The sequence below is a fragment of the Pannonibacter sp. I15F10I1 genome (assembly GCF_900185665.1).
GTDB classification, from domain to species: Bacteria; Pseudomonadota; Alphaproteobacteria; order Rhizobiales; family Stappiaceae; genus Pannonibacter; species Pannonibacter indicus.
Genome location: NZ_FYAN01000019.1, coordinates 57,184 through 112,720 on the forward strand (window position 1 = coordinate 57,184; position 55,537 = coordinate 112,720).

At 63.8% G+C, this 55,537-nt stretch carries 56 protein-coding genes (2 of these 56 running past the window's edge); 19 read left to right on the top strand and 37 right to left on the bottom strand.

What is annotated here, in order from left to right; translation table 11 throughout:
* The 4 genes from nadC to IF10I1_RS12615 form a co-directional block, all read right to left on the bottom strand.
* Positions 1–35, bottom strand: the start of a protein-coding gene (gene nadC, locus IF10I1_RS12600; protein ID WP_186393093.1) for a carboxylating nicotinate-nucleotide diphosphorylase. Its footprint begins 826 nt before the window's first position; only the first 35 of its 861 coding nucleotides appear in the window; it begins with the start codon at positions 33–35; its stop codon lies beyond the left edge, outside the window.
* Positions 32–1,684: an L-aspartate oxidase gene (locus IF10I1_RS12605; RefSeq protein WP_186393094.1), complete on the bottom strand. Its 1,653-nt coding sequence runs from the start codon at positions 1,682–1,684 to the stop codon at positions 32–34. The genes nadC and IF10I1_RS12605 overlap by 4 nt, the downstream gene beginning before the upstream one ends.
* 142 nt (positions 1,685–1,826) lie before the next feature.
* A complete protein-coding gene (gene nadA / locus IF10I1_RS12610; RefSeq protein WP_186393095.1) occupies positions 1,827–2,912 on the bottom strand; it encodes a quinolinate synthase NadA in 1,086 nt (361 codons plus the stop codon).
* Positions 2,913–3,209: 297 nt separating this feature from the next.
* Positions 3,210–4,286, bottom strand: coding sequence for an ISAs1 family transposase (locus IF10I1_RS12615; protein ID WP_186424526.1), 1,077 nt, complete (start codon positions 4,284–4,286; stop codon positions 3,210–3,212).
* 475 nt (positions 4,287–4,761) lie between these two features.
* On the opposite strand from IF10I1_RS12615, the gene IF10I1_RS12620 reads away from it, so the two are divergent.
* Positions 4,762–5,985 carry an MFS transporter gene (locus tag IF10I1_RS12620; protein WP_094462271.1) on the top strand — a complete coding sequence of 408 codons (1,224 nt, stop codon included), beginning with the start codon at positions 4,762–4,764 and terminating at the stop codon, positions 5,983–5,985.
* Positions 5,986–6,168: 183 nt separating this feature from the next.
* Here IF10I1_RS12620 and IF10I1_RS12625 read toward each other — a convergent pair whose 3' ends face one another.
* The 4 genes from IF10I1_RS12625 to IF10I1_RS12640 all read right to left on the bottom strand — a co-directional run bounded on the left by IF10I1_RS12625 (position 6,169) and on the right by IF10I1_RS12640 (position 9,371).
* Entirely contained in the window at positions 6,169–7,149 is a 981-nt protein-coding gene (locus IF10I1_RS12625; RefSeq protein WP_058897783.1) for a hypothetical protein, read from the bottom strand.
* 14 nt (positions 7,150–7,163) lie between these two features.
* Positions 7,164–7,670, bottom strand: a complete 507-nt coding sequence (locus IF10I1_RS12630) for a tyrosine phosphatase family protein (protein ID WP_186392954.1) — start codon at positions 7,668–7,670, stop codon at positions 7,164–7,166.
* A gap of 55 nt (positions 7,671–7,725) precedes the next feature.
* The gene (locus tag IF10I1_RS12635) at positions 7,726–8,382 is read right to left on the bottom strand and encodes a YfbR-like 5'-deoxynucleotidase (RefSeq protein WP_186392953.1); all 657 of its coding nucleotides are present in this window, start codon (positions 8,380–8,382) and stop codon (positions 7,726–7,728) included.
* A gap of 80 nt (positions 8,383–8,462) precedes the next feature.
* A complete protein-coding gene (locus IF10I1_RS12640) occupies positions 8,463–9,371 on the bottom strand; it encodes a folate-binding protein YgfZ (RefSeq protein ID WP_186392952.1) in 909 nt (302 codons plus the stop codon).
* 193 nt (positions 9,372–9,564) lie between these two features.
* Here IF10I1_RS12640 and IF10I1_RS12645 point away from each other — a divergent pair, with 193 nt between their 5' ends.
* The 4 genes from IF10I1_RS12645 to IF10I1_RS12660 all read left to right on the top strand — a co-directional run bounded on the left by IF10I1_RS12645 (position 9,565) and on the right by IF10I1_RS12660 (position 14,822).
* The gene (locus IF10I1_RS12645; protein WP_186392951.1) at positions 9,565–10,905 is read left to right on the top strand and encodes a dihydroorotase; all 1,341 of its coding nucleotides are present in this window, start codon (positions 9,565–9,567) and stop codon (positions 10,903–10,905) included.
* 511 nt (positions 10,906–11,416) lie between these two features.
* Entirely contained in the window at positions 11,417–12,772 is a 1,356-nt protein-coding gene (locus IF10I1_RS12650) for a L,D-transpeptidase family protein (protein ID WP_186392950.1), read from the top strand.
* A gap of 126 nt (positions 12,773–12,898) precedes the next feature.
* Positions 12,899–14,164, top strand: a complete 1,266-nt coding sequence (locus tag IF10I1_RS12655; RefSeq protein WP_186392949.1) for a DUF3419 family protein — start codon at positions 12,899–12,901, stop codon at positions 14,162–14,164.
* A complete protein-coding gene (locus tag IF10I1_RS12660) occupies positions 14,157–14,822 on the top strand; it encodes a class I SAM-dependent methyltransferase (RefSeq protein WP_186392948.1) in 666 nt (221 codons plus the stop codon). Before IF10I1_RS12655 ends, IF10I1_RS12660 begins: the two co-directional genes overlap by 8 nt.
* Positions 14,823–14,877: 55 nt before the next feature.
* Here IF10I1_RS12660 and IF10I1_RS12665 read toward each other — a convergent pair whose 3' ends face one another.
* On the bottom strand, positions 14,878–15,552 hold the full coding sequence (locus IF10I1_RS12665) for a hypothetical protein (RefSeq protein WP_208977654.1): 675 nt from the start codon (positions 15,550–15,552) through the stop codon (positions 14,878–14,880).
* 260 nt (positions 15,553–15,812) lie between these two features.
* Between IF10I1_RS12665 and IF10I1_RS12670 the strand changes: the two genes are divergently transcribed.
* A complete protein-coding gene (locus IF10I1_RS12670; RefSeq protein WP_208977287.1) occupies positions 15,813–16,400 on the top strand; it encodes a LysE family translocator in 588 nt (195 codons plus the stop codon).
* A 92-nt stretch (positions 16,401–16,492) separates the two neighbouring features.
* On the opposite strand, the gene IF10I1_RS12675 is transcribed toward IF10I1_RS12670, so the two are convergent.
* The 4 genes from IF10I1_RS12675 to IF10I1_RS12690 form a co-directional block, all read right to left on the bottom strand.
* Positions 16,493–16,765 (bottom strand): hypothetical protein, encoded by a 273-nt coding sequence (locus tag IF10I1_RS12675; RefSeq protein ID WP_050471916.1) that lies wholly within the window; start codon positions 16,763–16,765, stop codon positions 16,493–16,495.
* Positions 16,766–16,934: 169 nt separating this feature from the next.
* Entirely contained in the window at positions 16,935–17,357 is a 423-nt protein-coding gene (locus IF10I1_RS12680) for a TIGR02301 family protein (protein ID WP_244284701.1), read from the bottom strand.
* A 68-nt stretch (positions 17,358–17,425) separates the two neighbouring features.
* The gene (locus IF10I1_RS12685) at positions 17,426–17,851 is read right to left on the bottom strand and encodes an NUDIX hydrolase (protein ID WP_050471914.1); all 426 of its coding nucleotides are present in this window, start codon (positions 17,849–17,851) and stop codon (positions 17,426–17,428) included.
* A gap of 18 nt (positions 17,852–17,869) precedes the next feature.
* Positions 17,870–18,385: a hypothetical protein gene (locus IF10I1_RS12690; protein ID WP_186392946.1), complete on the bottom strand. Its 516-nt coding sequence runs from the start codon at positions 18,383–18,385 to the stop codon at positions 17,870–17,872.
* 86 nt (positions 18,386–18,471) lie between these two features.
* Between IF10I1_RS12690 and IF10I1_RS12695 the strand changes: the two genes are divergently transcribed.
* The 3 genes from IF10I1_RS12695 to IF10I1_RS12705 all read left to right on the top strand — a co-directional run bounded on the left by IF10I1_RS12695 (position 18,472) and on the right by IF10I1_RS12705 (position 21,400).
* A complete protein-coding gene (locus IF10I1_RS12695; RefSeq protein ID WP_186392945.1) occupies positions 18,472–19,239 on the top strand; it encodes an SOS response-associated peptidase in 768 nt (255 codons plus the stop codon).
* An 89-nt stretch (positions 19,240–19,328) separates the two neighbouring features.
* Positions 19,329–20,462 (top strand): GNAT family N-acetyltransferase, encoded by a 1,134-nt coding sequence (locus IF10I1_RS12700; protein ID WP_186392944.1) that lies wholly within the window; start codon positions 19,329–19,331, stop codon positions 20,460–20,462.
* A gap of 92 nt (positions 20,463–20,554) precedes the next feature.
* Entirely contained in the window at positions 20,555–21,400 is an 846-nt protein-coding gene (locus tag IF10I1_RS12705; RefSeq protein WP_122519461.1) for a methyltransferase, read from the top strand.
* Between the two features lie 27 nt (positions 21,401–21,427).
* On the opposite strand, the gene IF10I1_RS12710 is transcribed toward IF10I1_RS12705, so the two are convergent.
* The 6 genes from IF10I1_RS12710 to IF10I1_RS12735 form a co-directional block, all read right to left on the bottom strand.
* Positions 21,428–22,261, bottom strand: coding sequence for a GNAT family N-acetyltransferase (locus tag IF10I1_RS12710; protein WP_186392943.1), 834 nt, complete (start codon positions 22,259–22,261; stop codon positions 21,428–21,430).
* Positions 22,258–23,022, bottom strand: a complete 765-nt coding sequence (locus tag IF10I1_RS12715; protein WP_186392942.1) for an aspartate/glutamate racemase family protein — start codon at positions 23,020–23,022, stop codon at positions 22,258–22,260. Before IF10I1_RS12715 ends, IF10I1_RS12710 begins: the two co-directional genes overlap by 4 nt.
* The gene (locus tag IF10I1_RS12720; RefSeq protein ID WP_186392941.1) at positions 23,019–23,837 is read right to left on the bottom strand and encodes an ABC transporter permease; all 819 of its coding nucleotides are present in this window, start codon (positions 23,835–23,837) and stop codon (positions 23,019–23,021) included. Before IF10I1_RS12720 ends, IF10I1_RS12715 begins: the two co-directional genes overlap by 4 nt.
* Position 23,838: 1 nt before the next feature.
* Positions 23,839–24,759 carry an ABC transporter permease gene (locus IF10I1_RS12725; RefSeq protein WP_186392940.1) on the bottom strand — a complete coding sequence of 307 codons (921 nt, stop codon included), beginning with the start codon at positions 24,757–24,759 and terminating at the stop codon, positions 23,839–23,841.
* An 80-nt stretch (positions 24,760–24,839) separates the two neighbouring features.
* Complete coding sequence (locus tag IF10I1_RS12730) at positions 24,840–26,129, bottom strand: PotD/PotF family extracellular solute-binding protein (RefSeq protein ID WP_186424527.1); 1,290 nt, start codon at positions 26,127–26,129, stop codon at positions 24,840–24,842.
* Positions 26,130–26,165: 36 nt separating this feature from the next.
* A complete protein-coding gene (locus tag IF10I1_RS12735) occupies positions 26,166–27,248 on the bottom strand; it encodes an ABC transporter ATP-binding protein (RefSeq protein WP_186392939.1) in 1,083 nt (360 codons plus the stop codon).
* A 259-nt stretch (positions 27,249–27,507) separates the two neighbouring features.
* On the opposite strand from IF10I1_RS12735, the gene IF10I1_RS12740 reads away from it, so the two are divergent.
* On the top strand, positions 27,508–28,221 hold the full coding sequence (locus IF10I1_RS12740; protein ID WP_186415218.1) for a GntR family transcriptional regulator: 714 nt from the start codon (positions 27,508–27,510) through the stop codon (positions 28,219–28,221).
* Positions 28,222–28,333: 112 nt separating this feature from the next.
* Here IF10I1_RS12740 and yghX read toward each other — a convergent pair whose 3' ends face one another.
* The 13 genes from yghX to IF10I1_RS12805 form a co-directional block, all read right to left on the bottom strand.
* Positions 28,334–29,221, bottom strand: a complete 888-nt coding sequence (yghX, locus tag IF10I1_RS12745) for a YghX family hydrolase (protein ID WP_186415288.1) — start codon at positions 29,219–29,221, stop codon at positions 28,334–28,336.
* 148 nt (positions 29,222–29,369) lie between these two features.
* Positions 29,370–30,608 carry a class I SAM-dependent RNA methyltransferase gene (locus tag IF10I1_RS12750; RefSeq protein WP_186415217.1) on the bottom strand — a complete coding sequence of 413 codons (1,239 nt, stop codon included), beginning with the start codon at positions 30,606–30,608 and terminating at the stop codon, positions 29,370–29,372.
* A 454-nt stretch (positions 30,609–31,062) separates the two neighbouring features.
* Positions 31,063–31,806: a TlyA family RNA methyltransferase gene (locus IF10I1_RS12755; protein WP_186415216.1), complete on the bottom strand. Its 744-nt coding sequence runs from the start codon at positions 31,804–31,806 to the stop codon at positions 31,063–31,065.
* A gap of 33 nt (positions 31,807–31,839) precedes the next feature.
* Entirely contained in the window at positions 31,840–31,977 is a 138-nt protein-coding gene (locus tag IF10I1_RS12760; protein WP_157757070.1) for a hypothetical protein, read from the bottom strand.
* A gap of 42 nt (positions 31,978–32,019) precedes the next feature.
* A complete protein-coding gene (locus IF10I1_RS12765) occupies positions 32,020–32,634 on the bottom strand; it encodes an SCO family protein (RefSeq protein WP_186415215.1) in 615 nt (204 codons plus the stop codon).
* 8 nt (positions 32,635–32,642) lie between these two features.
* Positions 32,643–33,143: a copper chaperone PCu(A)C gene (locus IF10I1_RS12770; RefSeq protein WP_058897760.1), complete on the bottom strand. Its 501-nt coding sequence runs from the start codon at positions 33,141–33,143 to the stop codon at positions 32,643–32,645.
* 72 nt (positions 33,144–33,215) lie between these two features.
* A complete protein-coding gene (locus IF10I1_RS12775) occupies positions 33,216–33,635 on the bottom strand; it encodes a hypothetical protein (RefSeq protein WP_123193702.1) in 420 nt (139 codons plus the stop codon).
* A 60-nt stretch (positions 33,636–33,695) separates the two neighbouring features.
* Complete coding sequence (locus IF10I1_RS12780) at positions 33,696–35,057, bottom strand: MFS transporter (protein ID WP_186415213.1); 1,362 nt, start codon at positions 35,055–35,057, stop codon at positions 33,696–33,698.
* A 77-nt stretch (positions 35,058–35,134) separates the two neighbouring features.
* Positions 35,135–37,054 carry a 1-deoxy-D-xylulose-5-phosphate synthase gene (dxs, locus tag IF10I1_RS12785; RefSeq protein WP_186415212.1) on the bottom strand — a complete coding sequence of 640 codons (1,920 nt, stop codon included), beginning with the start codon at positions 37,052–37,054 and terminating at the stop codon, positions 35,135–35,137.
* A gap of 366 nt (positions 37,055–37,420) precedes the next feature.
* Positions 37,421–38,446: a helix-turn-helix transcriptional regulator gene (locus tag IF10I1_RS12790; RefSeq protein ID WP_186415211.1), complete on the bottom strand. Its 1,026-nt coding sequence runs from the start codon at positions 38,444–38,446 to the stop codon at positions 37,421–37,423.
* Between the two features lie 193 nt (positions 38,447–38,639).
* Entirely contained in the window at positions 38,640–38,909 is a 270-nt protein-coding gene (locus IF10I1_RS12795; protein WP_019963041.1) for an exodeoxyribonuclease VII small subunit, read from the bottom strand.
* 90 nt (positions 38,910–38,999) lie between these two features.
* Positions 39,000–39,929 (bottom strand): histone deacetylase family protein, encoded by a 930-nt coding sequence (locus tag IF10I1_RS12800; RefSeq protein WP_058900489.1) that lies wholly within the window; start codon positions 39,927–39,929, stop codon positions 39,000–39,002.
* A 411-nt stretch (positions 39,930–40,340) separates the two neighbouring features.
* Positions 40,341–41,327 carry an L-threonylcarbamoyladenylate synthase gene (locus IF10I1_RS12805; protein ID WP_186415210.1) on the bottom strand — a complete coding sequence of 329 codons (987 nt, stop codon included), beginning with the start codon at positions 41,325–41,327 and terminating at the stop codon, positions 40,341–40,343.
* Between the two features lie 188 nt (positions 41,328–41,515).
* Here IF10I1_RS12805 and IF10I1_RS12810 point away from each other — a divergent pair, with 188 nt between their 5' ends.
* Both IF10I1_RS12810 and IF10I1_RS12815 read left to right on the top strand, forming a co-directional pair.
* Positions 41,516–43,306: an acyl-CoA dehydrogenase family protein gene (locus tag IF10I1_RS12810; protein WP_186415209.1), complete on the top strand. Its 1,791-nt coding sequence runs from the start codon at positions 41,516–41,518 to the stop codon at positions 43,304–43,306.
* Positions 43,307–43,346: 40 nt separating this feature from the next.
* Positions 43,347–44,093: a crotonase/enoyl-CoA hydratase family protein gene (locus IF10I1_RS12815; RefSeq protein WP_186415208.1), complete on the top strand. Its 747-nt coding sequence runs from the start codon at positions 43,347–43,349 to the stop codon at positions 44,091–44,093.
* A 416-nt stretch (positions 44,094–44,509) separates the two neighbouring features.
* Here IF10I1_RS12815 and IF10I1_RS12820 read toward each other — a convergent pair whose 3' ends face one another.
* Both IF10I1_RS12820 and IF10I1_RS12825 read right to left on the bottom strand, forming a co-directional pair.
* Positions 44,510–45,493 carry a DnaJ C-terminal domain-containing protein gene (locus IF10I1_RS12820; protein WP_122519478.1) on the bottom strand — a complete coding sequence of 328 codons (984 nt, stop codon included), beginning with the start codon at positions 45,491–45,493 and terminating at the stop codon, positions 44,510–44,512.
* 138 nt (positions 45,494–45,631) lie between these two features.
* Entirely contained in the window at positions 45,632–46,090 is a 459-nt protein-coding gene (locus IF10I1_RS12825; RefSeq protein ID WP_186415207.1) for an RT0821/Lpp0805 family surface protein, read from the bottom strand.
* 78 nt (positions 46,091–46,168) lie between these two features.
* Between IF10I1_RS12825 and pdxH the strand changes: the two genes are divergently transcribed.
* Entirely contained in the window at positions 46,169–46,807 is a 639-nt protein-coding gene (gene pdxH, locus IF10I1_RS12830; protein WP_058897752.1) for a pyridoxamine 5'-phosphate oxidase, read from the top strand.
* Positions 46,808–46,930: 123 nt separating this feature from the next.
* On the opposite strand, the gene IF10I1_RS12835 is transcribed toward pdxH, so the two are convergent.
* On the bottom strand, positions 46,931–47,905 hold the full coding sequence (locus IF10I1_RS12835) for a magnesium transporter CorA family protein (protein WP_050470863.1): 975 nt from the start codon (positions 47,903–47,905) through the stop codon (positions 46,931–46,933).
* Positions 47,906–48,085: 180 nt separating this feature from the next.
* Complete coding sequence (locus IF10I1_RS12840) at positions 48,086–48,235, bottom strand: hypothetical protein (protein WP_157757068.1); 150 nt, start codon at positions 48,233–48,235, stop codon at positions 48,086–48,088.
* Positions 48,236–48,694: 459 nt separating this feature from the next.
* On the opposite strand from IF10I1_RS12840, the gene IF10I1_RS12845 reads away from it, so the two are divergent.
* Both IF10I1_RS12845 and IF10I1_RS12850 read left to right on the top strand, forming a co-directional pair.
* Positions 48,695–49,426: an HAD family hydrolase gene (locus IF10I1_RS12845; RefSeq protein ID WP_050471350.1), complete on the top strand. Its 732-nt coding sequence runs from the start codon at positions 48,695–48,697 to the stop codon at positions 49,424–49,426.
* A 133-nt stretch (positions 49,427–49,559) separates the two neighbouring features.
* A complete protein-coding gene (locus IF10I1_RS12850; RefSeq protein ID WP_186415205.1) occupies positions 49,560–50,540 on the top strand; it encodes a DUF1499 domain-containing protein in 981 nt (326 codons plus the stop codon).
* A gap of 100 nt (positions 50,541–50,640) precedes the next feature.
* Here the strand turns inward: IF10I1_RS12850 and IF10I1_RS12855 are convergent, their stop codons facing one another.
* Positions 50,641–51,555 (bottom strand): MBL fold metallo-hydrolase, encoded by a 915-nt coding sequence (locus tag IF10I1_RS12855; RefSeq protein WP_186415204.1) that lies wholly within the window; start codon positions 51,553–51,555, stop codon positions 50,641–50,643.
* 309 nt (positions 51,556–51,864) lie between these two features.
* Between IF10I1_RS12855 and IF10I1_RS12860 the strand changes: the two genes are divergently transcribed.
* The 4 genes from IF10I1_RS12860 to IF10I1_RS12875 form a co-directional block, all read left to right on the top strand.
* Positions 51,865–52,347: an SRPBCC domain-containing protein gene (locus IF10I1_RS12860; protein WP_186415203.1), complete on the top strand. Its 483-nt coding sequence runs from the start codon at positions 51,865–51,867 to the stop codon at positions 52,345–52,347.
* Positions 52,348–52,589: 242 nt separating this feature from the next.
* The gene (locus IF10I1_RS12865; protein ID WP_050470867.1) at positions 52,590–53,930 is read left to right on the top strand and encodes an ATP-binding protein; all 1,341 of its coding nucleotides are present in this window, start codon (positions 52,590–52,592) and stop codon (positions 53,928–53,930) included.
* Positions 53,931–54,062: 132 nt separating this feature from the next.
* Positions 54,063–55,076: a substrate-binding domain-containing protein gene (locus IF10I1_RS12870; protein ID WP_050471352.1), complete on the top strand. Its 1,014-nt coding sequence runs from the start codon at positions 54,063–54,065 to the stop codon at positions 55,074–55,076.
* 319 nt (positions 55,077–55,395) lie between these two features.
* Positions 55,396–55,537, top strand: the 5' end (the start) of a protein-coding gene (locus IF10I1_RS12875; protein ID WP_050470868.1) for a substrate-binding domain-containing protein. 905 nt of this gene lie beyond the right edge of the window; 142 of the gene's 1,047 nt are visible here — the first part of the coding sequence; its start codon is at positions 55,396–55,398; its stop codon lies off the right edge, out of view.

The window sequence follows — 55,537 nt, forward strand, 5'->3', positions numbered from 1 at the left end:
ATCAGATGCGGCAGTTCGGGCAGGAAGGCGGTCATGCGCCTTCTCCCGCCATGTTGGCGAGGTCAAAGGCAGACAGCGGGTCCTTCACCGCCTCGCTGGCGCCTGCTGCGGCTGCGTTCACCTGATCCAGGGTCAGGAAGCTGCGCTTGGCCTGTGCCGGATCGGCCTGCGGGAAATCGGAACGGTAATGCGCGCCGCGGCTTTCCTTGCGCAGGAAGGCGGCGGCGGCCACGATCTTGCCCGCAATCATCATGTTGCGGATGGAGGTGCGCTGTACTCGCGCTTCGGCCGCAGCGATGCGGGCGAGGGCGGTCTGCAGCCCGTCCGCATCCCGCTCCACGCCCACCAGATCATTCATGGTCTGACGCAGGATGGAGATGGCGGTGCGCTCATCGTGGTTGCGCTGGCTGGGCAGGCCGGGTTCATCGTCCAGTTCTTCCCAATAGGCGGTGCGCGGGGTCGGCATCAGGCCCTGAATGTCCTCGGCGATGCGTGCGGCAAAGACCACGGCTTCCAGCAGCGAGTTGGAGGCCAGCCGGTTGGCGCCATGGGCACCGGTGGAGGCGACTTCGCCCGCAGCCCACAGGCCGTCCAGCGAGGTGCGGCCGTTCGCGTCCGTCAGCACGCCGCCCATGTGATAGTGCTCGGCCGGGGCAATCGGGATCGGCTGCGTCATCGGGTCGATGCCCGCGGCAATGCAGGTGGCGTAAACGGTGGGGAAGTGTTCGGCAAAGCCTGCGCCGATTGCCTCGCGGCAATCAAGGAACACGCCGCGCCCGGCGGCCCGCTCGCGGAAGACGGCGCGGGCGACGATGTCACGCGGGGCCAGTTCGGCCAGCGGATGCACCTTCTGCATGAAGCGCTCACCGGCGGCGTTCACGAGGATTGCGCCTTCGCCGCGCAGGGCTTCGGTGGCCAGCGGTGCCGGATCGCGGCCAAGATCCAGAGCGGTGGGGTGGAACTGCACGAATTCCGCATCCGCCAGCACGGCCCCGGCGCGGGCCGCCATGCCGAGGCCGTGGCCATTGGCCTCGCCCGGATTGGTGGTGACGGAATAGAGATGACCGATGCCGCCGGACGCCAGAACAACGGCCGGTGCCTGGAAGGCGAGACGCTCCAGCCCGCCGCGGCGGCGCGCCATCACACCCGTGACATAACGGCCTTCGGTGATCAGGCTTTCGCCGAGATACCCTTCGATGACGCGGATGGACGGCGTGTTGCGCACGGCCGTCACCAGCGCATCCATGATGGCGCGTCCGGCCATGTCGCCGCGCACCCGCACCACGCGGCTCTGGGAATGGGCGGCCTCCCGGGAGACCTGCAGGCGGCCTTCCAGATCCTTGTCGAAGGGCACGCCATAGCTCAGAAGGTCATGCACCCGGCGCGGCGCTTCCGCCGTCATCATGGCAACGATCTTGTCCTGGCAGATGCCGCCGCCCACGGCCAGCGTATCGGCGAGATGGCTTTCGGATGTGTCCCCGTCGGAAACGGCAGCGGCAATGCCGCCCTGCGCCCAGGCCGAGGAAGCCCCTTCACCAATCGGCGCATTGCTGATGATGGTGACGGGGCGCGGGCTGAGTTTCAGCGCGCAGAACAGGCCCGCAAGACCACCTCCGAGGATCACCACATCGTCCACGCCGCGCGCAGACAGGGAGGGGGCCAGGATTTCGCTACGTATTGCCATCGCAGGGGCTTTCCAAACGGCGCCGGAAGGCAGCTCCGCCTCCGGCCGCAAGGCCGCACCCGGACAGATGGGGGAGGGAAGGTCCGGGCGGGTCAGAAAACAGGACAGACCGGCACGCCAGGGTGACGCGCCGGCTTGCCGGTCAGCTCTTCAGGTTGATCATACGTTCCACCGCCCGGCGCGCAAGGCCTGCAACGGCGGGATCAACCGTGACTTCTTCCTTCATCTCGATCAGGGCATCGAGGATCTTGGACAAGGTGATGCGCTTCATGTGCGGGCACAGGTTGCAGGGGCGGATGTAGTCCACGCCCGGCGTCTCGCTCGCCACATTGTCCGCCATGGAGCATTCGGTGATCATCATCACCTTGGCGGGCTTCTTTTCCTTCACCCAGTCGATCATGTGCTTGGTCGAGCCGGCAAAGTCGGCTTCGTCCACCACTTCCGGCGGGCATTCCGGATGGGCAATGATCTTCACGTCCGGATCGATCTTGCGGTAGTCGCGCAGCTCCTGCGCGGTGAAGCGCTCATGCACTTCGCAGGCGCCATCCCAGACCAGCACTTCCACGTTGGTCTTGCGGGCGACATTGGCAGCCAGATACTTGTCCGGGATCAGGAACACCCGGTCCACGCCAAGGCTCTCCACCACTTCGACGGCATTGGACGAGGTGCAGCAGATGTCGCACTCGGCCTTCACGGCGGCAGAGGTGTTCACATAGGTGATGATCGGCACGCCGGGATTGCGCTCGCGCAGGGCACGCACATCTTCGGCAGTGATGGACTCGGCCAGCGAGCAGCCGGCGCGGCTGTCGGGGATCAGCACCGTCTTCGACGGATTGAGGATCTTGGAGGTCTCGGCCATGAAATGCACGCCGCACTGGACGATCACGTCCGCGCTGGTGCGCGTTGCCTCGACGGCCAACTGCAGGCTGTCGCCCACCACATCCGCCACGCCGTGATAGATGTCCGGCGTCATGTAGTTATGCGCCAGGATGACGGCGTTGCGCTCCTTCTTGAGCTTGTTGATCGCATGGATCGTCGGCGCAAGAGCGGGCCACTCGATGGCGGGGATGATGTGCTTGACCTTCTCGTAGATGGGCGCCGTCTCGCGCGCCACCTCTTCCGTATAGGCCAGGTCCGGACGGTTCACCGCACCATGACGGTCAATCGCCAGCTCCGCTGCAGGCCTGACCTCGCAGGCGGAACGTGAGGAAATCAGCGTGGTAGCCATAGGGCCGTACTCCCTTTGGAGCTCAGATCTATTATGCTCATTTTGAGCATATGGCCGGTAAAAGAAAACGGGACTGACCGCCCCTTGCCTGCCACCGTCTTTTGCTCTTCCTGAGCTTATATAGTCCTGCCCGCAGACCAAATCCACACTTTCTGCAGAAAAGTGTCATATTTTTGAAAAGATGATATTTTCCAGAGGCTTGTTTGTGTGCTGGCAATGGGTTGCGGATTGGAGCCCACCGTGTTGCATCTGGTTTCTGGCAGGGCGTCTCCGATCCCCTCCCCCTGGTGGGCAGGGCTATCGCATATGGCTGATGAGCGATGTGAGGAAGTCCTCGTCCCATCCAGCTTTTTTGATTTTCCGCCTGATTGAGGCCTTGTCAGGATGGGAGCGGATGACGTTGAGGGCGATTTTTCGCAGGAGGGCGATGTTCTGGGGTCCGTTGTCCTTGCGGTTTCTGGCGGCGTCCTCGCAGAAGTGGACGTCGAGGACCCAGTGCAGTTTGTTTTCGATGTGCCAATGGGTTCTGACGGTTTCGATGAGGGCGTCTGGCGGCATGATCCTGGACAGGAGGAAGAAGCGGACATGACTGGTCTGGGTGCCATCTGCATGAAGGCGGAAGGTCTCGACGGAGCCGACGGCCTGCAGCCCGGGGAAGCCGATATCCGTGGCGGCCACAACGCTGGCCCGGCGTGTCTCGGTCCGGTCATGGGCGGTTTTCGGGGCGAGCAGGATGCTGTCGATCCGGTCCCCGTCTTCGATGAGGGCTTTGGCCTGCTTCAGGAGGCTGGGCTGGTTGTCCTTGAGGGCCAGAACATAGTCACCGCCGGTGGCCAGAATGGCCCGTGCCGTGTCAGCCCTGCAGTGGAGGGCATCGGCCGTGACGGTGGCTCCGTCGAGCGTCAGCAGCGCGAGCGCGTCGAGAACGCCTTGCACTTCATTGCGGTTTGGCGCGGTCTTCTGGCCGATGACCAGACCGGCACCGGCAGCCCAGACGTTGACGAGGTGCAGCGGCGTTGCCTTGGCCCCGCGGCGGTAGGCGCCGCGCACGGCCTTGCCATCAATCGCCACCACCCCCTCGATCCCTTTGGCAAAGGTGGCCGTGAGACGGCGGAAGGCCGCCTCGAAGGCCTCGGTGTCAAGGTGGCGAAAGACGGTGGAGAAGGTGTCGTGGCTGGGAATGCCATGGGGCAGCGGCACGATCGACTTCAGCCATCTGCGCTTCGAATGGCCGAAGTCCTCCATGTCGGTACAGCTCTCGGCCCCGCAGATGATCGCCGCGATGGCGATGAACAGGATCGACGTCAACGGATGGCGCACGTTGCTGCTGCGCGGATCAGGCAAAGCTTCAAAACAAGCGGCAAATCTACTCATCGCGACCTCCTGGGACGGAGAACTCATGAATCGATTTGTCTCAGTAAAACAACCCCTTATTCGACATATGCGATTCCCCTGCCCCTTGAGGGGAGGGGTAGGGGTGGGGGTCTTCACTCAGGAGTTTGCATAATTGGCATCTACTCGGCGTCGCGAACTTAAAATGACAATACCTCGTGTTTTCAGTCTCTTACCCCCACCCCCGACCCCTCCCCTCAAGGGGGAGGGGGCTGACAGGCCGTGCCTTGAAGGTCAAACTGCCGCCTTCCCCGCGCCTCGAATGGCGTTCAACCGCGTTGTTTGCATGCAAGAGTCACTCGGGCAATGCATGCGCAAGCCCCTGTTCAAACGGCCCATAAGAAGCTCTCATCTCTGCATCACAAACATTCACTTGAGTGACAAAGGCGCAGGCGCATAGTAGCGGGCGAGGGGCTCATCACACGGCCCGGAGTGTGTGAATCGGAGAAACCGGGTCATGTCCGCCGCATCTGCGCCCGCAAGGGCCAATATTCCGCTGATCATCATCTGCGGCTGTGCCATTGCGCTTCTGTCCTTCGGGCCGCGCTCGACCATGGGCATGTTCTTCCAGCCGATGACCGAAGCGCGCGACTGGTCGCGGGAGATCTTCTCGCTGGCCATCGCCATCCAGAACCTGATGTGGGGCATCGGCCAGCCGGTGGCGGGCATGTTTGCCGACCGGTTCGGCACCTGGAAGACGATTGCGCTGGGCGCGGTGTTCTATGGCTTGGGCCTGTGGCTGATGGCGGACGCCACCTCGCCGGTGGCGCTGCACATGACCGGCGGCGTGCTGATCGGCCTTGGCATTGCCTTCTCCAGTTTCTCCATGGTGCTCGCCGCCTTTGCCCGCACGGTGACGCCGGAAAAACGCTCGCTCGCCTTTGGTGTCGGCACGGCCTCCGGTTCGCTGGGCCAGTTCCTGTTTGCGCCGCTGGGTGCGGGGCTGATTGCCGAAATCGGCTGGCACAACACGCTGCTGGCCTTCTCCGGCCTGATGGCGCTTCTCCCGCTGCTCGCCATCGCCCTGCGCGGCAAGCCGGATGCAGCCGCCTACGCCGGCACCAGCGCCGACCAGAACCTTAAGCAAGCCATCGCCGAGGCGTTCAAGACGCGGGGCTACCTGCTGCTGACGCTGGGCTTCTTCGTCTGCGGCTTCCACGTGGCTTTCATCACCGTGCATCTGCCGCCCTACATCTCCGACCTCGGACTGGATGCGCGCTGGGGCGGCTATGCCATCGCCCTCATCGGCCTGTGCAACATCGTGGGGTCGCTGGCGTCGGGCTATATCGGCACACGCCATTCCAAGCCGCATTTCCTGTCTCTGATCTATTTTGCCCGTGCGGTGGCCATCACCCTGTTCCTCATGGCCCCGGCCTCACCGGCCTCGGTGCTGATCTTCTCGGCGGCCATGGGCTTTCTGTGGCTGTCCACCGTGCCGCCCACGTCCGGCCTTGTGGCGGTCATGTTCGGCCCACGCTACATGGCAACGCTTTTCGGTTTCGTCTTCCTGTCGCACCAGATCGGCTCGTTCCTCGGTGTCTGGCTGGGCGGCAAGCTCTATGACGAACTGGGTTCCTATGATGCGGTCTGGTGGCTCGGCATCGCCCTCGGTCTTCTCGCGGCCATCGTCCACTGGCCGATCCGCGAACAACCCGTCGCCCGCCTCGCTGCGGCGGAGTGAGTGATCTGCACCTCTACCTCTCCATCGTCATCCCGGGCGCGCCTGCGCGATCCGGGATCGGAGAGCCGGGGTGCAAGTTGACTGGTTTTACAAATAGATAGGCCTCGGCTCACCGGTCCCGGATCTCCGCTTCGCTGCGTCCGGGAAGACGTTTGAGAGGATGTGCCGCTGTCTGGACTTATCTCATCGCCCACCAACCCTGAGCCCCGGGGCGGGGCGTTCTTTCAGGATTTCGCGGCGGAAGCGGAAGAGGGCGGCGGGGCGGCCGCCGGTGGCGGTGGAGGTGGCGCCGGTGGGCTCCACCAGTTCGGCGTTTTCCACGAGGCGGCGGAAGTTCTGCTTGTGCAGGTGCCGCCCGAAGATCGCTTCCACCGTCTGCTGCAATTCGGTGAGGGTGAAGGTGTCGGGCATCAGCTCGAAGATCACCGGGCGGTATTTCAGCTTGCCGCGCAGGCGCGAGAGGGCGGTGGCCAGCACCCGGCGGTGATCGAAACGCATGGGGCGGCCGAATTTCGGCAGATCCGGGCAGGCCAGCGCCTCGGGCCGCCCGTCACGCAGGGCCTCCTGCACAAGCCCGGCGCCATAGATCAGCTCATAGCGGTCAAGCGCGCGCTCTTCGTCCCAGCTGCCTTCATCCTCGCCAAAGGCAAGGCGGATGCGCTCGGCCCGGCCAAGGCCGCTGTGTGGCGCTTCCGGCGGCATGCGGCCGGAGGCAGCGTGCAGCGCGGGCAGAAGATCGCGGTCGAGCATCGCAGGCCGCCCGTCGCGCCAGTCTTCCCAGGGGAAATAGTCATACCAGGACCGCCAGGAGGAATGATGCTGCGACAGCACATCCTCGCTGTCCGCGCTCTTGCGGGTGAGGGCGAGATAGCCGACGGACACCACATGCGGGCCGCTGTCGCCGCTGGTCATGTGGCGGCCCCGGTCGCCGAAGGTGTAAAGCTGCTCCACATAGCCGATGGTGAGGGCGGTCTGTTCCTCCACCCAGGTGCGCAACCCGCTTTCAAAGGTGCGGTGATGCAGCGGATCGAAAGGGCCGAAGGGCAGGCCCTCGGCCTCGTCCTCTCCGCCACCGGCAAAGGTGACGACCTGCGGCACGCCCTCGCGCACGGCCACGATCACGGCATTCAGGCCGATCTCGATGGTTGCCGTGGTCTGGTTCATCCGCGCCCGCTCCTTCAGGCCAGAGGCATTTCGAAGGGTGTGCCCTCGAAGGCATCTGCCCCGCGGCCGATGGCCCGGATCGCCTCGATCATGCGCCCGTCGCGGGCAAGCATGCGGTCGGCAATCGCCACCAGCCTTGCATTGGGCGTGGCGGAGGGCGCACGGGCACGCAGAACCGAGGCAAGCTCCGCCTCATCCGCATCCGGCGTCAGCGCACAGGCGGTGATGAAGGCGCCCGCCGTGGACCGGCTGATTCCTGCCCAGCAATGGATGACCAGCGGGGCGGATTTGTCCCAGCCCTGCACGAAGTCGAGAAGGGAGCTCACATGCGCTTCGCCGGGCGGCACGAGTCCTTCCACTGGATCTATGATGTCGTTGAAACCAAGGAACAGGTGATTGTCCGGCGCAATGGCAGCAGGCCGCTCCACCGGCGTTCCGGCATTGATCAGGCTGACCATGCGGGTGGCGCCCGTCCGCTCCACCGTTTCCTTGAGGCGGGAAAGAGAAGACACGTAAAGCATCAATCGGTCATCCTGAAACTGTGTCTTTGGAGAGTAACCTTTTTACACCCCTGCGTCACCGCCCGCGCGCGGCCTTCTGCGGCGTGTTTGCGGCAAGGGCGGCTATGGCCTCGAAGCGTTCGGTGAAGGCAATCTGGGCGGCAGCTGCGGGCATCGGTTCAAGGCCAAGGCGTGGAGCACTGGCTGGACCGGTGCCGAAGCCCTTGGGCCGTCCGAAGATCTTGCCTGCCTCCTCATCACCGAATCCTGCCAGTTCCACCGCCTCGAAATAAGCGCAGATGATATCGGCCTTCTTCGCCAGTTTCTTGACAGCCTCCGGCAGCTTGCCCGGCAGGCCGAAACGCCTGTGGATGGCTTCCTGCAGACGGCCTTCCACCAGCTTGTAGTCGCCGCCCATCACCGCCTTGAAGGGGGAGATCATGTCGCCGATCACATATTCCGGTGCATCGTGCAGCAGCACCGCAAGGCGCCACTGCGGGGTCAGGTCCGGCTTCAGCTGCAGGGCGATGTCTTCCACCACGAGGCTGTGCTGGGCGACGGAAAAGGCGTGATCGCCGTGCGTCTGGCCGTTCCAGCGGGCGACACGGGCAAGGCCGTGGGCAATGTCGGACAGCTCCACATCCAGCGGCGAAGGGTCCAGCAGGTCGAGCCTGCGGCCGGAAAGCATGCGCTGCCAGGCGCGGGGCGGAAGTTCGGGGCGGTCGGCAGCCATGGATGCTCCGTCAGTCTGGGGCCGGTCAGTCTGGGGCCCGTCAGTCTTGGGCCAGTGCGGCGAAAGGGTTGAAGGGCTGATCAGGCGCTGTCCGTGCCTGCGCCGCTGCCGCTTTCGGGCCAGGTGAAACGCGCCCAGCCGGGCAGCGTGGCATCAAGCGCCGTTCCGGCAGCGGTCAGCTGGACGCCCTTGTCGAGGGCTGCCTTCACCTTGTCAAGCCGCAGCAACGCCAGTCCCCGGCCGCCTGAGGATGAGCCAAGCGTGCCCACCTCCTGCTCCCCGGCCAGAACCGGGCTGCCCATGGCGGGCAGGGCCTCTGCCGCTTCCACCCTGACGAAGCGCTTGCGGGCCGTAGAGCGGTGCTCCATGCGCGAGACGATCTCCTGCCCCACGTAGCAGCCCTTGCGGAAGGAGACGCCGTTCAGCTGGTCCATGTCCGCGTCGTGCGGGAAGATCTCGCCATAGGCAAAGTCGCTTTCCGCCTCCGGTACGCCAAGGCTGATGCGGTGGGCATGCCAGTCTGCGGGCTCTGCCCCCTGCAAGCCGAGGCCTTCCAGAATGCCTGCCAGCCCCTTCGGCCCGGCAACCCGCAGGCCCAGTTCAGCAAGGCGCGGGTCGGCTGCGGCCAGCACCGCCGGTGCCAGTGGCATAGCAGGCAGGGCATCGCCGAAGACCACCGCCACCTCATGGGTGGCGGTGCAATCCTCCAGCGTCACCTTGGCGCGAAGCCGGTAGAAGCCGAGCCGCTTCACAAGCGCTGCCACCTGCGAGGCCGGCGTATCGAGCAGGAAGCCGTCCGCATCCTTCAGCACCAGAAAATCGAACAGGATCTTGCCCTGCGGTGTCAGCAGCGCGGCAAAGGCAGCTTCGCCCGCTGTGAGGGCTTCCACATCACGTGTCAGCAGGTTCTGCAGGAAATGCGTGGCTTCCGGCCCGCTCACCCGCATGAGGCCTCGGTCAGGCAGAAGGGCAAAACGGGTAGCGGACATGAGAGGCTCCAGTGAAACTGCGTATATCTCTCCCGTTGAGATAGCCCCGCGCCCGCCCGGCGGCAAGGCGCGGCGTCATCGGGCAGGCTCTTTCCCGAAAAGCCTGTGGACCCGTGCGCCCTGCCAATCGTATAAGCGCGCCAGAAAAAGCCGTGCGCCAAGGCCCGCGCCGAAGATGGAAGAGGAGTCATCAATGTCTGCTGCCCATGATCTCATTCTCACCGGCGCCACGGTCGTCAATCAGGACGGCACGGCCATCCGCGATGTGGCCGTGCGCGGCGGGCGCATTTCCGCCATCGGTGATCTGCGCGGCGAGACAGCGGCGGAAGTCATCGACTGCAAGAGCCTGACCATTCTGCCGGGCGTCATCGACACGCAGGTGCATTTCCGCGAGCCGGGCCTCACCCACAAGGAAGACCTTGAAACCGGTTCCCGCGCCGCCGTCATGGGCGGTGTGACGGCGGTGTTCGAGATGCCGAACACCAACCCGAACACCACCACGGCCGAAACGCTGGCGGCAAAAGTGGCGGCGGGCCATCACCGCATGCACTGCGACTTTGCCTTCTTCGTCGGCGGCACGGCGGAAAACATCGAAGAAATTCCGATGCTGGAAAAGCTGCCGGGCGCAGCCGGCATCAAGGTGTTCATCGGTTCGTCCACCGGCAACCTGCTGGTGGAGGATGACGAGAACCTGGCGAAGATCCTGAAGAAGATCACCCGCCGCGCCTCGTTCCACTGCGAGGACGAAATGCGCCTGCGCGACCGGATGAACCTGCGCGTGCCGGGTGATCCCCGCTCGCACCCGGTCTGGCGCGATAAAACGGCGGCGCTGCTGGCCACCCAGCGCCTCGTGACGCTCGCCCGCCGCCTCGGCAAGCGGGTGCATGTGCTGCATATTTCCACCGGCGACGAGATGGAATATCTGGCGGACCACCGCGATGTGGCCAGCACGGAAGTCACGCCGCATCACCTGACGCTGTTTGCCCCGGACTGCTACGAGCGGCTGGGTACCTATACCCAGATGAACCCGCCGGTGCGTGATCTATCGCATCAGAAGCGCCTGTGGTGGGGCGTCAATCAGGGTGTCGCCGATATTCTCGGCTCCGACCATGCCCCGCACACCCGCGAGGAAAAGGACCACGCCTATCCGGGCTCCCATTCCGGCATGACGGGCGTGCAGACGCTGGTGCCGACGATGCTCGATCACGTCAATGCCGGGCGGCTGACGCTGGAGCGTTTTGTCGACATGACCAGCGCCGGCCCCGCCCGCCTGTTCAACATGGCGCGCAAGGGCCGCATTGCCGTTGGCTATGACGCCGATTTCACCATCGTCGACATGAAGCGCAAGGAAACCATCCGCAACGAGTGGATCGCCTCCCGCGTGGGCTGGACGCCCTATGACGGCGTGGAAGTCACCGGCTGGCCCGTCGGCACCTTCGTGCGCGGCCACAAGGTGATGTGGCAGGGCGAACTGACCACCCCCTCGCAGGGCGAAACCGTCCACTTCCAGGACGCCCTCCAGCCGCAGGGCTGAGGGAAGTAGCCCGAGCTGTCAGGCTGGCAGGGCGGGGTGGCGGTCTGGCCTTTACGGCACGGCGTTTCAGCCCCCCTCCCCCTGGTGGGGAGGGGTTAGGGGTGGGGGGAAGGGCCTTTACGGCTGGCAGAGTATTAATAAATTTCATACAGCTGCTCCTCCTGATGCCTTTTCAGGTATTTGTCTGTCTTTCATATCGTTTTCGGCTCAGAGCCCCCCACCTCTTACCCCTCCCCACGAGGGGGAGGGGGGCGGAGACGTTCAGCCGCGAACCAGGTGCATCACTTCGGGCGGTTGATGCATAGAAGCCTGCGGCCGCGCCGTTCGCGTGCCTCTCCCTCTTCAAATCCGGCGAAAATGTGACGGGCGCCACAGCGGGTTCAGGGTTAAGCTTCTATGACCGGAACCGGTCAAATCCGCATACTTCGGTAACCCTGTTCCCTAACCCTAAGTACACGGAGCGTGGGTAAGGTGAGTGCGGGCTGACGGGTATGGCGTAGATGAGGCTCGCATGGTGATGGAGACGGCAACAGGATTGGTGGACGGCGGAGCGATGCGCGAGCGCATCTGGCGCGTGGCGCTGATGACGGGCTGTGCTCTTGCCATGATGCATTTCGCAGTTCCGCAGGCGAGAGCCGAAGGCCCGGCCGGGCTGAAGCAGATCGCGGGGCTGGCGAAGCCTGCCGAAGCCAGCATGACCGCCGGTGCAGCGGAAACGCTGCAGGGGGCCGTTGAGATCAGCGATCCCGAGCATCCGATGCAGATCGTCGTGTCCTTGCGCGAGCAGAACCTCAAGGTCTATCGCGGGCTGGAGCTTGTCACTTCCACGCCGGTGTCCTCCGGCAAGACCGGGCACAGCACGCCGACGGGCGTGTTCTCCATTCTCGAAAAGCGCCGCAAGCATTTTTCCAATCTCTATGACAACGCGCCGATGCCCTACATGCAGCGGCTGACCTGGTCCGGCATCGCTCTGCACGAGGGCAAGCTGCCCGGTTATCCGGCCTCGCATGGATGTGTGCGCCTGCCGATGCGCTTTGCCCAGGATCTCTTCACCATGACCCGGCACGGCATGCATGTGGTGATCACCAATGGCGAGACCGTTCCGGCGGCGATTGCTCACGCAGCCCTGCCTCAGCCCTATCAGCCGGGCACGGCGGTGGCCAGCCTTGATGAGAGCGTCCTGCCGGAAGGGCAGGGGCTGCGCGGCTCCATCATGACGGACAGCGGCGGCACGGGGCCGGTCGTCACCGGATCCATCGAGCCTCAGACACCGGCGCAGGGCGCTGCTGCGGCCGATTTCGGCACGCCGCTGCGCATGATCATCCTGCCCCGCCCCTCGGGCCGGGAAATCCACGACCTGCAGGCCATGCTGAACCGGCTCGGCTTCGAGGCGGGCCCCGTCGATGGCGTCATGGGCCGCAAGACGCGGGATGCAATCCGTCTGTTCCAGGAAGGCTACGAGCTGCCGGTCACCGGCAATTACAGCCTCAGCCTGTTGAAGCGGGTCTACCGCGAGGCGGGCGAGGATCTGCCGCTGAACGCGGAACTGCGCATCCGGGCGAAGTTCAAGGACATCTATCAGGCAGGCGTCACCCTGAAGGATCCGAAGGCGCCCATCGGCACCGTCATCTTCACCGCGCTGGGCTTCAAGCCCGGAGACAGCGAAACCGGCTGGATGGCCGTGGTGGCGGAAGAGGCCGAAGGCATGACGCCGGCGCGCATCCTCGACCGGATCGACATGCCCGCCACTGTGCGCAAGGAGGTTGGCGCCATGCTGACGCCGGGCTCCTCGCTTATCGTCACCGACCGGTCGTTCCTGCGCAACACCGGCCTTGGCACCGACTTTGTGGTGACGACGGCGAAGTGATCTGGCAGAGCAGCTTAAAGGCTGTCCCGGCCGTCATGTCTCTGTCGCGTGTCTGCAGTATCGCTCCCCCTCAGGTTCTTATCCGGCGGAAGAATCGCCGGTGGGCAGTCCCTGAGGGAGCGAACAATGCCGGTGAGCACGCTTGAAGCATCGAAAGCCAGACTGAAGAAGGCCGTCCACCGGTCCAGCGCCACGTCCCGCGAGGGCTTTCTGGAGCGCATGTTCACCTTCGCCTTCAAGGGGCTGGTCTATCCGCAGATCTGGGAAGACCCGGATGTGGATCTGGAGGCGCTGCAGCTCAAGCCGCATTCGCGCATGGTCACCATCGCCTCCGGCGGCTGCAACGTCATGTCCTATCTGACGGCCGATCCGGCGGCGATCACGGCGGTGGATCTCAACCGCGCCCATGTGGCGCTGGGCCGTCTGAAGCTGGCTGCCGCGCAGCACCTGCCGAACCATGACAGCTTCTACCGTTTCTTCGGCGAAGCGGACGAGAAGGCGAACATCGCCGCCTACGAGCGCTTCCTGCGTGACAAGCTGGATGCGGAAACCCGCAGCTATTGGGAAGGCCGGGGCATCAGCGGGCTTGGCCGCCGCCGCATCACCCTGTTCTCGCGGGATCTCTATCACCACGGTCTGCTGGGCTATTTCATCGGCGTGGGCCATTTCGTCGCCCGCCTCTACGGCATCGACCCGAAGCATTTCGTCCGCGCCCGCACGCTGGATGAGCAGCGCAGCTATTTCGAGACGGCGCTGGCGCCCCTGTTCGACAAGCGGCTGGTGCGCTGGGCAACCTCCAAGAAGATGTCGCTCTATGGCCTCGGCATTCCGCCCGCCCAGTATGAGGCGCTGGTTTCCGCCAGCCCGACGGGCGACATGTCCGATGTGCTGAAGCAGCGGCTGCAGAAGCTCGCCTGTGATTTCTCGCTCTCGGACAACTATTTCGCCTGGCAGGCCTTCAACCGGGGCTATGCGCCGCAGGGCGGGGATGAGAGCACGGGTGCCTCCGGTCCGCTGCCGCCCTATCTGAAGCGTGAGCATTTCGATGCCATCCGCGAGCGGGCCTCCCGCGTCGAGGTGGTCAACCGCAGCTTCACCGAACATCTGGAAGGCGAAGTTCCAGCCACTCTCGACGCCTATGTCTTGCTCGATGCGCAGGACTGGATGACCGACGATCAGCTGAACGCCCTGTGGGCCCAGATCACCCGCACCGCCCGCCCCGGCGCCCGCGTCATCTTCCGCACCGCCGCAGAGCCGACGCTCCTGCCGGGCCGCGTGCACGATGCGATTCTGGACCGCTGGACCTACGAGGCGGAGAAGAGCCTTGAGCTGGGCCGCCGCGACCGTTCCTCCATCTATGGCGGGTTCCATCTCTATGTCTTCAATGGATGAACCCCGCAGCCAGAGCGGCGCTTCCGCTGCGCTGATGGACAGCGTGTACCGCAACCAGCGGCACATCTATGATCTGACGCGCAAATACTACCTCTTGGGCCGCGACCGGCTGATCGCCCGGCTGGCGCCGCCTGCAGGTGGTTCCGTACTGGAACTTGGCTGCGGCACGGGCCGCAACCTGATCGAGGCGGCGCGGCTCTATCCCGATGCCCGGTTCTACGGCCTCGACATTTCGCGCGAGATGCTGGCAACGGCAGACGCGAATATCCGCCGCGCCGGGCTGGAGGACCGTATCCGGCTCGCCTGCGGCGATGCTTCGGCTTTTGACGCAGAAGCCCTGTTTGGCCGGGACAGCTTCGACCGGGTGTTCATGTCCTACACCCTGTCGATGATCCCGCCCTGGCGCGAGGCGATGGCAGCCGGCTTTGCGGCACTGGCACCGGGCGGGCAGCTGTCGGTGGTGGATTTCGGCCAGCAGGAGCGTCTGCCGGGTCTTTTCCGCCGCCTGCTGCATGCCTGGCTGGCGAAATTCCACGTCACGCCACGGGCGGATCTGTCCGGCGCCGTGGAGGCTCTTGCCGGGCAGCACAAGGCGCGCTGCGAGGCCGGTTCGCTCTATCGCGGTTATTCGGTCTGGGCGGAAGTCACCCGCGTTTGAACCGCCGCGAGGGCCTGTCCAACTCCCGGTCCTTGGAACTCACCGGGAGTTGGCTTCATTCGCCCGCGACGAAATAATGCAACGTGCCGTCCGGACCAATGCCGACACGGTAGAACAGCCAAGCGCCGTAAGCGTCCATTTCCGCGAAATCGGCGGCGGTGACAATACGGTACATCTCCACCTTCTGCTCCGGTGTCAGCTTGTCGAAGGGGTAGCGGGCGAAATAGGGCCAGATGTACATTTCCTGCGGGGTTCCGGCGTCCACATGCACCCAGCCCGCTTCCATCACGTCCAGAAGGATCGCGAGGATTTCCTGGCCCTGCCCATCGCCGGAACTGTGCTTCAGGAACTCGATCGGGTCACCGATTTCCGCCAGGGACAGGGTCGGCATCATCTCGTTGCCTTCCAGCACCATGCGCATGCGCTCGACGTCGCCGCTGCGGGCCGCTTCCGTCAACTGGTCCCGCATGCGGGCGACAGGCGCCGGCAGGCCCTCCGGTCCGTAATGCACCTCAGGGACAGGGAGCAGGTTCTGCGGAGAGACTTCCGAAGACTGGCCTTCTTCCGGGCTTTCGATGCCCTCGGCCGGATCAGCCTCATCCATGGGGCCGCCCGCATCATCCGCGCCGGCCTCATCGGGGATTGGGGGCAAGAGATCTTCCGGAGGAATGGCCGGGTTGCCGGAGGCATTCTGCTCCGGCGGGGTGACCAGGATCGTCTCGGTTCTCACGGTCGCAGCTTCCGCAGCCGGAAGCAGCAGGAGTGCAAAACAGAGGGTGGCAATGCAGTTGCGCAGCATGGTCAGACTCAGCCGGGAAGATTTTCAACGACTATACGCAGCCGCAGCGGAAAGGCCATTCAAAAGAGCCTGCGCGCTTGGCATCCTGTCCTCCTTTCGTTAAACCGCAGGCACATGTGCCATTTTTGCCAGAGTTTTCCTGCATGACGCCATCGCTTTCATATGCACTGCTTGGACTGGCAATTGGCGTGATGACCAGCGCTCCCGTCGGGCCCGTGAACATCATGGCGCTGCGAAGGGCCCTTCACCGGGGCTTCCGGTCTGGTTTTCTCGTCGGTCTTGGGGCCGTTGCGGCAGACACGCTGTTCGCGGCCGCCGCACTTTTCGGCATTTCGGTTGTGGCCGAGTTCGTCGAACTGCACGAGACGGCCATCAAGCTGGTGGGGGCGAGCGTTCTGGTCGTATTTGGCATTGCGGTGCTGCGCAGCCATCCGCACATGGATACGCAAAAGAGCAAATTCGATCACACCCTGCTGCGTGATGCGCTGGCTGCCTTTGTCATGACAATCACCAATCCGGGTGCGATTCTGGGGTTTCTGGCGATCTTCGGCAGTCTTGGCGACTGGGCTCCGCAGCCGGGCAGGCATCTGGATGCACTGAGCATGATCTGCGGTGTGGCGGCGGGGGCTTGCCTGTGGTGGGCCGTCGTGGCCGGAGGGGCAAGCGCGCTGCGTGATCGCTTTACAGACCGCTGGCTTGAAATGGTGAACCGGGCCGCCGGTGCCGTGCTGATTCTCTTTGCGGCCGGAATCCTTGTCAGCCTGCTGGGCGTTTTCTGAGCGTGAAGGGCTGGAAAAGGCTGATCAGAGGATCAAAAAAGATCATTGGGGGAGCGCAGGGGCCGTGTCTCGCGCTCCGCCGTTCGCCGGCGTCACTGAAGGACGCGATTGACCGAATAGTCACCGCGCAGAATACGCTCCGGCAGACCTTCTGCCAGCTTGGCAACTGCATCTTCGCCGTAAGTGGAAACAAGATCGGCGAGCGCAGTAAACATGGCTGCGTGAGCAACAGCATCCGTATCAACGCCGCAGGCAATCGCCTCGGACCATGCATCCTGAATGAAACCAAGCGCAGCACGGCGAATATCGTCGTCTTCAAGGTATTGGACGTCCGCAGACATCTCGCTGAATTCGTCGTTGGTCATGCTGTCCCTTAGGTCTTTGCCGCTTTCGCTTCGGATGAGTCGGTGCCGTTCCCCGAATCTGCGAAGACCTTACCATGGGAAGACTACGCGGGAAGCGAGTGTGAAGGCCTTCTTAACGTCCACCCACAAATTATACGTGGAGGGTTAAGCCTTTGGTAACGGAGCGCGGCTAGCGCGCATAACGGGCCGCAACATCGCGGCTCAGCTTCTCGCCTTCCTGGACATAGGCGTTCATGGCGGCCCGTGCAGCGGGCGTACAGCTTTGATACACCGAAGAAAATCCGCGATAACCGAGGTTGAAGCGCTCGATGTGGCGGCGCTTGCGCACTTCCCCCTGCATTTCGGCTGCCAGCAGGTCTTCCATCCGCTCCCGCCAGCTTGGCGCATCATCGCGTCCGCACAGGGGGCGCAGAAAATGCAGAGCGCCGAGGATTTCCGACAGGCGGAGCAACTGGCGTTCATAAGGGGCTTCGGACTGAGTATCCTGCGCACGAACCGGCAAAGCCGCGAGCATCAGGACAGCCGCTGCAAAGCCGGCAAGGGCTCTTATGGTCATGCGGCGCCGGGCGCTGGTGTGTGTGCTGGAGTCCATTGGGTCCCTGCCTGTCCGGCAGGATAATGGGCTGCAAGGACCGGCGGTGCAAGGCCGCGGTTGTCCCGTCAACAGGCCATCAGTTTCCGGATGCGTTCGGCAGTGCCTGGCGTCATTTCAAGGCTGCCGAGCGCGGAGAGGGGCTTGAAGCAGGCCTCTGCCGCATCATCGCCCGCGATGGGCTCGCCTGAGACATGCGCGCCCATGAAGATGGTCAGATGAAACCGGGCCCGAATCGCCCCGCTTTCGTCCCGGCTGTCGATGGTAAGCGTTCCGGCCGGCTCTCCCAGCTCTGCGGTGACGCCGGTTTCCTCCAGAAGTTCGCGCTGTGCCGCCTGTAGAGGAGTCTCACCAGCCTCCAGCTTGCCGCCCGGCAGGCTCCAGTATCCTGCATAGGGCGCCTTGCCCCGCCGGATGATCAGAACGTCCCCATTCCTGTGGCAGAGGATGCTGACACCGGGAACAAGTGGAGGAGGAGGGAGCGTCCCGGACATGGTTCAGGCAAACCGGCTTCAGGCAAACAGGGCGTCGATTTCCGCCTGCGCTTCCGAGCCTTCGTGGGCGGGGACATCCTGCGCGCTGATATGGCCGTGGATGACGCCGCTGGCCATGGCGATCAACGGCTTGATCTCGTTTGTCGCCTTCTCCGCCAGCTCAAAGGCGACCTCCGACGGTGACACAGCGCTGCGAATCATGTCCTGCGAATTCAGCACCGCCGAATTGATTCCGGAAACGAGCGTTTCCAGATGCGCGCGCAGACGCACGGGGGCGGCATGATAGGCCTCAATGGCAAGCTGGCGTTCGGAGAAACTGGAGTTCTCGAAATGGGTCTCGTAGTCCGCCGGGCTCCAGGCGAGCACGTCCTCGGCGCATTCCGGCATGGCCGGGAGCATTTCGAGCAGCATCACCACTTCGTTGAAGTGGTTCAGATAGTCGGTTGCAAGGCCAGTCGCCGGGTTGATATTGGCTTTGGCAAGCCGCTCGGCGGACAGATCGCCGGTGCCCAGCACTGGATCCTCCTGCGTCATGCCATCCCCCCGGTTGAACTCTACTTCTCCCGAACCTAACCTGCCTTTGTTGCCAAAGAACTAATCAGATCACTGCAAGGATTTTCATGTGCGGACGCTTCACCCTGACGTCATCCCCGCAAGCGCTGGAGCAGCTGTTTGACTACCGGGACCGGCCGGACTTTCCGCCGCGTTACAATATCGCCCCCACCCAGCCGGTTGCCACCGTCCGGCATGAGCATGGCCAGCGGCGGTTCGCGCTGGTGCGCTGGGGACTTATTCCCGGCTGGGTGAAAGATCCGGCCAGCTTTACCCTCCTGGTCAATGCGAGGGCGGAGACGGCAGCGGAAAAGCCTTCGTTCCGTGCGGCCATGCGCCATCACCGCTGCCTCGTGCCGATGGACGGCTTTTACGAATGGCGCCGCACCGGGGCACAGAAGCAGCCCTTCTTCATCCGGCCTGCGGGCGGCGGGTTGATGGCGGTGGCCGGGCTGTGGGACACATGGTCCGATCCGTCGGGCGGCGAGATCGACACCGGCGCCCTGCTGACCGTGCCTGCCAACCGCGCCATGCAGGCCGTGCACGACCGCATGCCGGCCATTCTTTTCGAACAGGATTTCGACGCCTGGCTGGATACGGGGCAGGTGAGGGCGGAGGAAGCGCGCCGCCTGCTGCGGCCGGTGGCGGATGACTATCTGGAGTTCATCCCCGTATCGTCCCGCGTCAACAGTGCCGCGCAGGATGATCCGGGGCTGACCGAGCGGGCCGCCGGGGCGGCGCCCGATGCTGCCTCTGAAAAAGCTCCGAAAACCCGTCCCGCCCGCAGAAAGGCGCAAGAAGACGGTGGCAATTCCGGTCAGCTTGATCTTTTCTAGGAAAATTGCTGTTTTCTTTGGCGTGCTATACGAAAATGTAAATGCCTTTGCGTTAGCTTCTTGACTGATGAAAGACGGAAAGGGGTAGCATGCAGGCCGCGTTGAATGATCATCTGGCTGAAGTGCCGGAGCCGAAGGCTGCCCGCCTGGTGCGCCCGATGCGTCAGGATGATCTTCCGGTGGTCGCGGGGCTCTTTGGCCGCGTGTTCCGGCCCTCCGGGGTTAGGGATGCGGCCGCGCTCGAAGCCTATCTCGGCGAATTGCTGTTCGGCAGCCCATCCTACAGCGAGGCATCCGGCAGTCTCGTGCATGACCATCCCTCTTCAGGTGTCACGGCCGCGGTCTTGAGCGTTCCCATGACTTTCAATGTTGAGGGAGCGCGCGTGACGGCGCGGCTGCTTTGCTCTTTCATGTCTGAGGGGCGGGAAGGGCGGTCTGGGGCCGCCCGGATTTCAGGGGCCTTGAGGGCCAAGAGGCAAGACTTTTTGCTGTCAGACAGCGCTTCTCCCTTAAGCGCCAAGCACTGGATTGCTGTCGGCGGTCAGGTGCTGACGACGCAGAGCCTCGAATGGCGGCGCATCTTGCGTCCGGTTTCCGCTGCCCGGGTGATTGCAGGCCAAAGGCTGCCTCGTCTGCGCCCCTTGCTGGCGTTGCTGCCTTGTGGCGCGGTTGACGTTCTTGCCCGGCGGCTGAAGCCTGCGCTTGTGCCGGAGGTGCGGAACGAACTTAGCGTGGAAGAGACGGATGCAGCCGTTTTCCTCAAGACCGCAAGGCCGTTGCTCTCTCGGTTTCCTGTTCACCCCTTGTGGCCGGATGAGGAGTTCGCCTGGCTGACCGGCCTTGCCGCGCAAAACCTAGCTCTTGGCACATTGCGCTTTGGCTGCATTCGCGATGCAAGTGGCGTTTTTGCCGCACTAGCTTGGTACACTGACGGGCGCAAGGCGACGGTTCTGCATTTGCTGACGGAAGAGGGCCGGGAGTTTGACGCGGTCACTTCCATGCTGGCCGCCTTCGAAGCTGCAGGGCATGTGATAGCTGAAGGCATGGCACAGCCCTTCTTGATGCGTGCGCTGCTCTCCCAGCGCTGGATCAGCTTTTCCCCGCGCGGCTTTTTTTGCATCGGTAGCCGCTTTTCGAGTGTCAATGACGCCGCGCGCCGCGGGGATCTTTATGCGGGCGGCTTTGCCTCGGAAAGCTGGAGCCGGCTGTTGACGGATCTTTGATCCGCTCCCCAGCATGGTGATTGCGCCTGTCCTTTTCGGGCGGAGAGCGGTAAGACGCGATCAGAAATACCGCACGCAGGAAAGGGCTGACCATGGCCGAAGAAGAAGAGACCGCATCCTTCGACGAGGAAGCGCTGGCCGGGGTCTATAATCGGGGCCTCGAGCTCGAAAAGGCCGGGGATCTGGATGGTGCGGAAGCCGCCTACCGGGAAGCCCTGACCATTGACCCAGCGGACCATTGCGGCGCCAGCGTGCGCCTGGCCGCCATGGGCCGGGACACGGCGCCCGATGCCATGCCGGAAGCCTATGTGGCGACGCTCTTCGACCAGCATGCAGATGTGTTCGAGGCCATTCTCGTCGATCAGCTCGGCTACTGCGTGCCGCTCCTGCTGCGCGAGCAGCTGCGGAGCCATGCGCCGGGGCCTTACAACACCGGGCTGGATCTGGGTTGCGGCACGGGGCTCACCGGTGAGGCGCTGGGCGATATCTGCGAGGCGATGACCGGCGTCGATCTGTCCGAAAAGATCGTCGAGATCGCCTTCGACCGGGAGGTCTATACCGACCTTTACGTCGGCGAGGCGGTCGCCTTTCTGGAGGAGTTCGAGGACGACGACGGCCAGCGCCCGGTCTATGACCTGATCGCTGCGACGGACGTCTTTCCCTATCTCGGCAAGGTCGAGCGGATTGTGGCAGCGGCGGCAGACCGGCTGAACCCGGGCGGCGTTTTCGGCTTCTCGACCGAGACCCTTCCGGACGAAGCGCTGGGCGGGAAGGACTATCTCGTCGGCCCGAAGCGGCGCTATGCCCATTCCCAGGGATATCTGACCCGCGTGCTCGAAGCGCATGGCTTCACCATTCTGGCCATGGACCCGATCACCGTGCGCCTGGAAGAAGGCGAGCCGGTGCCCGGCCATCTGGTGCTTGCCCGCCGGGGCTAAGAAAAGCCGGGCCGCATGGATCTGTTGCTAGCCCAGTTCGAGGGTCGTGATCCCGAACACACCATCCAGCCGGATGGCAGGGGCTGGACCGCAGTACATGCGGCTCGTCTCGAAGCCGGGGGCAAATCCGGCGTCTTCCAGAAAGCGGATGAAGCCTCCGGCCGTCTGCGGGACGTCGATATGGATGCCGCCCTCGCATCCTTCTGCGAGCGCTGCGAACAGGGGCCCGGCAACGGCTGCATCTTCGGCGAAGAGCGGGCCGATCTTCCAGCCCTCGCGGCAGGGGCGCGCCACCCCATACCCACGCAAGGTGCTGCCCTCGAACGCGGCAAGCGCCCGGCGCGGCCGCGTCAGCCACTGGCTGAGAAACCCGGTTCTCGGTGCTGGAAAATATGCGCGGTCGAAGGCTTCAACGGCCGGCATGTCTGCGCTTTCCAGCGGGCGGATGCCGCCAGCTTTGTCCGCGTGGGCAGAGTGTCCGCTGTAGCGGATGGTCCTGTACTGTGAGACGAAGCCCATCGAGCGGTAATTCGCCTGCTGTTCCGGTACGCCATCAAGCCCGATGGTCCGGCCCTCAAGGTGCTTGAGGCCTGCGTTCCAGACGGCTTTGCCATAGCCTTGCCCGCGAAAGTCCGGATGGCAGATGTAAAGCCCGATGAAGCCGAAGTCCTCGCCATAGCGGACGGCCGAGATCCCGGCAGCCATTTCTCCTTCGGCGAAGGCGCCCAGGAAGCCGCGGGCATCGGCGGCCTGAAACACCGCGGCATCGTCAAGGCCGGGGTTCCAGCCTTCGGCCTCAGCCCAGCCGATGAGCTGTTCCACTTCCGCCGTGGTGAGCTGGCGGATCACGGGGCCGGTCATTGTGCAGGCTCCGCTTCATGGGCAAAACCGGACAGAAGACCGGTAAAGGGTTTGCGGGCCGGCGTCGAATAGGCTCCGCGCTTGCCGGTCGACAGCCCCAGAGCCAGCAGCGCCTCGGCCTGCTTGACCGCTGCCCCCACGCCATCGATGACGGGGACTTTGAACTCGCGCTGCAGGGAAGCAGCCAGATCCGCCATGCCGGCGCAGCCCAGAACAATGGCTTCTGCGTGGTCTTCCCCAAGCGCACTTGAAATCTCGCTGCGCAGCCGGTCCACCGCATTGGAGGCGGGGTTTTCCAGCTCCAGCACGGGCACGCCCGCAGCGCGCACGCGCACCCGCGAACTCATCCCGTAGCGATGCACAAGCTCCTCGACCGGAACGATGGACAGATGCGACATGGTGACCACGGTGATGCGCCGGGCGACAAAGGAGGCAAGGCTGAGCGCTGCCTCGCAGATGCCGATCACCGGAATGGTGGCCAGAGCACGTGCGGCATCAAGGCCCGTATCATCGAAACAGGCAATCACGGCGGCAGCAGCGCCCTCACGTTCGCCCTCGCGGATGGCCGTCAGGACGCCGGGAATGGCCAGCACCTCGTCATAATAGCCTTCGATCGAGGCGGGCCCCATGGCGGAGGTGACCGCGCAGATCTCGCTGGATGGTGCGGCGGCCCCCCGGGCGGCTTTGGCAATGGTCTGTGTCATCGATGCCGTGGTGTTGGGATTGATGACGAGAATGCGATGGTTGCTGATGGCCGTCATCCCTTGGTCCTGCGCCGGTTGAGCCAGACGATGACACCGAGGACCGTGGCAATGACCGTCAGCGAGAACAGGGTGGTCACGGTGCCGAGTGCATAGAGTACAGGCGTCGTCACGTTGGTCGTCATGGCATAGATTTCGAGCGGCAGCGTGTTGTAGGTGCCTGCCGTCATCAGGGTTCGCGCGAATTCGTCATAGGACAGCGTGAAGCCGAAGAGCCCGACGCCGGTGAGCATCGGCGCGATCATCGGCAGGACAACATGGCGGAACGTCTGCCAGGACGAGGCGCCAAGGTCGCGCGCCGCTTCTTCGTAGGAGGGGGAAAAGCGGTTGAAGACGGCGAACATGATCAGAACACCGAATGGCAATGTCCAGGTCAGGTGCGCCCCGAAGGCCGAGCCGTACCAGGAGGGGCGCAGGCCAAGCTGCTGGAACATGACCCCGATCCCGAGCGAGACGACGATGGACGGAACGACGAGGCTGGCGACCGAGAGATAGAACAATGGCGTTGCGCCGGAAAACCTGCGCCGGAAGGCAAGTCCGGCCAGCAGGGAGACGAGCACCGTCACGCTCATCACCATCAGTCCGAGCGTGAAGGAGCGGCGGAACGAGCCGCCGAAATCACCGACGGCCTGCTGCTGGGTGAGGTTGTGGAACCAGTGCAGCGAGACGCCGTTCATGGGGAAGGTCAGCCCGCCGTTCGGCCCTTGAAACGACAGCATGACGATGGCCGACAGCGGGCCGTAGAGGAAGACGACGAACAGGGCGAAAAAGACCGCGAGCACCCAGAAGCTGCGTCCGCGTTTTTCGGAGATCATGTCAAAGCTCCTTGCGGATATCGACGGCGCGCAGGATTGCGGCGACCATCAGCAGCACGACAATCAGCAGCACCACCGCATTGGCGGAGGCCGCCGGATATTGCAGCAGGGACATCTGGTTGCGCATCATCAGCGCCACCGAGGCGCTCTGTCCGCCACCCATCACCAGAACGGTGACGAAATCGGCCATCACCAACGTGACGACAAAGATCGTGCCGATGGCCATGCCGGGCTTGGCAAGCGGCAGGATGACGTTCCACAGGATCTGGAAGCTGCTGGCGCCCGCATCCCGTGCGGCCTCGATGAGCGAACGGTCGATGCGCATCAGCGTGTTGAAGACCGGCGTCACCATGAACAGCGTGTAGAGATGCACCATGGCCAGCACGATGGCGAAGTCCGAATAGAGCAGCCATTCGATGGGCTCGGATATGATGCCGGCCTGCATCAGCCCGGAGTTCACCAGCCCGTTGCGCCCCAGCACGGGGATCCAGGAGATCATGCGGATGATGTTCGACGTGAGAAAGGGCACGGTGCAGACGAGGAACAGCACCATCTGCATGGCGGTCGTGCGGATGTGGAAGGCGAGGAAATAGGCCACCCAGAACCCGAGGACCAGCGTGATGGCCCAGACCATGGCCGCATATTTCAGCGTGTTGAGATAGATCCGCCAGGTCACCCGGGAACCGAGGGTTTCGGCATAGTTGGTCATGACGAAATCCGGGTAGAGCCGGGCAAAGTCATAATCCCAGAAGCTCACCACCGCGATCATCAGGACGGGGGCCAGCAGAAAGAACCCGAGAATGGCCGCAAGGGGAAAGGCCTGGAGATAGGCGGAGAACCGGTCAAAAAACGCGGTCAGCACACCGGCGGCCGGTGTGCCCGTGACCGGAACCGCTGACGGCTTTGCGGCTTGCGATGCCATATGGCTGTCTCCCAGGGAATATCCGCTGACTGTGACCGGTCCTCCTCCCCGCGACAGCAGGGAGGAGGGGGATGCGATGATCAGGAGGCGATGAACTCGTTCCAGCGGCGGACCATGTAGCGGTCTTCGTCCATGACCGAGTTCCAGCAGGCAACCTTGCCCATGCGCTCTTCGAAGGAGCCGCCGTCGCGGACGGCGCCGGCCGTTTCCATGACCGTGCCATCGGGGGCAAGAATGTCGCCCTGCGCAGGCTTGCCCTCGATCCAGTAGCCCCATTCATCCGCCGACATGTAGTCCTTGGCCGTTTCCATGCAGGCCGAGTAATAGCCTTGGCGGTTGAGATAGCCGCCGACCCAGCCGGAGGTGTACCAGTTGATGTACTCATAGGCCGCGTCGAGCTTGGCGCCCGACAGGTGGGCGGCCAGGCCAAGACCGCCGCCCCAGGAGCGGTAGCCTTCCTTGAGGGGCTGGTATTTGCAGGCAATGCCGCGCGAACGGACGGCGGCGACGGCGGGTGACCACATGGACTGGATGATCACTTCGCCCGATGCCATCAGGTTGACGCTCTCGTCGAAGCTCTTCCAGAAGGCGCGGAACTGGCCGTTGCGCTTGGCTTCGATGAGGAAGTCGATGGTGGCATCGATTTCCTGCACCGTCATGTTGCCCTTGTCGGCATAGGTGATGTTGCCCATCGCCTCCATGATCATCGCAGCGTCCATGATGCCGATCGAGGGGATGTTGAGGATCGAGGTCTTGCCGCGGAAGGCCGGGTCCATGATATCGGCCCAGGTCGTGATTTCGCGGCCCACCAGATCCGGGCGGATGCCCAGGGTGTCGGCGTTGTAGATGGTCGGGACCATGGTGAACCAGCCGGTTTCGCCCTTGGCAAAGGTGCGGCTGTCCGGCCCTTCGACGAAGCCCACCGTGTGGGGCGCCGTGCCTTGCGCAATCACGCTGTCCGGCAGCAGCTTGCCGGTTTTGAACAGCGGCACGATCTTGTCGTAATAGGTGAGGCGCGAGATATCCATCGGCTGGATGACGCCCGACGGGAACACCTTCTTCAGGATCCAGTATTCGATGTCGGCAATATCGTAGCTGTCCGGCTGGGTGACGGCGCGCTGGGCGGCAGCATCGGAATCGCTTGCCGTCATCTCCAGCGTGATGCCGAGGTCTTCCTTGCACTTTTCGGCAATGGCATTGAGGTTGGAAACGCCGGTGCCGAACTGGCGCAGGGTGATCGGGTTCTGCGCCCAGATGGTCGGGAAGCCGGTGATGGCACCCGAACCGGCGGCAAGACCGGCGGCCGCAGCCCCGGCCTTGAGAAGCGAACGCCGGGAAATATCAGTCTTGCTGCTGGTCTTGTCTGTCATGGCATGTCCCCTTGTTTTTGATGCTGCGAGATCTGGTCAAATCCGGCCAAGAACGATGGCGTCTTCGGCATCCCACGCGAATGGAACGGCCTCGCCGCGCTTGACGGGATTCGTGTAGAAAGCGCCGTCGCTGACGATTGCGGTGAACTCTTCCACACCTGGCCCCTCCGCCGTCAGCTTCACGGTCGGTCCCAGATATTCGATGTTGGTGATGATGCCGGTGAAGCCGAGGCCCGGACTTGCCGGTTGCGCCAGCCTGACCTTGTGAGTGCGCACGGCGATATCGGCTGTGCTGCCGGTTTCCGCGGCGCCCCCGGATGCTGCGAAACTGCCGCCGCCGGACGTCTCGATGAGGACGCTGTCCCCGGTGGTGCTGGCAACGCGCCCCGTGATGACATTGTGGTCGCCCATGAAGCGGGCAACGAAGGCCGTCGCCGGGCGCTCGAAGATGGTGCGGGGGCTTGCTGCCTGTTCGATCCGGCCATCGTTCATGACCACGATCAGATCAGCCAGAGCCATCGCCTCTTCCTGGCTGTGGGTGACGTGAACGAAGGTGATGCCGAGCTGGTGCTGCAGACGCTTGAGTTCGGCGCGGACCTTGATCTTCAGAAACGGGTCCAGTGCCGACAGCGGCTCATCCAGCAGCAGCACTTCCGGATCGGTGATCAGGGCGCGGGCGAGGGCAACGCGCTGCTGCTGCCCGCCCGAAAGCTGCGCCGGGCGGCGCTCCGCATAGGGCTCCATCTGCACCAGACGGAGCATTTCCAGCGCCTTGGCCCGGCGTTCGGGCTTGGCCATGCCCTTCATCTTCAGGCTGAAGGCAACGTTGTCGGTGACGTCGAGGTGAGGAAACAGCGCATAGGACTGGAACATCATCGCCGTGCCGCGCTTTGCGGGCGGCAGATCGTTGATCATCGTGTTCCCAAGCAGGATATCGCCCGACGAAATGGCCTCATGGCCGGCAATCATGCGCAAGGTCGTCGACTTGCCGCAGCCGGACGGCCCCAGCAGGCAGCAGTAGCTTCCGGCCGGAATCTTGAGACTGATCGAGCGGACGGCCGTAGCCGTGCCATAGACCTTGGAAACGGAGGCGATTTCGATGGTGGCTGCTTTGCTCATGCGGCGTTCCTTGCTGGACCATCGCTTCGCATCATTCGTGCCAGTTTGCGGTTGGCTGCCTAACCTGTTGTTTTGAAAAGGAATACTGGTTGAGCCTGTGATTTGTGCCGATGCCCGGCCCACGCGCTGCTTAAAAAATACCCGATTGCGTTCAATGAACTGAATAAATTGTATGCAATATTTTTATGCGAATGTATGCAAGAAAGGATTTGATCCCGCGCGTTTCGGAGTAAGAAATGGTGGGCAGAACAGGGGAGCTATGGGCACCATCGATTCGACATCACAGGGCGGGCCGCAGGCCGGGGATGACCGCACCCAGGCCATCCGCGATCATTTGCGCGATGCCATCATCGACCGCCGCCTGGCACCCGGCGCCAAGCTCACCGAAAGCGAAGTCGGGGCACTGTTTGACGTGAGCCGCACCGTCGCCCGCGCCGCATTGCAGATGCTGTCGTTTGAAGGGCTGGTGCGGTTCGAGCGCAACCGTGGGGCCTTCGTGGCAAATCCGACGCCTGCGGAAGCCCGGCAGCTTTTCGCTGCACGGCGGCTCGTCGAACCGGGGATTGTGGCTTCCGTGATCGAGAACGCCACGCCCGCCGACTTTGCCCGCCTGCGCGAGCATCTGATCGAAGAGCAGGGCCACATGAATGCGCGCGGGCCGAACGCGCGCCGCGCCGAGATCAAGGCTTCAGGTGAATTTCACCTGCTGCTGGCAGCCATCGGCGGCAACCAGATCCTGCAGCGCTTTATCGAGGAACTGATCGCCCGGTCCTCGCTGGTGATCGCGCTTTACGGGCGGACAGGCTCGTCCAGTTGCGGCCTGGACGAGCACCGCCAGATTGTCGATGCGCTTGAAGCTGGAGATGCGAAAGGCGCCGAGGCCCTGATCATCCATCACATCGATCATATCGAAATGGATCTGGACCTCGACACCCGCTCCGGTCTGGCGCTGCGGGAGGCCCTGCAGCTTTAGAGCAGTTCCAGCAAAAGTGGGAACCGGTTTTGCGTCCGGAATTGCGTGAAAACAAAGAGATAGAGCACTCTCGGCGGCCCGTTTTTCAACGAAAGTGCTCCAGGTTCCGCGCCTATCCCAGATGTTGCTTGAAGAAGGCGATGGTGCGCTCTTCGGCGAGCTTTGCGGCGGCCTCGTCGTAGCGCGGCGTGGTGTCGTTGTGGAAGCCGTGGTTCACGCCGGGATAGATATAGGCCGTGTAGGTCTTGCCATTGGCCTTCAGCGCTTCCTCGTAAGCGGGCCAGCCCGCGTTAATGCGCTCATCCAGCTCCGCATATTGCAGCAGCAGCGGTGCCTGAATGGCCGGAACGCCGTCCAGCGGCGCCTGGCGGCCATAGAAGGGCACGCCCGCCGCAAGCTCCGGATAGGCAACGGCAATGGCATTGACCACGCCGCCGCCATAGCAGAAGCCGACGGCTCCCACCTTGCCGGTGCCGTCCTCGCGGGCGAGCAGATGCTCGAAACCGGCGAAGAAGTCATTCATCAGCTTTTCCGGATCAACCGTCTGCTGCAGTTCACGGCCCTTGTCGTCATTGCCCGGATAGCCGCCAACGGATGTGAGCCCGTCCGGCGCCAGCGCCATGAAACCGGCCTTGGCGAGCCGCCGTGCCACATCCTCGATGTAGGGGTTGAGGCCCCGGTTCTCGTGAATGACGAGAACAGCCGGCAGCTTTGCAGCGGCTCCTGCGGGCTTCACCAGATAGCCGTTCACCTCGCCATTGCCATTGGGGGAGGCATAGGTGATGCGTTCCGCCACGATCCCGGCATCATCGGGCGCCACCTGCTGGGCGAGGGCGTAGTTGGGGGCCAGCTGATCCAGCAGCATGGCGGCCGTAACGCCCGCGACCGTAAACTTGGCGGCCCTTTCGAGGAAGTCGCGCTTGGTGATCTTGCCGTGGGCATAGAAGTCGTAAAGGTCGAGCAGTTCCTGCGGGAAATCCCGTGCGGTCTTGCGCTGCATGGGCGTCATGTCGTTCATGATGTGCTCCCTGTCGATGATGGCCCGTCCCCGGACGGTGCCATTCGCCAGCTGGTACACTAATGCGCCTTTATGCCAGTTCGAGGCTGATCAGCCTCAAGCACGCAAACGTGAACGTCCTGTCTTGCCGTTACGCCCGTTCCAGCGCCGCCACCACTTCCACATGCGGGGAGTAGAGGAACTGGTCCACCGGCGTCACGCGGGTGACCTTGAAGCCGCCGTCGATCAGGATGCGCAGATCGCGGGCGAGGGTGGCCGGATTGCAGGAGACGGCAGCAATGCGCTTCACCTTGGAAAGGGCCAGCTGCTCGGCCTGGGCCTGCGCGCCCGTGCGCGGCGGATCAAAGGTGACGGCATCAAAGCCTGCAAGCTCCGCTGCCATCAGCGGGCGGCGGAACAGGTCGCGCCGCTCGAAGGTGATCTGCCTGAGGCCTGCCGGCTGGCGCGAGGCCCGGTCGAGAGCGGCCACGGCTGCGGCCTCGCCTTCCACCGCATGCACGGACATGGTTTCGGCCATGCGGAAGGTGAAGGTGCCGATGCCCGCGAAAAGGTCGGCCGCCTTCTTCGACTTGCCGAGGGCTGCCAGAACCAGAGTGGCCAGATGGGCTTCGGCCTCGGCAGTGGCCTGGGTGAAGCCGCCGGGCGCCGGAACGGCAGCCACCTTGCCCATCGGCAGGGCCGGGGCGCGGGCTTCCAGAATGATCTCGCCATCGACGGAAAGGCGGGCAAGACCGAGATCCGCCGTCAGGCCGGAGAGCTGCACGAGCTTCTTCTCGATGCCGGGCGCCACATTGGCCAGAGCCACATCAAGTCCCGCCTGTGTTGCCAGAACGGTAAGCCTCAGCTCGCCCTTGCGCGGCATCAGCACTTCGGCAAGGCGCTTGAGACCCGGCACGGCAGCCACGACCTTCGGATCAAGAACGGGGCATTCGGTGATGTCCACCAGCCGGTTGCTGGCGCGCTCGTGATAGCCGAGCAGCAGCTTGTGGCCAGCGCGCACAGCCGTCAGCACGGCGCGGCGGCGGGAGCCCGGCGCACTTGGGATGACTTCACCCACCGGCACCTCGATGCCCCGGTCTTCCAGAGCGCGCACCACCTGATCCCGCTTGAAGGCGAGGTATTCGGGCTCGGCCATATGCTGCAGCGAGCAGCCGCCGCAGGCCTCGAAATGGCGGCAGGTGGGCTCCACGCGGACCGGGCTGCGGGTGAGGATTTCGAGGATCGAAGCCCGGTCCCCTTGCGCCTTCACGCGCAGCACGTCGCCCGGCAGTCCGCCGGGAACGAAAAGGGGGCCTTTCGGGCCAGATGCCAGCCCGTCGCCCAGGTGGCCGAGGGCGGTGATGGTGATGTCGATTGTCGCGTCCGTCATCGCCGTGCGATACCCCGCCCCGCCACCAACCGCAAGCGCGGAATTGCGAGGGAGATATTGTGACAGAAGCCCTTCTTCTTGCGCAGCCGAATTCTTCAATCAATTAAAGACGTATAGCCGTAGTGATGCATTTGTTTCCTGGCGGGACTTTTGCCGCCCCCCTCTCCCTGGTGGGGAGGGGTAAGGGGTGGGGGGCTCTGAGCCCGCAACTTACTGAAAGATAGATATTTTTCTAAATTGGCAGTCATCACGAACTGCAACTCGGGATCAATTGGTTTTCTCTGCCGGACGGAGAGGCGTTCCCCCCACCCCTACCCCCTCCCCACCAGGGGGAGGGGGGCTGAAACACCGTGCCGAAGTTACCAAACTGCTGCCTTTTTCTAAGGTATGAAGTGCTTCGATTGCGCTGTGCTTTACCAACGGTGAGAGAAGGACCGCGGCCTAATGCTTATCCTCAGCCGTCCTTGCGGCCGTAGAGCAGAAACTCGCGGTTGCCGTCGCCGCCGGTGATGGGGGAGGGGATGAGGCCGTGCGACTTCCAGCCGGGCAGGGCATCGAGCCAGAGGCGCAGGTCTTCGGCGCAAGGCTCCACCAGATCCGGCTGCACCAGGCCGCCCTTGCCGATGCCCTGACGGCCCACCTCGAACTGCGGCTTGACCAGAAGAATGGCTTCGGCGCCGGGTGCTGCAAGCTCAAGGGCCGGAGGCAGGGCGAGTTTCAGGGAAATGAAGCTGACGTCAGAGACGATCAGCTGCGGCGCTTCGCCCTCAAGGTCTGCCAGCGTCAGGTCACGGGCGTTGAGCCCGTCACGGCGGTTGACCTTCGAGTTGGAGGCGATGCGCTCATGCAGCTGGCCGTGGCCTACATCGATGGCGTGGACACGGGCCGCACCACGCTCCAGCAGCACCTGCGTGAAGCCGCCGGTGGACGCGCCGACATCCAGACAGGTCTTGCCGGCAGGGTCAACGGGAAAGGCCTCCAGCGCTGCCAGCAGCTTCAGCGCGGCGCGGGAGACGTAGTTTTGTGCAGGGTCGGCCAGCGTGATGTTCTGGGTGGAAGCAACAAGCTGCCCCGGCTTGGTGATGACCACGCCATCGATACTGACCGTGCCGCGCAGAATGGCATCGCGGGCACGGGCGCGGCTCGGGGCAAGGCCGAGGTCGGCAAGGCACTGGTCAAGGCGCTGGCGGCTGGACATGCGGGCGGGGTTCCGGAGGGGTGATGCCGGTGTTCAGAGGCAGCCGGCGAGGCCGGCCACCAGAACATCGAAATAGAGCTGCTCGCCATAGCGCAGCCAGCCGAAACCGGCCAGCGCAATCAACGCTCCGCCCGTCAGCCCGCCTGCCGCGATCCAGCGTCCAGATACCACGTCCAAAGTCTCCCGTTGTCCTGCGGCCGCAGGGGCGAGCTGTCAGGCCCCGTTGCGGGCGATCAGGTTCTTCAGCTTCTGCAGCGCAGTTGCCTGATCTTCCTCATAGGCGATGGTGCCGACGAAGCGGTTGCTGCCATCCATGAGGTAGATCATCGCCGAATGATCCATCGTATAGCCGCCGCCGTCCAGCGGAACTTTCTTGGCATAGACGCGGTAGGCCTTGATCACCTCGTCGATCTGCTCGCGCGAGCCAGTCAGCGGCGTGATGCGCGGGTCGAAGGCCGCCACATAGTCGCCGATCACCTGCGGGGTGTCGCGCTCCGGATCAACCGACACGAAGGCATAGCTCATCTTGTCCGCATCCGGCCCGAGCTGCTCGATCCAGCCCTGCAGGTCCGACAGGGTGGTGGGGCAGACATCCGGACAGAAGGTGAAGCCGAAGAAGATGGCCAGCGGCTTGCCGGCAAAATCCTTGTCGGTCACTGTCGTGCCGTCGCCGCGCACGAGCGTGAAGGGGCCGCCGATGCTGGCAACGGACGCAACCTGCGCCCCGCCGCCGTTCTGCATCTGCGAGACGGTGACATATCCTGCGCCGATGGCGAGGGCGGCAACTGCCGCCCAAGCGCCGTAGCGGATGAATTTCAGAGAAGACATGTTCCCTCTCAGTGGCTGTGGGCTGCCCCGTTGTGGCTGCCGTGGTCATTGCCCTTGGCGCCCATCTTTTCGACTTTCAGCGTCACGTCGATGGGGCCTGCCTTTTCAAAGGTCAGGGTCATGGGAATGCTTTCGCCTTCCACCAGCGGTCCCTTCAGCTCCATGAGCATGATGTGGAGGCCGCCCGGCTTCAGCTCGGTGTCCTGACCGGCCGGCAGCGCGATGCCGCCTTCGACTTCCCGCATCTTCATGATGCTGTCGACAACCGCCATTTCATGCAGCTCGACGCGGCCTGCAGCCGGGGACGTTGCAGAAATCAGCTTGTCATCGGCTGCACCGCCGTTGTGCACCTTCAGGAAGCCGCCGGCTGCCGGAGCATTCGGCGGGGTCGCACGGGTCCAGGGGTGGTTGATGACGAGATCGCCGAGCTTGTACTCATGCGCCATGGCGGAGGAGGCAAGCAGGGCAAGGGCAGCGGCAGCGCCGGCAAGGGTCTTCAGAATGGTCATGTGTCTTCCAGTCATGTAGGGCGGCAGCATCAGGCATGCCGCAGATCATCAGAGGTGAATGCGTGCGGGATGTCAGATCGCAGGCGGTGCCCTGATGGCCTTGCCGGTCAGCAAGGCTTCTGTGACGGGAAGAGACTGGTTTTGCAGCAGCGGCAGGACCGCCGCTTCCGGAATGCGCAGGCTTGAATCGCTTAAGGGCGCGGCAAACAGCGGGCCGGTGATGGCAATGTGGCAGCCCGTGGCACAGACGCAGGCTGCCGGATCATGCGGCGCCCTGGGTGCTTCAGCAGGCGTATCGCCGGGCAGGGTAGCTTCGACACTCTGGCTCATGCCGAGACAGATGCTGCCGAAGTCCACATCCCCGGCCAGCGCCGCCGCATGGGCAGGCGAAGCCAGCAGGAAGAGCCTGAAGACAAGGGCAATCACCGCCATCAGCGCGAATGGCGTGCGTTCCGTGCGCAGGATTGCAAACAGGCTCGAAGGCGTCTTCATGGGCGCACTATGACTATTTCCTGTGCAGTGTGCGAGCGCAAATTTGCCGCACCTTGCCCCTCACGCGGTGCCATCCGTCTTTTCCGTGTCCTGTCCGGCGCCGGGGACATTTTCCTCCGTGACACCGGGCTCGGCCGGATCGAAGGCCTGTGTGTCATAGGCCGGGAATTCTTCCGGCGGAATGATGAGCGGATCGGTGGTGTCCAGCGGATCGGGGGCGATGACCGAGCCGACCTGCGCGGTAGCCGCGTATTCGAAGCCGGTCTTGTCGGCGCGCGAGGGGGTCTTGCGGGCCAGCAGACGGCCGGAGACGAACAGGATCGTCACCACCTGCACCAAAGCCACCTGGGCATAAAGCCCTTCCGAGCCCATGACATACATCAGCAGCGAGGCTGACATGGGGCCGAGGATCGAGCCGATGCCATAGGCGAGCAGCAGGCCGGAAGAGGTCTCCACATACTCTGCCGGATCGGCATGGTCATAGGCGTGGGCCATAGCCACCGAATAGGCGGGCTGCAGGAAGGCGCCGACGCTCATGGTCATCAAGGTGGCGATGAGGGGGCTTGATGGTTTGAACACGACGATGAGGCAGGCCATCGTCAGGGTGGCGAGGGCGAGGCCGACGAGCACGAAACGCCGGTCGATGCGGTCCGACAGGCGGCCAAAGGGCCACTGGGCAATTACGCCGCCGCCGATGAAGGCTGCGGCATAGAACGCGGCCTGATCATTGCTGAGGCCGATCTGCGAGCCATAGAGCGGCGTCAGCGTCCACATGGCGCTGCTGGCGACACCGACAAGAAAGCAGCCGACAAGGGCGGCGGGCGAGGTGATGTAGAGTTTCACCGGGCGGAAGCGCACCAGCGTGATCGGCGCGGGCTGATTGGCGTTGGTCAGCGACACCGGGATGACCGCGAGGCTGACCATGACGGAGGCCACGGCAAAGGGCAGGAAGCTGGTGATGCCGGTGGCGGTGATCGACACCTGACCGGCCATCATCGCTGCATAGAGCACGACGATATAGACCGACATGATGGTGCCGCGGTTGCGGTTGTCGGCCGCCTCGTTCAGCCAGCTTTCGACGATCATGTAGAAGCCGGCGAGGCAGAAGCCCGAGATGGCGCGGATGAGGCTCCACGAGATCGGGTCCATCAGCACCGGGTGCAGGATGACGGCAGCCGACATCAGCGAAACCAGCGCCGCGAAGGCCCGGATATGACCGGCACGCATGATCACGTAGGGCGAGCCAAGGCAGCCGAGCACCATGCCGACAAAGTAGAACGACGACATGAAGCCGATTTCGAGATCGGAAAAGGACGCCTGCTGGGCGGCAAGCGGCAGCAGCGTGCCCTGCAACCCGTGGCCGACGAGCAGCAGCGCCACCGAGGCAAGCAGGGCGGAGATGGAGGCCAGAGCCTTGATCATGATGTCATCCTCAACGCACGCGCGGCAGCAGTCTACCCGGTGGTTGTGAAAATTTTCGTTCTGCTGTGCCGGTGCACTCAGGCGCGCAGGGCAAGACCGGCGGCGTCCTTGCCCAGCACCTCGAAGACCTTGCGCATGATGCCTTCGGCGTTGAGGCCTGCGTCGCGGTACATCACGTCCGGCTTGTCGTGCTCCTGATAGCGGTCGGGCAGGGTCATGGTGCGCACCTTGAGGCCTTTGTCCAGCGCGCCAAGCTCGGCCAGCGCGCTCAGCACATGGCTGCCGAAGCCGCCAACGGAGCCTTCCTCGACGGTGATCAGCACCTCATGCTCGCGGGCGAGCCGCGTCAGCAGATCCAGATCCAGCGGCTTGGCGAAGCGGGCGTCGGCCACGGTCGTCGAAAGACCGGCCGCGTCCAGTTCATGCGCCGCCGTCATGCACTCCGCCAGGCGGGTGCCGAAGGACAGAAGAGCTACCTTGGTGCCTTCCTTGCGGATGATGCCCTTGCCGATCGGCAGCACCTGCCCACGTTCCGGCAACTCGATGCCAAGGCCTTCACCGCGCGGATAGCGGAAGGAGATGGGGCCTTCGTCATGGGCTGCAGCGGTTGCCACCATGTGCTTCAGCTCGGCTTCGTCGGCCGCTGCCATCACCACGAAGCCGGGCAGGCAGGCGAGGAAGGCCGTGTCGAAGGCACCCGCATGGGTGGGGCCATCGGCGCCCACCAGCCCCGCACGGTCGATGGGGAAGCGCACGGGCAGGCCCTGGATGGCGACGTCATGCACGACCTGATCGTAGCCGCGCTGCAGGAAGGTGGAATAGATGGCGACGAAAGGCTTGTAGCCTTCGCTGGCAAGGCCCGCACCAAACGTGACGGCATGCTGTTCGGCAATGCCGACGTCGAAGACGCGGGTGGGGAACACCTGCTGCATCAGGTCAAGGCCCGTGCCGTCGGGCATGGCTGCGGTGACGCCGACGATCTTCTCGTCACGCTCGGCCTCTTCCACCAGCGCACGGGCAAAGACGCTGGTGTAGCTCGGCGCGTTGGCCTTGGGCTTGTCCTGCTTGCCGGTGATCACATCGAAGCGCGCGACGCCGTGATACTTGTCCTTGGCGCCTTCTGCCGGGGCGTAGCCCTTGCCCTTCTGTGTGACCACGTGAATGAGCACCGGCCCCTGATGGGTGTCGCGCACATTCTTCAGGACGGGCAGCAGATGGTCCATGTTGTGGCCATCGACCGGGCCGACGTAATAGAAGCCCAGCTCCTCGAACAGGGTGCCGCCGGTCCAGAAGCCCCGGGCATATTCCTCGGCCCGCGCCGCCTTTTCCTGCAGCGGGCGCGGCAGGGTGTGGGCAATCTTCTTGGCAGCATCGCGCAGCGACTTGTAGGTCGGGCCCGAAACGAGCCGTGCCAGATAGGCGGACATGGCGCCCACCGGCGGGGCGATGGACATGTCGTTGTCGTTGAGGATGACGATCAGCCGCGAGTTGAGCGCCCCGGCATTGTTCATGGCTTCATAGGCCATGCCGGCGGAGATCGACCCGTCGCCGATGACGGCGATGACATTGTTGCTGCGCCCGTCCAGATCCCGCGCCACGGACATGCCGAGGCCGGCGGAAATGGATGTGGAGGAATGGGCCGCGCCGAAGGGATCAAACGGGCTTTCGCTGCGCTTGGTGAAGCCCGAAAGGCCGCCCGGCTGGCGCAGGGTGCGGATGCGGTCGCGCCGTCCGGTCAGGATCTTGTGCGGGTAGCACTGGTGACCCACGTCCCAGATCAGCCGGTCATCGGGCGTGTTGAAGACATAGTGCAGCGCCACCGTCAGTTCGACGACGCCAAGGCCCGCGCCAAGGTGCCCGCCGGTCTGGGAGACTGCATCAATTGTTTCCGTGCGCAGTTCTTCGGCCAGCTGGCGCAGGTCGCTCTCGGGCAGGGCGCGCAGGGCGTCCATGCCGGTGATCCCGTCAAGCAAAGGGGTATGCGGCTTAGAAGACACGCTTTGGGTCACTCCATGACACGGCAATGATGCGGCGCAAACAAGGTTCGAGCCTTACACCAACCATCTGGGCGGCGCAAACCGTTCGGCAAGGCCCGTCAGGTTCCGGAGCGGGAGTCGTGAAGCGAATGGCAATCCAGGCGCTGAAAAATCGTACCATAAGCCCCTGATTGTCACCCGAAAGGGTGATGCAGCAAGGTTTGAAATGTCCTAAGGGTTACGCGTGGTCGATGGGGCCACGTGCACAGTGATAACTTGGACCGTGTTTCGGCACGGTCCTTTTTTTTAAGCCATGGATGACCTTACGTCAGGCGTGGTGAGCTTATCCAGCGGAAACCGCCTGGGGATTTGAGGGGACTGGTCAGGTTACGGATAGAGGCTCGCGAGCCTGAAGATCACCTGAGCCAGTTCCAGCTGGGACCGCGTGCCGGTCTTTTCATAAATCCTGCGCAGATGGGTCTTGGCGGTGTTGCGCGTGACGGACAGCGAATCCAGCGTGTCGGTCAGGGAGCCGCTGACAACGAGAAAAAAGGCAAGCCGCGCCTCACTTTTCGACAGGCCATATACCGCTTGCAGCGCAGTGCCGATTTCTTCGGGCAGATTGCGCGGCAGATGAATGCGGATCAGCACATGGGAAGCGCCTTCCTGTCCCTCCTGCCCGGTCACTGTCATCACGATGCGGCACGGGGTCCCGCTTTGCGTGATGAGAACAAGCTCCTGCGGCCGGGACAGATCCGTTTCCCGCTTTGCCGAGCGGCCGGATCCGAACAGGAGGCCCGGCGTCAGCCGGTCGAGCAGCGGATCCAGCTTCTCTTCCAGTTCCTTGGCAAGAATGTTCAGCCTGCCCGCCCGCACTTCCACAAGGTCGTTCAGGCCAAGTTCGTCGAGCGTGGTGCCGCAAGACGTGACAATCCGCCGCGTGCTGTCGATCAGAAGGGACAAGTGGCTGCCGGATTGCAGCATCAGCCGCATCTGTCCCGCTTGCTGCCGGGCCTCTCCAATGCGGGCAGCACAGTCCAGCGCCAAATTGAGGCGCCTGGACAGCAACTCGATCAGACAAAGCTCCTGCGTGCCGAAGGGCGGCTGCGGGGCCTCACGGAACGCGGCGAGCAGAGCCTTCTGCCCGTTCCTGTCATAGATACGGGACATCAGCGCCTTTTTAGAACGCAGGTCATCCTGCGCTTCAGGGGGAGTCGGCGCCGGGCTCTGAGCGGGGCTGCTGATCTTGCGCTTGCAATGGAAAGTCAGCTGATCCGCATCATGCAGCATATAGGCTATGATGGATTTGCCGCTTTCCACCTGGCTGCGGGCCAGATGAACGAGAACCGGCTCGGCCACGGCCCTGTCGCAAAAGCGTGCATCATGGCGTCCGTCCGGTCCGAACGTCAGCAAGACAAGCCTTGCGTCAAGTATCTGGTTCAGTGTGCTGCAGATGCGTGGCCAGCCGGCGGGTTCCAGAATGGCATCCAGAAGCCCCTCAAGCTCCCTGTTGAGAGCGGCAACAGGATCGTCAGGCCTGCCGCACCCGGGTGTCCGGCTGTTCCCGTCCGCCTCCATCGGCTTATGAACCTCTGTGACGGGCCGTTCAGGCCTCAGGGTCAAGCGGCACGGTCTTTGCGGCGCGGCCGTCAGCGCCAAGCTGGATCTTCTCCACCTTTTCTTCCGCAGCTTTCAGAAGCTGGTCGCAGCGTGCGCGCAGCCTGTCGCCGCGCTCATACATCTCGATGCTCTTTTCCAGCGGCACATTGCCCTGTTCCAGAGCCCTGACGATGCTTTCCAGCTGGCTCAGTGCCTCTTCAAAGGACAGGGCAGCCAGAGCCGCAGCTTCGTCGTGGGAAAGCGTTCCGTTTGCCATGGTGTCATCCTCGCCGGTTGGTCAGGCTGGCGACCCTTGCCGGAACGCTGCCGGGCGTCAAGCCTGACAATCCTGTTTTGCCGAAGTTTCCTACCCTGTCATCAGCGTCATGACATGGGCGGCCGTGGAGCGGGCCAGCCCTTCAAGGTCATAGCCGCCTTCCAGCAGGGAGACCACACGCCCGCCGGCATGCTGGTCCGCCACATCCATCAGCACGCGGGTGATCCAGCCGAAATCGGCTTCCACCAGATTGAGCCCGCCGAGCGGATCGCGCGCGTGGGCATCGAAACCGGCGGAGATGATGATCAGCTCCGGCTTGAAGGCTTCCAGCCGCGGCAGGATGCCGGTTTCCACAGCCTCGCGGAAGATGGCGCCGTCATCGCCTGCGGACAAAGGCACGTTGACGATCGTATCCGCTTCGCCGCGCTCGCTGGCGGCACCCGAGCCGGGGTAAAGCGGCATCTGGTGGGTGGAGCAATACATGACGGACGGATCGGCCCAGAAAATGTCCTGCGTGCCATTGCCGTGATGCACGTCGAAATCGACGATGGCGACGCGGCCAATGCCATGGACAGCCTGTGCGTGACGGGCGGCAATCGCGGCGTTGTTGAACAGGCAGAAGCCCATGGCCCGCTCATGTTCCGCGTGATGGCCGGGCGGACGCGATGCCACGAAGGCATTGCTGACCTTGCGGGTCACCACTTCATCGACTGCCTGACAGGCCGCGCCTGCGCCGCGCAGGGCCGCCTCCCAGCTGCCGGGGGAAAGCGTCGTGTCCGCGTCGAGCCGCACCAGCCCTTCTTCCGGCGCAGCCTTGTAGAGCCGGTCCACATGCGCCATGGGATGGGCCCGGGCGATGGCCTCCACCGTGCCCATTGCGGCCGTTTCCCGCTCCAGCGCCTGAAACCGCTCGTGCTCCAATACCCTGTCGATGGCCCGCAGCCGGTCCGGCCGTTCCGGATGGCCGATGGGCGTCAGGTGATCGAGAAAGCAGGGATGGGAAATCAGAAGGGTGGACAAGGATCTGCGCTCCTCCGCAAGAACAGGGGTGCCAGTGAGCGGCATTTCATCCCGGCCTGTCAATCCGTGAGGTCACGCTTGCGCTGATTGCTGAGGAGAAGGGAACTTGAGGGGGCGGCAGACAAAACAAAGGACTTGGCCACAAGGTCAAGTCCTTCTGAAGGTGCGAGCATCGCTATGCTCGGGGGAGGTCCGCTGCATCTCCTATCCTCAAGACTATTGGTAGCTGATTCTGTGCCGCCTCACGCAGGTGATTACAGTAACAATTGTCAGACAGGCTGTGCATAAGCCAGCTCATCAACGGGGTTCAACGGGTTTGATATTGGCGAAATATTCAGGCAGGTAAAATGCTTACGCGGATCAGCCTAGGAAATTTCAGCAGGATGATGTCCCGGCCGGTCAGAGGCACGCTCACCTTGGGGCAGCGGCGCGGCGCAGCCTGTCGTTGATTGCTTCGCCCAGTCCTTCGCCGGGGATCGCTTGCACCGCGATGACGGCGGCCCCGCTCGCATCCAGCTGGCGCAGGGCGGAGAAGAGATTGGCCGCCGCTTCCACCAGATCGCCGGTGGGGGAGAGGTTGAGGCAGGCCCTTGCCTGGTCTGCACCGGGCAGACCTTCGGGGCCAAACAGCAGCGCAGCTTCACCGGCTGCGATGCTGTTCGCCTCAAGCCGCACGGCGGCGGCGGGGGCGTAATGGGAGGTCAGCATGCCGGGGGCCTGCGGCGCGTGATCATCGGCGGCGGCGCGGATCAGGCGGCAGCCCAGCACCGCTTCGATCTCTTCCGCCGGAACGCCGCCGGGCCGCAGCAGCGCCGGAGTTTCGCCCGTCAGGCTGACGATGGTGGATTCGATGCCGATGGGGCAGGGGCCTGCGTCGATGACATGGGCCACCTTGTCCCCCAGATCGGCAATCACTGCATCCGCATCTGTTGTTGAAATGCGGCCCGAGAGATTGGCGCTGGGCGCCGCCAGCGGGCGGCCAAGCCGGCTGGCGAGCCAGCGCATGACGGGCGCGGCAGGCACGCGCAGCGCAACGCTGTCGAGGCCTGCGGTCGTCAGGCTGGCGATGGGGGATGCCGGATTGCGCGGCACCACCATGGTCAGCGGCCCCGGCCAGAAGGCTGCGGCCAGCGCCTTTGCCCTGTCATCAAACAGGCCGTGTTGCTCCGCCGCTTCGAGGCTCTCCACATGCGAGATCAGCGGATTGAAGCTCGGCCGTCCCTTGGCTTCATAGATACCGGCACAGGCGCGCCCGTTCGTGGCGTCGGCGGCAAGGCCGTAGACGGTTTCCGTCGGCACGGCCACCAGCTTACCCCCGGCCAGCGCCTCCACCACCGGCTGAAGCAGGCCGGACATCATCCAGTCGGTGGACTTCAAATCGATGGGCCAGCGCTGCATTCTGGGGCTCCGGAAGCCGGGGCGGCTGCGCTGTGCCAACAGAAAACGGCGCGGCCTGCCTCTGGGTAATGTATTGACGTTTACGTAAACTGCGGTACGTTCGCAGGAGACACATGAGATGCGCGGCTTTTGCGGACTTCAGCGGTCCACGTCAAGCACCAAGCGCGTCCGCATCAGGGAGAAACAGGATGTATCGCGCGCCGCTCGCCGAAATTGCCTTCACGCTCAAGCATGTGGCCGGACTGCCGCAAGTCCGGGACGCCTATGGCGCGGAAGAGCTTGGCGAGGATCTGGTCGAGGCCATTCTGACCGAGGCCGGGCGTTTCGCCGCCGAGGAAATCGCCCCGCTCAACAAGATCGCCGACAGGCAGGGCACACCCTTCGCCAACGGCACGGTGACGACGCCGGAAGGCTGGCGCGATTGCTATCATCACTGGATCGAGGGCGGCTGGAACGCGCTGGCCGCCACCACGGACTTCGGCGGGCAGGGCCTGCCGGTGATGCTGAACATCGCCGCGCTGGAAATGTGGAACTCCGCCTCCATGGCCTTCGCCCTTGGCCCGACGCTGACCATGGGCGCCGTCGAGGCGCTGGAGAAGCATGCGGCGCCGGAACTGCAGGAGAAGTACCTCGCCAAACTCGTTTCCGGCGAGTGGATGGGCACCATGAACCTGACTGAGCCGCAGGCAGGCTCCGACCTCAATGCGCTGAAGGCACGGGCCGAGCGCAACGCCGATGGCAGCTACCGTATCTTCGGGCAGAAGATCTTCATCACCTATGGCGAGCACGATCTGACGGACAACATCATCCATCTGGTGCTGGCCCGCCTGCCGGACGCGCCTGCGGGCACGCGCGGCATTTCGCTGTTCCTGGTGCCGAAATTCTTCGTCAATGACGATGGCTCGCTCGGCGCGCGCAACGATGTGCGCTGCGCGGGCATCGAGCACAAGCTCGGCATCCACGGCTCGCCGACCTGCACCATGATCTATGGGGACGAGGGCGGCGCCACCGGCTGGCTGATCGGCGAGGAGAACCGGGGCCTCGCCTGCATGTTCACCATGATGAACAACGCCCGTCTTGCGGTGGGCGTGCAGGGGCTGGGCGTTTCCGAGCGCGCCTTCCAGCAGGCGCTGGCCTATGCGCTGGACCGGCGTCAGGGCCGCGCTCCCGGCGACAAGGGCGAGAGCATGAGCCCCATTGCCCTGCATCCCGACATCAAGCGCACCCTGCTCGCCATGCAGGCGCGCACGCAGGTGGCCCGTGCCATCTGCTATTCCTGCGCCCATGCCATCGACATGGCGCATCTGGCCGCAACGCCGGAAGAGCGGGCGCATTGGGCCAGCCGCGCCGGGCTGCTGACGCCCATCGCCAAGGCGCTCTCCACCGACTTCGGTGTGGAATCGGCCTCGCTCGGCGTGCAGGTTCACGGCGGCATGGGCTTCATCGAGGAAACGGGGGCCGCCCAGCACCTGCGCGATGCCCGCATTGCCCCGATCTATGAGGGCACCAACGGCATTCAGGCGATTGACCTCGTACAGCGCAAGCTGCCGCTGGAGGGCGGGGCGCATGTGGACGGGTTTATTGCCGAACTGAAGGCAATTGCGGAGACTGCAACTGCCCATTCGGATGCAGACATCAAGGCCGCTGCCGCCCTTCTTCTGCCCGCCCTCGACGGCCTGTCCTCGGCCACAGCCTGGCTGAAGCAGGCGCAGGCCGATGGCCGGGTGGCGGAAGCGCTGGCGGGTGCAACGCCCTATCTGCGGCTGGCTGGTCTGGCGCTGGGCGGTGCGCTGCTGGTCAAGGGCGCGATGGCGGCTGACGGGCAGAACCCTGCCGCTGAGGCCCACCGCCGCCTGCTGGCACGGCACTTTGCCGAAACGCTGCTGGGCGAGACAGCGGGCCTTGCCCGCGATGTCACCGGAGCGGCGGGCGCAATCCTGGCCTTCGATCCGGCAGCCCTTTCGGCTCGCATCGGCTGATGGCTGACCTTCTGACCAAACATGAAGCGGGGAGGGCGGCATGATCCGTCATGAAAGCAGGGATGGCGTCAACCTTGTGAGGTTCGACCGGCCGGACAAGAAGAATGCCATCACCGGCGAGATGTATCTCGCCCTCGTGGACGGGTTGATGGCGGGTGAGGCGGATGCAGGTATCGGCTGCCACCTCATCAGCGGCTCGCCCGGCGCCTTCACCGCAGGCAATGATATTGCCGACTTCATGCGCTACGCCTCGCAGGGCGACCTGTCGGACACGCCGGTGCTGAAGTTCCTGTCCGTCCTTGCCCGGCTGGAAAAGCCGCTGGTTGCGGCGGTGGACGGGCTTGCCATCGGCGTCGGCACCACGCTGCTGTTCCATTGCGACATGGTCTATGCCACGCCCCGCACGGTGCTGCGCACGCCGTTTGTCGATCTGGGGCTTGTGCCGGAGGCTGGCTCCAGCCTGCTGGCGCCGCGCATCATGGGCCACCAGCGCGCCTTTGCGCTTCTGTGCCTTGGTGATCCCTTCACGGCGGAAGCGGCGCGCGAGGCGGGCATCGTCAACCATGTGGTCAGCGAGGCCGATCTTGAAACGGCGGCTTTCGATTGCGCCAGCCGCATTGCCGCCCGTCCGCGCGAGGCCATGGCCCTCTCCCGCCGCCTGCTGCGCGGGGACCGGACGGAGGTTCTGGCACGGATGGACGAGGAAGCCCTCATCTTCGGCCAGCGCCTCTCCTCCCCGGAAGCCGCCACCGCCTTTGCGGCCTTCATGGGCAAGGGGAAGGGGTGATCTGGGACGGCGTGGAACTTGCTCCGCCCCGTCACAGAAATGCTGCCTTGCAGCTTGCTCAGGTGTCACCCCGGCCCTTTGAGCCGGGGCCCACTCGTTTCCAGAGGTGTGCCGTTGTTTGAAAGGGCGCGGCAATGGAAGCCACTTTTTGTTAGCCTCTACAGCGGTAGTTCAATCTCGCCGCTCTGGAAGCGAGTGGTTCCCGGATCTCCGCTTCGCTTCGTCCGGGACGACGGCCTCGAACGCCTCACGGCAGCAACTCCCTGACAGGTCCCGGCACGGAGGCCGGGACGGCGTGGTGTGGGCTGAAAGCCTGCGGGAGCCTGACCAGCAGAAGCCTGCAGACCCAAACAAAACAGCCCGCCGGACCTCTCCGGCGGGCTGTTTCAGTTCAGATTGCCCCAAATGGGGCGGAGTCAGTCGAACTCGGGGCCGCGGGCCGGGTAGGGGGTGACTTCCCGCCAGGCCTTCATCAGCGTCTCCAGCTCTTCGTCGGCATGCGGTGGCAGCACGATTTCGAGGCGGACCAGAAGGTCGCCATGGCCGCCGTTTTTCGTCGGCAGGCCCTTGCCCTTGAGCCGCATGGTCTTGCCGCTGCTGGAGCCGGGCGGAATGGTGAGATAGGCCGCGCCGTCGAGCAGCGGCGTGCGCACCTTCGCGCCCAGAACCGCCTCATAGAGCGCCAGCGGCAGATCGAGATGCAGGTCGTTGCCCCGCACCACGAACAGCTTGTGCGGCTTCAGGCGGATCTCGATCACCGCATCGCCCGCTGGCCCGCCGTTGACGCCGGGCTGGCCCTGACCGCGCAGGCGGATCTTGTCGCCCTCCACGGTGCCGGCCGGGATTTTCATGTCGATGGTCTTGCCATTGGGCAGGGTGACGCGGGTCTTGCCGTCGCGGCCAAGCTCTTCGACCGTCACAAGTGCGATCATCTCGACCGTCTGTCCGGCACGGGGGGCGCCGCCGCGCGCTGCGCCCGGATCCCCGGCAAAACCGCGGGCTCCGGCGCCTGCGCCGGGCCCTGCGCCCGCGCCGCCACGGCGTGCACCGAAGCCGCCGAGAATGTCGTTCAGGATGTCGTCAAAGGCACCGCCCGTGAAGCCGCCGCCGGCACCGCCACGCGCGGAGCCTTCGCGGAAGCCGTCGAAGCCTTCAAAGCCATGCGCCTGGAAGCGCGGCTTGCCGTCGGCGCCGATCTCGCCCCGGTCGAATTTCTGGCGCTTCTCCTTGTCACCCACGATCTCATAGGCCTGGTTGATCTCGGAAAAGCGTGCCTGTGCATTCGGATCATTGGCGTTCTGATCCGGGTGATACTGCTTTGCAAGCTTGCGGAAGGCCCGTTTGATGTCCGCTTCGCTTGCCGTTTTGGTTACGCCAAGAACGGAGTAAGGGTCTTTCATTGTCAGTCCGCTATGTGGTGAAGGCGCCCGGAGCATCCGGACGCCTGATAAGTCTAGTCACGTCTCATATGGGAAGCGACAGGAAATGATGCCAGTACAAGCTTGCACGTAGCTCATGCAACGCCGGAATATCTTCTTTCAAACCCCAAGTGCGGCAAGACTGATGACGGCAAGGTTCTGGCGCGCATCCCGGCAGGCGCTTCCCTCATAGGCCTTCACCCCCTGAAACGTGTTGGCTGTGGTGCGGAAGCTTATGCAGCCGGGCACCTGCGCGCCTTCACCGGACACCTTGGTGATGGTGCCGGAGTTGCCGCTTTCGGGGTTGAGCCAGGGAATTTCGACCTCGCCGCCCCCGGCGGGTGCGGTTTCGGCAAGTGCCAGAGCGATGGCCTTGCGGTCTGCCGGTTCAACGCCCGCACTGGCATCCGTGGGCATGCCATTGATGGAATTGGTCAGATCCAGCGGCGCGATCATGTCGTTGGTGGCGAGCGTGGCTGACATCTGCGAACAGCCAGCCGCAATCCAGCCCAGTGACAAAATCACACCAAGCGGAACCAGCCGCTTGGAAAGCGGCCGGGGATATGAAAGGTTACGCATCACAAAAGCCCTTCTTTCCCCGGGTCGGACCTTCCCGCCTGGAGGCAAAGCGCCCATCAGAACCAGTCGTGAAAGCCGATGACCCATACAGTAAACACTCCCCCGGAAGCGTTAACAAAAGGTGACTTCACGGAAGTAGCGGAACCGTTTCAGCTTTTTGCTGAATGGCTTGCGGACGCCACGGAGAAAGAGATCAACGACCCCAACGCGGTCGCGGTCGCGACGGTCGATGACAGTGGATTGCCGAATGTGCGCATGGTGCTGCTGAAGGATTTCGATGAGCGCGGCTTCGTGTTCTATACGAATCTGGAAAGCGCCAAGGGGCGCGAGCTTCTGTCGGCCGGCAAGGCCGCCATGTGCTTCCACTGGAAGTCGCTGCGCCGCCAGGTGCGGGTGCGCGGGCTGGTCACGCAGGTCAGCCCGGAAGAGGCAGACGAGTATTACAAGTCCCGTCCGCGCGGCAGCCGGATCGGGGCCTGGGCCTCGAAACAGTCCCGCCCGCTGGAAAGCCGTTTTGCACTGGAAAAGGAAGTGGCGCGCTACACGGCCAAGTTCGGCATCGGCGATATTCCCCGCCCGGACCACTGGTCAGGCCTGCGCATCGTGCCGGTGGAAATCGAGTTCTGGCACGACCGTCCGTTCCGCCTGCACGACCGGGTGAAATTCACCCGGGCATCGGAAGGCGAAGCATGGACGAAGGCCCGCCTCTATCCGTGAGCCACTGGAAGCTGCCCTGACAAACCGGCTCCCGGTGAGCTTGACTCATCGGGAGCCGGTATAAGCCCGTGCGGCGCATGAGCAATTTCAAGGCGTGATGCCTCAGCATCGAAAGCCCTGGTATCAGAGCAGCTTCTTCCAGCGGAAATAGAGGAAGTTCACCAGGACCGCCAGAAGCATCAGGCCGAGCGAAAACGGGTAACCCCAGTCCCATTCCAGCTCCGGCATCTTGGCGAAGTTCATGCCGTAGATCGAGGCAATCAGCGTCGGCGGCAGGAACACGACAGCAAGAACCGAGAAGATCTTGATGATCTGGTTCTGCTCCAGATTGACCAGGCCGACCGTTGCGTCGAGCAGGAAGCTGAGCTTGGCATCCAGTGCATCGGCATGCTGCTTGATCGAGTTGATGTCACGCCCCAGCATCTTGCAGGCCGCCACCTGCTCGTCCGTCAGGTTCACCCGTGTTGAGCGGGCGGAGAGGAACAGGAACAGCCGCGTCAGGCTGGCGCAGACATCATGCATGCGTGCGACCTGCAGACCGATGCGCCCCTGCGTGCGGATGGCGGAACGGTAGGTCTCGGCCTTGCGCGAACTCAAGCCCTCCTCGAATACCTGCATCGATATCCGGTCGAAAGCATCCGACGCTTCTTCCATCACATCGGCGCAGCGGTCGCAGATGATATCCAGCAGCACGAACAGCACACCGGGGCCATTGCGCGGGATGGTGCCATCCTGCTGGACGCGGCGGGCGCAGGTCTGGATCGACTGGGGTTCGCCATAGCGGACTGTCACAAGCCGCCGGGAACTGAGGACAAAGGTGACGGATGAGGTGCGCGGATCGGGCATCCGTGCGGCCATGGGCAGCACCGCCGTCATGACGATGGCGCCGGGTTCTTCATAGAGCCGCTCCGACGTTTCGATCGAGGAGATTTCCTCCCGCGTCGGGATCTCTGCGCCCATCAGTTTTTCCGCCAGCCGCTGTTCTTCGAAGGTGGGATTGAACAGGTCAATCCACACTGCAGACGGCGGTATCTGTTCGCCGCCTTTCACTTCAACCCTAACCATGGCGGCGGCTGATGGTGTGTATGCAATGATCATGAAGGAACTCCCGCCCGATGCGCCGGGGTGACGATGCCACGCCGCATACGATTCCACCATGACAGAAAGACGACAGGCACTGGCGCATGTGAAAGAGCGCCCTGCGCGGAAGGGGGCAGAAAAAGCAAGAGCCGGGCACCCTCCTCAGATGCCCGGCTCAGAAATCAGCGGTCATGCGCATTACTTGCGGTTGGAGCCGGCCTTGGCGGCCTTGCTCTGCTTGAAGCACATGGCGGCAGCCGTCACGGCCTGAATGCCCAGCGGCTTGTAGAGATCTGCAAGGTTCGGGGCGGCGGCGGCTTTCGGGGTCTGCTTTGCAAGGGTCGACATTGTTTCTGGTCCGTTGGGCGTTGAATGGCGCGCTCAGTGATGCCCGATTGTGGCATCTATGTGGCTTTCGCGCGGGTTTTTTCTTGCCTTTCCCTGAAAAACACAGAGAAAAGACACTGACTAAAGCGTAAACTTCGACAGTTTACGTCTGGTAAAAACTTAATCCTTGGGTAAGGCGAGTTGAAGGCAAATGCCGGTCAAATAAAATGTCGTCTTGTTACAATCCGCTCACGCCTTGAAAAGGCTGATGCCCCGTATGGCCGTTCCAAAGGCGGCAAAGGCAAATTGACGGATGCGGCGGGATAAAATCCAAGGAAACCGTCTTCTCCTTTCAGACGGGTCTTGCATGGGCGGGCAAGTCATGTCTGTCTGCGCAAAAGGGCGGAATCAGCCCGCAACAGAAGTTTGGTCCCGTCTCCGGCCTTTCATGTCCGGCCCCGGGCATCGGAGATGCAAGGCATGAGCACACGGCCGCAAACCCCGGTCAAGGCAATCCTGTTCGACAAGGACGGCACGCTGATCGACTTCCAGCAGACCTGGTCGCCCGCCTTTGCCCGGCTGCTCGACACGATGGCCGCCGGAAATGCGCTGGTGAAGACCGAGCTGGCGCGGATCACCGCCTTCAATCTGGAAACCGGCCTGTTCGAGCCGCATTCTCCCTTCGTGGCGGGGGCCAATGATGCGGTCATCGGCGAATGGGCCCAGGTGATGGGCATTGCCGATACCACGGCACTCCTGCGCGAGATCGAAGCGCATCTGAAGGCCTTTGGCCTTGAAAGCCTTGCGCCGTTCCCGGCGCTGGAAGCGACGATCCGGACGCTGCATGACGCCGGCTACATCCTCGGCATCGCCACCAACGACACGGAAAGCTCCGCCCGCGCCCAGATGCGCGCACTGGGCATCGAGCAGTGCTTTGCCCAGATCTATGGCTATGACAGCGGCTTCGGGGCAAAGCCTGCGCCCGGCATGGTCATGGCCTTCCAGGAGCAGAACGGCCTGCACCCGCAGGAGGTTGCCATGGTGGGGGACAGCCTGCATGACATGCATGCAGGGCGCCAGGCCGGTGCCGTTGCCGTGGCCGTTGCCACGGGCACCATCGGTGCAGACATTCTGGCCCCGCATGCGGATCACGTTCTCACCGGTCTTGATGACCTCCTGGACTGGCTGGATGCAATGATGCCGGTGCACTGAACATCGTCTCTTTGCCGGGGACGGCGTTTCTGCTCTTGCTTTTGACGGCGGCAGACGGCACCCAGATAGGGATGCCGCCTTCCGGCGGCCATTCCGGCAACAGGCCCAACTGGGCCGGGCAGGGGAGCAGGTGGTGAGAAAGCGGTATCCCGTTCCGCGTTCCGAACTTGGGCGCGCCTCACGCTTCATGGCGGCAATGGGCGTTCCGACGCTGTTTGCCGCTGCCGTGGCCTATCGAAGCGGGGTCATCGCAGCCAACCAGCTTGAACTCAGCCTGCTGCTCGGCGCCGCTCTTGGGCTTTCCGGCCTTGGTCTGGCCATCACGGCCATCTTCCTGTGGTGGCAGCGCGGCGGGACCGGCGTCGGCGATGCTGTGCGCGCGGTGTTCTACGGCCTTGTCCTGCTCGTGCCGCTGACGCTGCTGGCTGCGGGCTGGAACATGTTTCCCCAGCTCAATGATATCAGCACCGACCCATCCGATCCGCCTCCGGCCGTTGAAGCCCTGTCTGCCCGTGATGCTCTCGCGCCGCCGCGCTTCGATGCTGCCTTGCAGACGCAGGCCTATCCGGAAATCGTCTCGCGCCGCTTCCGGCTGGAGCCGGTCGATCTGCATGCGGCGGTGCGCAAGGTGATGGAAAAGAACGGCTGGGAAATCGTCACCGAACTGCCGCCGGACATGCGCGATTCTCCCAGCCTGCTGCAGGCGATCGCTCGGGTTCCGCTCATCGGCCTTCCGGCCGGCATATCCGTGCGCGTGGAGCCTGACGTGACCGGATCCATCCTCGATGTGCGGGCCAGCTCGCGTTTCGCCGCACATGATCTGGGTTTCAATGCCCAGCAGATCCGCAGCTTCTACCGGGATCTCGATGCGGCATTGACCGAGGCCTACGGGAGCATCGGCCGCCTCAACGTCACTGAGGAAGAAGCCGAGGAGGCCCGTGCACAGGCCGAAGAACTGCCGCTCCTGACCGAGCGGCCGGAAGAGGACGCGGGCAGGCCAGTGCCTTTGCCAGGCTTCAAGCCCTATCAGGCACCGGAGCCTGCCGCTGCAGAGCCGGAGTTCGACGAGATTTATCAGGGGGATGAGGTGCAGGGTCATATCGCCCCTCGATGAGCTTGGCTCATTGAGGGGTGGTCGAGCCCGTGCGGCGTCTGAGCAATTTCAAGGCGTGATGCGTCAGCATCTCAGAGCCTTGATATCAAGGCGCGAGCTTTCAGGGCGCCGCCCAGTAGAGCCCTTCGAGCCGTGCTTCTCCGTCGCACTGCGCCGCTCCTGTCTCCACCAGCCGCTCCAGTTGCGCAAAGACGGAGAGGGCCGCCGCCCCCTTCAGGCGCGGATCAAGACCTGCATAGACCGCATCAACGATCTGCTGAATGTTCGACTGGCCAAGGCGCTGCAGCACGCCGAGGATGGCTGCCTCCCGCTGCATCCGGTGTGCCTTCAGAGCGGCCATGTAGTCCTGCGCCGCGTGAAGCAGGTTGCCGTGGCCGGGCAGATAAAGGCTCTCGCTGCGCTCCATCATCCTGTCGAGCGAGGTGAGATAGGCCTGCATCGATCCATCTGGAGGGGCGACGATGGAGGTGGACCAGGCCATGACGTGATCGGCGGAGAACATCAGCCCGTCATCCGGCAGGGCAAAGGCGAGGTGATTGGCGGTGTGGCCGGGTGTTTCCACCGCCTCGAACAGCCGCCCACCGGCTGTGAAGCGCTCTCCGTCAGCCAGCTGCCGGTCCGGCCGGTAGTCCATGTCGGCGCTGGCATCCAGCGGATTGACCTCATTGCCATGCAGTGCCCGGGCTGGCCGGTGGGGCGCGCAGCCGAGTATCTGGGCACCGGTGAGCGCGGCAAGCCGCGCGGCGGCGGGCGAGTGATCCTTGTGGGTGTGGCTGACGAGAATGGCCGTGACGCTCTGGCCGCGGGTGGCGGCCAGAATGGCCTGCAGATGCGCCTCATCCTCCGGGCCCGGGTCCAGCACGGCCACCTCGCCCTCGCCGATCAGATAGGTGTTGGTGCCGTGAAACGTGAAAGGGCCGGGATTGTTCACCGTCAGCCGCCGGATGCCGGGGGCCACCTCCACCGGCTCGCCATGACGCGGATCGAAGGAAAGATCGTGCTGCAGTTTCGTCATCACCGGTCTCTTTGGAGCGGGCAAGCCGTGCGGCGCCTGAGCAATTTCAAGGCGTGATGCGTCAGCATCTCAAAGCCTTGCTATCGCCTGTTCCTGCGCATCTGTTCAGCGCAGGACAAGTCAAGTCAAGCAATTGTCAGGTCCGGCACACAACCGTTTCCCGTTTTGATTGACCGGTCGCATTGGCGCCACTGGCATGAAGCGGTAATGTGGACGGGTTAGAAAGCGATGGGCGGCGCTGTCTTTCCCCGAAGGAGAGGTGCGCGCGGCCGCTCACACGACCAGCCAGATGAGGACAGGCAAGGCCCCATGCCCGAACATGCTCTTTCCCTGGAAGCCGTTCTTCCCCTCAAGCGCGAGGCGGCCTTTGCCCTGACTGTGGACAGGATTGCCTCCTGGTGGCCAAGGCATGATCCCTTCTTCGGCCAGTCCGCGCAGGACGTCCTCATTGATCCGCATCTGGGCGGGGCTTGCTCACGGGTGGGCGAGGATGGCCGGCGGATCATCTGGGGCACGGTCCTGTCCATTGAAGCGCCGCTCTATCTGCGGCTCGCCTGGCAAATCGGCCCGGACGGAAAGCCGGTTGCCGATCCTTCCGCAGCAAGCCGGGTGGTGCTGTCCTTCCGCGATGCCGGGGAGGCGGCGCGCCTTGAAGTCAGCCACGGGGATTTCATCCGCCATGGCGCGGCAGGCGAGGATTACCGAGCCTTCATGGCCTCCGGGGCTGGCTGGCCGCGTTTGCTGGAAGCCCTGACGAAGGCCGCCTCTTCACGCTACATCACCTCAGGATGAGTTCCGTTCGCCCGGCAGCACCGGCCGCTCCCCGCATCAGCCTTCCGGGGCCAGGGGCGCCTGCCGTTTCGCACAGTGACAGAACATGTGAAATGCCGTCAAAATGACACGGGACATTCATCTGGGCGTTGGTTCGATACGCTAATCTGGTTTTTGTCGTGTGAGTGACATAGAGCCGGGTTATTTCACCGGCTCATGATATTCCGTGGGAGCGGCGGGGCGGAAGCAGGCGCAGGTTCGCGATGACCAATACACAGATTGAAGACGAGAAGCTGCCTCCGCGCGAGCTGCAGGCAAGGCCGTCGCAGCGCCTGAAGGATGCGCGCTGGGTGCTGTTCACGGCCGGCGCCGTGCTGATTCTGCTCTGGGCCGTCTTCCGTATTCCGCTTCTGGCCGTGCTTTGCGGTTTCTTCGCCGTGTTTCTGGCCGCAGCCCTCGGTCCCCGCCGCAGCGATGCCGTTCGTGCCCTGCAGCTTGAGAACAAGCGCGACCTGCGCCGCATGTGGCCCGGAACCGGCATCAAGGTGACGGCAGACGCGCTGCCCATGCCCTGCTTCATTGCCGATGGGCGGGGCATCACCCGGTATGTGAACACGCTGGCCCGCGAGCACTATCCGGCCGTCCGCCCGGGAGACCCGATTTCCTTCGGCCTGCGCACGCCATCCCTGCTGGAAGCCTTCGATCGCGCCCGCTCGCAGGGCACGGTGGAACGGATCGAATGGGCGGAAAAAGTGCCGACCGAATCCTGGTTCGAAGCCAGTATCGCGCCGATCTATCTGCCCTCGCTGAAGCCGGGGCAGGACGAACCCGCCATGCCCGACTTTCTGCTGGTGGCGCTGCGGGACCTGACCGAGCAGCGGCGGCTGGAGCGCATGCGCACCGACTTTGTCGCCAACGCCAGCCATGAGCTGCGCACGCCTCTGGCATCCCTCACCGGCTTCATCGAAACCCTGCAGGGGCCGGCCAAGGACGATGAGCGGGCGCGGGAGCGGTTCCTTGCCATCATGCTGGAACAGGCGAACCGGATGCGCCGCCTGATCGATGACATTCTGTCCCTGTCCCGCATCGAGCTGAAAGCCCATGTGCGTCCGGACAAGCTGGTGGATCTGCGCGAGGCCGTGCGCCACACCAATGACGCCCTGTCTCCGCTGGCGCGCGAGCTTGGCATGGAGGTGCACGTGGATGTGCCCGAGCAGGAGGCCGTTGTCCGGGGTGACCGTGACGAGTTGATCCAGGTGACCGAGAACCTCGTGGAAAATGCGCTGAAATACGGCAGCACCGGCAAGCGTGTCGATGTTTCGGTTCGCCCGCAGGGAAGCGGGCAGGGCTGGGTGCTGACCGTCCGGGACTATGGCGAGGGCATTTCGTCGGAGCATCTGCCGCGGCTCACCGAACGCTTCTACCGCGTCGATGTCGCCTCCAGCCGCGCCATGAAGGGCACCGGCCTCGGGCTTGCCATCGTCAAGCACATCCTCACCCGGCACCGGGCCCGCCTGGATATCGAAAGCCAGCCGGGGCAGGGGGCGGCATTCTCGATCACCTTCCCCGCAGATGGACAGACCGGGGCTGCAGCCTCACGTTGATCCGTCAAAATCTGCAAGGCGTCATGCAACTCTCACATCGTCTCATTAGGACATGTGCTATAGGCAGTCCTGCCGAAGCGGCCGTCCCCGTGACGGATCCCGCGCTTGAGTTGCACGCCGGAGATCATCAGCATGACAAGACATTATCTTGGAGCTGCGTTGCTTCTGCCCGCCCTCGTGGGGGCTGGCCTGCCTGCACAGGCGCGTGACAAGGTGCAGATTGTCGGCTCCTCGACGGTCTATCCTTTCGCGGCAGCGGTCGCCGAACGGGTTTCCCTTCAGAACGGCGGAAAATTTCCGGTCATCGAATCCACCGGCACCGGAGGCGGCATCAAGCTGTTCTGTGCCGGAGCGGGGGACGCGACACCCGACGTCACCAACGCTTCAAGGCCGATGAAGCCGGCCGAACTGGAGGAGTGCCGCGCAAATGGCGTCACGCCGGTCGAGATCCGGTTTGGCTTTGATGGCATCGTGCTTGCCGGAGCCGCAAGCGGGGAAGACATGGATCTTTCCCTTGAACAGCTCTTTCTGGGCCTCGCCCGCAAGGTGCCTGTGGAAGGCCGTTTGCTGGACAATCCCTTTCAATCCTGGCGTCAGATCAGCGCAGAGCTGCCGGACAAGCGCATCGAGATTCTTGGTCCGCCGCCGACCTCCGGCACACGCGATACATTCGTCGAAATTGCCATGGAGCAGGGCTGTTCCGCACTTGCCGATGCAGGAAGCCTCGGGCTGAAGGGCGCAACCTGTCATGAATTGCGGCAGGACGGGGCCTTTCTGGAGACGGGCGAGAACGATGACCTCGTTGTGGCCATGCTGGAGCAGAACCCGCGGGCCCTCGGCATCTTCGGCTATTCCTTCCTGGACCAGAACCGCGGCGGGCTGAAAGCCGTGAAGATCTCCGGTGTCGAGCCATCCGCCGTCACGATTGCGGCTGGCACCTATCCCCTGTCCCGGCCGCTTTATTTCTACGTGAAGGAGGAGCATCTGGGAAAGATCCCGGGGCTTGAAGAATATCTCCTTGAATTTGCGTCTGAAAAGGCGCTGGGACCGGGCGGTTATCTGGCCGGGAAGGGCCTCATTCCGCTGCCGAAGCACCAGCGGCTCGAAAACGAGAAGCTGGCTGAGGAACTGGCGGCGGCCCATTGACCGCAGCTTTTCAAGAGGGGATGGGAGGCATTGCCGCTCTCCGCTGCTGCGGGCGCCGCCGGCTAACAAGATGCTCCCGGTCTGACAGGCTGTTCCAGCCGGAGCGGCCCTGCTCGCCCGCCAATGTCACAAAACGGCATTTATTGGGGCGTCTTCAGAAAAATTATTCAATTTTATCAATAACTTAAATTGTCACAAAAGTGATATGGAACTGACATAGAAGTCTCATCTGCGGCCGTTAGGTTCCGCTCGTCGCCAGGGCCTCAGGGGAGGCTGGGTGGCGCGCCCAAAAACCTTGACATTCAAAGGGAGTGGTCAAGTGAAGTTCAAAACCCTCGTAAGCACGGTTGCCCTCGCGGTTGCCGCCACCGCAGTCGCCGGCGCCGCTCAGGCTCGTGATCAGATCCAGATCGCCGGTTCCTCGACGGTTCTGCCCTATGCTTCCATCGTTGCTGAAGCTT

Bases quoted from the DNA above. Each gene is read 5' to 3' on its own strand.
- IF10I1_RS12605 (WP_186393094.1), bottom strand. From the start codon at position 1,684: ATGGCAATACGTAGCGAAATCCTGGCCCCCTCCCTGTCTGCGCGCGGC.
- nadA (WP_186393095.1), bottom strand. From the start codon at position 2,912: ATGGCTACCACGCTGATTTCCTCACGTTCCGCCTGCGAGGTCAGGCCT.
- IF10I1_RS12615 (WP_186424526.1), bottom strand. From the start codon at position 4,286: ATGAGTAGATTTGCCGCTTGTTTTGAAGCTTTGCCTGATCCGCGCAGC.
- IF10I1_RS12620 (WP_094462271.1), top strand. From the start codon at position 4,762: ATGTCCGCCGCATCTGCGCCCGCAAGGGCCAATATTCCGCTGATCATC.
- IF10I1_RS12625 (WP_058897783.1), bottom strand. From the start codon at position 7,149: ATGAACCAGACCACGGCAACCATCGAGATCGGCCTGAATGCCGTGATC.
- IF10I1_RS12630 (WP_186392954.1), bottom strand. From the start codon at position 7,670: ATGCTTTACGTGTCTTCTCTTTCCCGCCTCAAGGAAACGGTGGAGCGG.
- IF10I1_RS12635 (WP_186392953.1), bottom strand. From the start codon at position 8,382: ATGGCTGCCGACCGCCCCGAACTTCCGCCCCGCGCCTGGCAGCGCATG.
- IF10I1_RS12640 (WP_186392952.1), bottom strand. From the start codon at position 9,371: ATGTCCGCTACCCGTTTTGCCCTTCTGCCTGACCGAGGCCTCATGCGG.
- IF10I1_RS12645 (WP_186392951.1), top strand. From the start codon at position 9,565: ATGTCTGCTGCCCATGATCTCATTCTCACCGGCGCCACGGTCGTCAAT.
- IF10I1_RS12650 (WP_186392950.1), top strand. From the start codon at position 11,417: ATGGTGATGGAGACGGCAACAGGATTGGTGGACGGCGGAGCGATGCGC.
- IF10I1_RS12655 (WP_186392949.1), top strand. From the start codon at position 12,899: ATGCCGGTGAGCACGCTTGAAGCATCGAAAGCCAGACTGAAGAAGGCC.
- IF10I1_RS12660 (WP_186392948.1), top strand. From the start codon at position 14,157: ATGGATGAACCCCGCAGCCAGAGCGGCGCTTCCGCTGCGCTGATGGAC.
- IF10I1_RS12670 (WP_208977287.1), top strand. From the start codon at position 15,813: ATGACCAGCGCTCCCGTCGGGCCCGTGAACATCATGGCGCTGCGAAGG.
- IF10I1_RS12675 (WP_050471916.1), bottom strand. From the start codon at position 16,765: ATGACCAACGACGAATTCAGCGAGATGTCTGCGGACGTCCAATACCTT.
- IF10I1_RS12680 (WP_244284701.1), bottom strand. From the start codon at position 17,357: ATGGACTCCAGCACACACACCAGCGCCCGGCGCCGCATGACCATAAGA.
- IF10I1_RS12685 (WP_050471914.1), bottom strand. From the start codon at position 17,851: ATGTCCGGGACGCTCCCTCCTCCTCCACTTGTTCCCGGTGTCAGCATC.
- IF10I1_RS12690 (WP_186392946.1), bottom strand. From the start codon at position 18,385: ATGACGCAGGAGGATCCAGTGCTGGGCACCGGCGATCTGTCCGCCGAG.
- IF10I1_RS12695 (WP_186392945.1), top strand. From the start codon at position 18,472: ATGTGCGGACGCTTCACCCTGACGTCATCCCCGCAAGCGCTGGAGCAG.
- IF10I1_RS12700 (WP_186392944.1), top strand. From the start codon at position 19,329: ATGCAGGCCGCGTTGAATGATCATCTGGCTGAAGTGCCGGAGCCGAAG.
- IF10I1_RS12705 (WP_122519461.1), top strand. From the start codon at position 20,555: ATGGCCGAAGAAGAAGAGACCGCATCCTTCGACGAGGAAGCGCTGGCC.
- IF10I1_RS12710 (WP_186392943.1), bottom strand. From the start codon at position 22,261: ATGACCGGCCCCGTGATCCGCCAGCTCACCACGGCGGAAGTGGAACAG.
- IF10I1_RS12715 (WP_186392942.1), bottom strand. From the start codon at position 23,022: ATGACGGCCATCAGCAACCATCGCATTCTCGTCATCAATCCCAACACC.
- IF10I1_RS12720 (WP_186392941.1), bottom strand. From the start codon at position 23,837: ATGATCTCCGAAAAACGCGGACGCAGCTTCTGGGTGCTCGCGGTCTTT.
- IF10I1_RS12725 (WP_186392940.1), bottom strand. From the start codon at position 24,759: ATGGCATCGCAAGCCGCAAAGCCGTCAGCGGTTCCGGTCACGGGCACA.
- IF10I1_RS12730 (WP_186424527.1), bottom strand. From the start codon at position 26,129: ATGACAGACAAGACCAGCAGCAAGACTGATATTTCCCGGCGTTCGCTT.
- IF10I1_RS12735 (WP_186392939.1), bottom strand. From the start codon at position 27,248: ATGAGCAAAGCAGCCACCATCGAAATCGCCTCCGTTTCCAAGGTCTAT.
- IF10I1_RS12740 (WP_186415218.1), top strand. From the start codon at position 27,508: ATGGGCACCATCGATTCGACATCACAGGGCGGGCCGCAGGCCGGGGAT.
- yghX (WP_186415288.1), bottom strand. From the start codon at position 29,221: ATGCAGCGCAAGACCGCACGGGATTTCCCGCAGGAACTGCTCGACCTT.
- IF10I1_RS12750 (WP_186415217.1), bottom strand. From the start codon at position 30,608: ATGACGGACGCGACAATCGACATCACCATCACCGCCCTCGGCCACCTG.
- IF10I1_RS12755 (WP_186415216.1), bottom strand. From the start codon at position 31,806: ATGTCCAGCCGCCAGCGCCTTGACCAGTGCCTTGCCGACCTCGGCCTT.
- IF10I1_RS12765 (WP_186415215.1), bottom strand. From the start codon at position 32,634: ATGTCTTCTCTGAAATTCATCCGCTACGGCGCTTGGGCGGCAGTTGCC.
- IF10I1_RS12770 (WP_058897760.1), bottom strand. From the start codon at position 33,143: ATGACCATTCTGAAGACCCTTGCCGGCGCTGCCGCTGCCCTTGCCCTG.
- IF10I1_RS12775 (WP_123193702.1), bottom strand. From the start codon at position 33,635: ATGAAGACGCCTTCGAGCCTGTTTGCAATCCTGCGCACGGAACGCACG.
- IF10I1_RS12780 (WP_186415213.1), bottom strand. From the start codon at position 35,057: ATGATCAAGGCTCTGGCCTCCATCTCCGCCCTGCTTGCCTCGGTGGCG.
- IF10I1_RS12795 (WP_019963041.1), bottom strand. From the start codon at position 38,909: ATGGCAAACGGAACGCTTTCCCACGACGAAGCTGCGGCTCTGGCTGCC.
- IF10I1_RS12805 (WP_186415210.1), bottom strand. From the start codon at position 41,327: ATGCAGCGCTGGCCCATCGATTTGAAGTCCACCGACTGGATGATGTCC.
- IF10I1_RS12810 (WP_186415209.1), top strand. From the start codon at position 41,516: ATGTATCGCGCGCCGCTCGCCGAAATTGCCTTCACGCTCAAGCATGTG.
- IF10I1_RS12815 (WP_186415208.1), top strand. From the start codon at position 43,347: ATGATCCGTCATGAAAGCAGGGATGGCGTCAACCTTGTGAGGTTCGAC.
- IF10I1_RS12820 (WP_122519478.1), bottom strand. From the start codon at position 45,493: ATGAAAGACCCTTACTCCGTTCTTGGCGTAACCAAAACGGCAAGCGAA.
- IF10I1_RS12825 (WP_186415207.1), bottom strand. From the start codon at position 46,090: ATGCGTAACCTTTCATATCCCCGGCCGCTTTCCAAGCGGCTGGTTCCG.
- pdxH (WP_058897752.1), top strand. From the start codon at position 46,169: ATGACCCATACAGTAAACACTCCCCCGGAAGCGTTAACAAAAGGTGAC.
- IF10I1_RS12835 (WP_050470863.1), bottom strand. From the start codon at position 47,905: ATGATCATTGCATACACACCATCAGCCGCCGCCATGGTTAGGGTTGAA.
- IF10I1_RS12840 (WP_157757068.1), bottom strand. From the start codon at position 48,235: ATGTCGACCCTTGCAAAGCAGACCCCGAAAGCCGCCGCCGCCCCGAAC.
- IF10I1_RS12845 (WP_050471350.1), top strand. From the start codon at position 48,695: ATGAGCACACGGCCGCAAACCCCGGTCAAGGCAATCCTGTTCGACAAG.
- IF10I1_RS12855 (WP_186415204.1), bottom strand. From the start codon at position 51,555: ATGACGAAACTGCAGCACGATCTTTCCTTCGATCCGCGTCATGGCGAG.
- IF10I1_RS12860 (WP_186415203.1), top strand. From the start codon at position 51,865: ATGCCCGAACATGCTCTTTCCCTGGAAGCCGTTCTTCCCCTCAAGCGC.
- IF10I1_RS12865 (WP_050470867.1), top strand. From the start codon at position 52,590: ATGACCAATACACAGATTGAAGACGAGAAGCTGCCTCCGCGCGAGCTG.
- IF10I1_RS12870 (WP_050471352.1), top strand. From the start codon at position 54,063: ATGACAAGACATTATCTTGGAGCTGCGTTGCTTCTGCCCGCCCTCGTG.